This window comes from Corallococcus sp. AB032C (genome assembly GCF_003668935.1).
GTDB lineage: Bacteria > Myxococcota > Myxococcia > Myxococcales > Myxococcaceae > Corallococcus > Corallococcus exiguus.
In genome coordinates this window covers 57,672-115,342 of record NZ_RAWP01000005.1, presented here as the reverse complement: position 1 = coordinate 115,342, position 57,671 = coordinate 57,672, and the positions used below count along the sequence as shown (strand labels likewise).

The 57,671-nt window shown below is 70.2% G+C and carries 12 protein-coding genes (2 of these 12 cut by a window edge); 6 read left to right on the top strand and 6 right to left on the bottom strand.

The annotated features are described in order from the left end of the window. Positions 1-8,001: the 5' portion of a non-ribosomal peptide synthetase gene (locus tag D7X99_RS03250; protein WP_158626911.1), read on the bottom strand. It extends 3,639 nt beyond the left edge of the window; the window shows 8,001 of its 11,640 coding nt (coding positions 1-8,001); its start codon is at positions 7,999-8,001; the stop codon falls past the left edge of the window. Positions 8,002-8,051: 50 nt separating this feature from the next. Next, entirely contained in the window at positions 8,052-21,080 is a 13,029-nt protein-coding gene (locus D7X99_RS03245) for a non-ribosomal peptide synthase/polyketide synthase (protein WP_121776437.1), read from the bottom strand. 188 nt (positions 21,081-21,268) lie between these two features. Between D7X99_RS03245 and D7X99_RS03240 the strand changes: the two genes are divergently transcribed. Continuing rightward, entirely contained in the window at positions 21,269-21,574 is a 306-nt protein-coding gene (locus D7X99_RS03240; RefSeq protein WP_121776436.1) for a hypothetical protein, read from the top strand. A 3-nt stretch (positions 21,575-21,577) separates the two neighbouring features. On the opposite strand, the gene D7X99_RS03235 is transcribed toward D7X99_RS03240, so the two are convergent. Together D7X99_RS03235 and D7X99_RS03230 are read right to left on the bottom strand one after the other, a co-directional pair. Beyond that, positions 21,578-22,552, bottom strand: a complete 975-nt coding sequence (locus D7X99_RS03235) for an NADP-dependent oxidoreductase (RefSeq protein WP_121776435.1) — start codon at positions 22,550-22,552, stop codon at positions 21,578-21,580. A gap of 134 nt (positions 22,553-22,686) precedes the next feature. After that, positions 22,687-25,683: a DEAD/DEAH box helicase gene (locus tag D7X99_RS03230; RefSeq protein ID WP_121776434.1), complete on the bottom strand. Its 2,997-nt coding sequence runs from the start codon at positions 25,681-25,683 to the stop codon at positions 22,687-22,689. Positions 25,684-25,993: 310 nt separating this feature from the next. Here D7X99_RS03230 and D7X99_RS03225 point away from each other — a divergent pair, with 310 nt between their 5' ends. The 5 genes from D7X99_RS03225 (at position 25,994) to D7X99_RS03205 (ending at position 31,950) form a co-directional block, all read left to right on the top strand. Next, positions 25,994-26,794 (top strand): hypothetical protein, encoded by an 801-nt coding sequence (locus D7X99_RS03225; RefSeq protein ID WP_121776433.1) that lies wholly within the window; start codon positions 25,994-25,996, stop codon positions 26,792-26,794. 82 nt (positions 26,795-26,876) lie between these two features. Beyond that, positions 26,877-28,259, top strand: coding sequence for a di-heme oxidoredictase family protein (locus D7X99_RS03220; protein ID WP_121776432.1), 1,383 nt, complete (start codon positions 26,877-26,879; stop codon positions 28,257-28,259). 130 nt (positions 28,260-28,389) lie between these two features. Then, a complete protein-coding gene (locus D7X99_RS03215; protein WP_121776431.1) occupies positions 28,390-29,838 on the top strand; it encodes a UbiA family prenyltransferase in 1,449 nt (482 codons plus the stop codon). 13 nt (positions 29,839-29,851) lie between these two features. Then, positions 29,852-31,216, top strand: coding sequence for an FAD-binding oxidoreductase (locus D7X99_RS03210; protein ID WP_121776430.1), 1,365 nt, complete (start codon positions 29,852-29,854; stop codon positions 31,214-31,216). Continuing rightward, on the top strand, positions 31,213-31,950 hold the full coding sequence (locus D7X99_RS03205; protein WP_120576174.1) for an SDR family oxidoreductase: 738 nt from the start codon (positions 31,213-31,215) through the stop codon (positions 31,948-31,950). Before D7X99_RS03210 ends, D7X99_RS03205 begins: the two co-directional genes overlap by 4 nt. On the opposite strand, the gene D7X99_RS03200 is transcribed toward D7X99_RS03205, so the two are convergent. After that, entirely contained in the window at positions 31,947-32,870 is a 924-nt protein-coding gene (locus tag D7X99_RS03200; protein ID WP_121776429.1) for a hypothetical protein, read from the bottom strand. The two genes, D7X99_RS03205 and D7X99_RS03200, sit on opposite strands and share 4 nt — an antisense overlap. 61 nt (positions 32,871-32,931) lie before the next feature. Then, on the bottom strand, positions 32,932-57,671 hold the 3' portion of the coding sequence (locus D7X99_RS03195; protein WP_121776428.1) for a non-ribosomal peptide synthetase. The gene runs 4,618 nt beyond the window's last position; the window shows 24,740 of its 29,358 coding nt (coding positions 4,619-29,358); its start codon lies beyond the right edge, outside the window; its stop codon occupies positions 32,932-32,934.

Here is a 57,671-nt window from a genome sequence, read left to right as displayed (position 1 = left end):
GCGGTACATCCGCTCGCCGGCTTGCGCGTGGGGATTGGGGATGAAGCGCTCCGCGGTCAGCTCTGGCCGCCTGAGGTACCCGCGCGCCAGTCCGGCCCCGGCCACGTACAGCTCCCCGGCCACCCCCGGCGGCACCGGCTCCAGCCGCGCGTCCAGCACGTATGCGCGCAGGTCTCCAATGGGTACGCCAATCAGGCTCGCGCTCTTCTCCACGTCACGCGGGCTCACCGGATGGTGCGTCACATGCACCGTGGTCTCGGTGATGCCGTACATATTCACCAGCCGTGGCGCGTGCGCTTCGTGCCGCGCGTACCAGGGCTTCAGCCGCTGGAAGTCCAGCCGCTCGCCGCCAAACACCACGCTTCGCAGGGCCAAGGGCAGCTTCAGCTGCGCGTCGGCTTCCAGCAGTTGGTAGAAGGCCGAGGGCGTCTGGTTGAGCACCGTCACGCCTTCTTGGGACAGCAGCTCCAGGAAGGCGGGCGGGGAGCGCCTCACCGCGTCGGGCACGACGACGACTCGCCCGCCAAACAGCAGCGCGCCCCAGATTTCCCACACGGAGAAGTCGAAGGCGAGCGAGTGGAAGAAGCTCCACACGTCGCGCTCGCTGAAGGCGAAGGAGGACGTCGCCTGGAAGAGCCTCAGCACGTTGCCGTGCTGCAGCAGCGCCCCCTTGGGCTTGCCCGTGGAACCGGAGGTGTAGATGACGTAGGCCAGGTGCCCAGGCCCGCTGAGGGGCGGGAGGTTGGCGTCGGGCAGGCCCGCCACCGTCGGCCAGTCCCGGTCCAGGCACCAGAGGGGTTGGCGCGCGCCGGCCAGTCGCTCGCGGAAGGACTCCTGGGTGAGCACGAGGGCGGGCCGCGCGTCGTCCAGCATGCCCAGCAGCCGCTGCGCCGGGGAGTCCGGGTCCAGCGGCAGGTAGGCGCCACCGGCCTTGAGGATGGCGAGCATGGCCACCAGCAAGTCGAAGCCGCGCGAGGCGCACAGGCCCACCAGCACGTCGGGACCGACGCCCTGGGAGCGCAGGTGGTGCGCCAGTTGGTTGGCCCGCGCGTTGAGCTCGTCGTAGGCCAGGGAGCGGCCCTCGTGGGTGAGCGCCACTGCATGAGGCCGGCGGGCCGCCTGCGCCTCGAAGAGCCCGTGCAGCGTGCCCTCCACCTCGTACCGCGACGCCGCGTTGCACGCCGCCAGCAGCGTCCCGCGCTCCTTCCCATCCAGCAACGGCAGCCTCGAAATGCGCGTCCGAGGCGCGTCGCATGCGGCCTCGGCCAGGCACTCCAGGTGGTGGTGCCAGCGCGCGAGGGTCGCGGCGTCGAACAGGTCCGTGTTGTAGACGTAGTCGACCGAGAGCCGGTCGCCCGTCATGCGCATCTCGACCTTGAGCTCGAAGTCGGCTTGTACGCCCAGCTCGCTCGGCCGGCTGGCGATGCGCAGGCCCTCGGCCGAGGTGAAGTCATCGAGCGCGCCGCCCAGCTCCGCGTCGTCGTAGAAGTTGAGCACCACTTGCGCGTAGGGCGTGTACGCGGCGTCGCGGCTGGCCACCAGATGCTTGAGCACCAGCTCGAACGGCAACGGGTAGTCGTGCACCGAGAGCACCTGCCGCGCGGTGGCGTCCAGCACGTCGGCGAACGAGCTGTCCTCGCGGGCCGTGCTGCGCAGCGTGACGATGTTGGCGAAGATGCCGATCAGGTTCTCCGTGCCGTAGGCGCGGTTCGCCGACAGGCTGCCCAGGCACAGGTCGTTCTGCCCCGTCAGCCGGTGGAACAGTGCCTTGAACGCCGCGGCCATGACCATGAACAGGGTCGCGCGCGAGGCGCTACCCAGGGCCGTGAGGCGCCGCGTCAGCGCGGGCGACAGCGCGGCGCGGTGCACCTGCCCGCGGTAGGTCATGGCCGCCGGACGCGGCCGGTCGGTGGGCAGCGACAGCAGGTCGGGGGCGCCCGCGAGCTGCTCCTTCCAGTAATCGAGCTGTTCTCGCAACGCCGGGCCGCTGAACCGCCGGCGCTCCCAGTCGCAGTAGTCGACGTACTGGATGGGCAGCGGCGCGAGCGGCAGGCCGTCGTAAAGCCGCATCACCTCCTCCATCAGCACCCGGAACGACCAGCCGTCATAGAGGATGTGGTGCAGCGTGAGCAGCAGCACGTGCTCGCCCTCGGCGGCCTTGAGCAGGCGCACGCGGAACAGCGGTCCCTGCTCCAGGTGGAAGGGCGTGGCCGCCTCCTCGCGAATCCCGCGCGCGACGGCGTCGTTCGCCTGCGCCGCGCCGAGCCCGCTGAAGTCCTCCACCGCCACGCGCAGGGGCGCTGGTGTTGCAATCACCTGCTCGGGCACGCCGGAGTGATGGGTGAAGGTGGTGCGCAGCGGCTCGTGGCGCGCCACCAGCATGTCGAAGGCGCGCGCGAGGCGCTGTGCGTCCCAGGCACCGGACAGCGTGAGCGCCACCGGCATGCTGTAGGACAGGACTCCGGGCTGGTACTGCTCCAGGAACCAGAAGCGGTTCTGTGCGTAGGACAGCGGGGCCGTGCCCTGGCGCGGCACCGGTTCGATGCGCGCCGTCACACGCTGGCGCGTGCCGCGCCCGGCCTCGATGCGCGCGGCCAGCTCGGCCACGCTGGGTGCCTCGAATAGGGCGCGCAGCTGCAGCTCCACCTCCAGCTGCGCGCGCACCTTGGAAATCACGCGCGTGGCCAGCAGCGAATGGCCGCCCAGGTTGAAGAAGTTATCGTGGATGCCCACGCGGTCCAGGCCCAGCACTTCCGCCCAGATGCGCGCGGTGGCCTCCTCCATGGGCGTGCGCGGCGCGACGTAGCCTGCCTCGCCGCGCGTGAGGTCGGGTGCGGGCAGCGCCTTCTTGTTCACCTTGCCGTTGGGCGTGAGCGGCAGCGCGTCCAGCACGACGACGTGCGCCGGCACCATGTAGGCCGGGAGTTGCTCGCGCAGCCGCTCCAGCACCGTGTGCTGCAACCCGGCCTGCCGCTCCTCCAGATACGGCTCGTGCGCCAGTGCGCGCAGCGACGCGGCATCCGCGCCCGCCGCCGGGTACAGGGCCGACCAGTCGATGGCGCGCGGCGCACGAAGGAACACCGCGTGCAGCCCCCCCTCGTTGCCCGAGGCGAGCGCGAAACGCACGGTGTAGCCGCGCTCGGCGGCCAGCGCCTCCAGGCGCGCCGGATCCACGCCTGGCAGGGGCTGGGCGTCCAGCTCGCGCGCGAGCCCGGCCGCCGTCGCCTCATCGGCCATCCGGTGCAGCAGGCCCTGCGCCGCGCGCATCGAGGCGAGCCGCGCCTGCGGGATGTCGCGGACGGCCAGGGAGGGCGGCGCCTCGCGCGCGAGCCGCTGGCGCACGGCCTCCTCGCTCTCCCAGCCTTGCCAGTCCGGCACGAGCTCGGCCGCGGCCTGGCCCACGGAGAGGACCACGTCGTAGCGGAAGCGCGTCAGCTCGTTGTCCACCTGGCCGCGCTTGGGCAGGACGTTGACGCCGCTGATGCGCGGGAAGCGCCGGCGCAGCGCGAAGAACCAGGCCGGGTCGACCAGCAGCTCGGCCTCGCGGCGCGCGTTCAGCAGCGCGAGCTGCCGCAGCTCGCCGACGCGGGCGTCCGGCTCGGCCTGGTGCAGGGCCATGGAGGCGTGCAGCAGCTCCAGCAGTCCGGCGTGCCGGAGGTCGCCCACGAACACGTGGCCGGACGCGCCGAGCTGCCCGAGCGCGCCCTCCAGCACGGTCTCCAGGTAGGCCAGGCTCGGGAAGTACTGCGCCACCGAGTTGATGATCACGGTGTCGAAGGGCCCGCCGGGCAGGTCGCGCAGCGCATCCGCCGGGCGCTGCAGCAGCGAGAGTTCACAGGGCATGGGCTCGCGCGCGGCCAGGCCGCGGCGCAGCTTGTCCAGCACCACTCCCGAGAGGTCGGTGCCGCAGTACCGCGTGCACGACGGCGCGAGGCGGTGCAGCAGCAGGCCGGTGCCGCAGCCAATCTCCAACACCCTCTCCGGCTCGATCGCGCGGATGCGCGCCACCGTCTGGTCCACCCACTCGTGCATCTGCGCGGCCGGGATGGGTTGGCGGTCGTAGCTGCTGGTCCAGCCCGAGAGGTCGAAGGTCAGGTCGTCCGGCGTGGCCGTCTCGCCGTAGATCTGGTCGAACACCTGGTTCATGCCGGCGATCTGCTCGGCTTCGGCCAACGGCGCCGCCGCGCGGCGTTGCAGCAGGCCCACGTGCGGCGCGGCACGCCCGTCGGCGTGGGCCCGCGCGTCGCGCTCGCGCACGGCATAGAGCTGGTAGACGCCCGTGCCCTGCATGGCGCGCTTCTGGTGCACCACGCAGCCGAAGCCGTGGCCAGCCAGCAGGCGGCGGATGGTGTCGACGCGGCCGTCGATGTCGTGCGTCTCGATGACCAGCTGGCGGATCTTCGGCCAGTCGCCGGGCTCGATGCCCGACAGCACGTCGAGCTCGCTCTTCTCGACATCGAGCTTCAGCAGGTCGATGCGCTCCACGCCGGTCTCGCGGATGGCCTGTGACAGCGTGATGATGCGGCAGGAGTGGACCTCGGCCTCGAACTTGCCTTCCAGCAGCTCGTCCAGGAAGGAGCCCGACTCCTCCGACTGGTTCCTCAGGAACCGCTCGGTGAGCGCCCGTTCGGTCCGGGCATCCGCGTACAGGCCCGAGTTGACGGACATGTTGCGGTAGTAGTGGATCTGGGTGGTCTGCTCGCGGTTGGACAGGCCGAACGGCATGGCGGTGGCGCCCGGCGCGTGGAGCGCCACATTGCGGGCCATCACGTCGAACACCGGCGGCACCGGCTCGAAGGAGTAGACGCGGGGGCGGGCGCAGCGGTCGTGCACGAACAGCGTGAACAGGCCGATGTTGGCGCCGACGTCGAACACCACGCAGTCGTCCTCCAGCGTGATGCCGTTCTGCAGGTAGACCTCCTCCTCGAAGATCTCCTCGAACACGGCACGCGTCTCGTGCTGGTTGATGTGGGCGATGCGAATGCCGTTGGGCAACGCGTAGCGGCCCTGTGCGTCCTCTTCCTGCGTGCTCGGCACCACGTAGGCGACCAGCCGCATGTCGCCGGGGCGGTCCTCGCGTGCCATCACCAGCGCCTGCCGCACGCCGGCCACGGAGGAGAGCGCCGCTTCAATCTCTCCCAGCTCGATGCGGTAGCCGCGCACCTTCACCTGCTCGTCCAGCCGCCCCAGGTACTCCAGGCTGCCGTCCTCCAGCCTGCGCGCCGCATCTCCGGTGCGGTACATCCGCTCGCCGGCTTGCGCGTGGGGATTGGGGATGAAGCGCTCCGCGGTCAGCTCTGGCCGCCTGAGGTACCCGCGCGCCAGTCCGGCCCCGGCCACGTACAGCTCCCCGGCCACTCCCGGCGGCACCGGCTCCAGCCGCGCGTCCAGCACGTACGCGCGCAGGTCTCCAATGGGCACGCCAATCAGGCTCGTGCTCTTCTCCACGTCACGCGGGCTCACCGCATGGTGCGTCACATGCACCGTGGTCTCGGTGATGCCGTACATATTCACCAGCCGTGGCGCGTGCGCTTCGTGCCGCGCGTACCAGGGCTTCAGCCGCTGGAAGTCCAGCCGCTCGCCGCCAAACACCACGCTTCGCAGGGCCAGGGGCAGCTTCAGCTGCGCGTCGGCTTCCAGCAGTTGGTAGAAGGCCGAGGGCGTCTGGTTGAGCACCGTCACGCCTTCTTGGGACAGCAGCTCCAGGAAGGCGGGCGGGGAGCGCCTCACCGCGTCGGGCACGACGACGACTCGCCCGCCAAACAGCAGCGCGCCCCAGATTTCCCACACGGAGAAGTCGAAGGCGAGCGAGTGGAAGAAGCTCCACACGTCGCGCTCGCTGAAGGCGAAGGAGGACGTCGCCTGGAAGAGCCTCAGCACGTTGCCGTGCTGCAGCAGCGCCCCCTTGGGCTTGCCCGTGGAACCGGAGGTGTAGATGACGTAGGCCAGGTGCCCAGGCCCGCTGAGGGGCGGGAGGTCGGCGTCGGGCAATCCCGCTACCGTCGGCCAATCCCGGTCCAGGCACCAGAGCGGCTGGCGCGCGCCGGCCAGTCGCTCCCGGAAGGACTCCTGGGTGAGCACCAGTGCGGGCCGCGCGTCGTCGAGCATGCCCAGCAGCCGCTGCACCGGGGAGTCCGGGTCCAGCGGCAGGTAGGCGCCACCGGCCTTGAGGATGGCGAGCATGGCCACCAGCAAGTCGAAGCCGCGCGAGGCGCACAGGCCCACCAGCACGTCGGGACCGACGCCCTGGGAGCGCAGGTGGTGCGCCAGTTGGTTGGCCCGCGCGTTGAGCTCGCCGTAGGCCAGGGAGCGGCCCTCGTGGGTGAGCGCCACTGCATGAGGCCGGCGGGCCGCCTGCGCCTCGAAGAGCCCGTGCAGCGTGCCCTCCACCTCGTACCGCGATGCCGCGTTGCACTCCGCCAGCAGCTCCCTCCGCTCCTTCCCATCCAGCAACGGCAGCCTCGAAATGCGCGTCTGAGGCCGCGCGACCGCGGCCTCCAGCAGCACCAGGAAGTGCCGCGCCATGCGTTCGATGGTCGAGCGGTCGAACAGGTCGGTGCTGTATTCGATGAAGGACTGCAGCCGCTCGCCCGTCTCCGTGAAGTCGAAGGTGAGGTCGAACTTGGCGGTCTGGCTGCGCGCCGCGTCGGGCTCCAACACCAGCTCTGGCAGGGCCAGCCGTCCCATGGGCGCGTTCTGCAGGCCCAACATCACCTGGAACAGCGGCGTGTGGCTCAAATGCCGCTTCGGCGACAAGACATCCACCAGCTGCTCGAAGGGCAGGTCCTGGTGGGCATAGGCCTCCAGCGCCGTGCGCCGCAGTTGCTCCACGAGGTCCAGGAAGCTCGGGTCGTCCTCCATGCGCGTGCGCAGCACCAGGGTGTTGACGAAGAAGCCAATCAACGGCTCGATTTCGCCGCGGGTGCGGTTGGCAATGGCCGTTCCAATGCAGACGTCGTGCTGACCGCTGTAGCGCGCCAGCAGGACATTGAGCGCGGCGGCCAACGGCATGAAGAGCGTCCCCCCGGAGCGCAGGCCCAGCGCGCGCAAACCCGCGGTGACCGCGGGCGGCACCTCGAAGGAATGCGTGGCGCCACGGTGGCTCTGGGTCGCGGGCCGCGGCCAGTCGGTGGGCAGCGTCAGCAGCGTCGGCGCCCCGTCCAGCCTGTCCTTCCAGTACGCCACCTGCCTGTCCAGCTCTTCGCCGGACAGCACCTGGCGCTGCCACTGGGCGAAGTCCGCATACTGGATTTTCAGCTCGGAAAGGGGCGAAGGACGGTTCTGCGCGAACGCCGCGTAGAGCGCGCCAAGCTCACGCACCAGCACGCCCATCGACCAGCCATCGGCGACGATGTGATGCAGGGTGAGCAGCAGCAGATGTTCCGTCGCCTCCAGCCGCAGCAGCCTGAAGCGGATCAGCGGTCCTTCGGCCAGATTGAACGGCGTGCGCGCTTCCTCCTGCATCCGCGCCAGCGCCTGGGTTTCCCGCTCGCCGCCTGGCAGCGCGCTCAGATCCTCCCGCGCCAGTGTCAGCGTCAGGTGCGGCACGATCTGCTGGAACGGCGCGCCGTCGCTCATGACGAAGCGGGTGCGCAGGGCTTCATGGCGCCGCACGACTTCATTCAGACTTGCATGCAGGGCCGCGACGTCGAGCCGGCCGCGCATCCGCACCGCCACCGGGACGTTGTAGAACGGGTTGCCTGGCTCCAGCTCGTTCAAGAACCACAGCCGCTGCTGTGCGAACGAGAGCGGAAGCGGCTTGTCGCGCGCGACGCGCACCAGCGGTGCTCGCACCTCGCTCCTCGCGTTGCGCGCGGAAAGAAAGGCGATCAGCGCCTCGCGGTTCGCGCGAATGCGCTCGCGCAGCTCGCTGCGGATGTTGCCCTTGGGCGCGCCCAGCCGGAGGTTCGACCCATCGACCGCGATCGTCGCGCCGGCCGCGGCGATTTCGGTCAGGATGTCGTCAAGCGGGGTACGGACGGCGGTATCGGACGGTGACAAGGCGGGTTCCTTCGTAGGGAGTTGATGGGCGCGCGGTGTCGAATGGGGGCCTAGAGAAGCTCCTCGACCCACTCCTGTTCCGTCCGCGCCGGCTCATCGGTTTGGGGCTTGGGGGCTGCCCGCTGTTCGATCCGCTGGCCCATCTTCGCCACGGTCGGGTCCTCGAACAGCGCCTGCAGGGGCAGTTCCTCCCCGAAGCGCGCGCGCAGCCTGGAGATGGCCTGGGTCGCCAGAAGCGAGTGGCCGCCAAGGCTGAAGAAGTTGTCGTGGATGCCGACCTTGTCCAGGCCGAGGACCTCCGCCCAGATCGCTGCGAGCTCCTGCTCCAGGGGCGTCCGGGGGGCGACAAAGCCTTCCTCGCTGCGAAGGGCCTGCGGCACCGGCAGGGCCTTCCGGTCCACCTTGCCGTTCGGGGTGAGCGGCAGGGACTCCAGCGCCACGAAGGCCGAGGGCACCATGAAGCCGGGCAGCCTCTGCGCGAGGAAGGCGCGCAGCGCATCCGCCTCCGGGGCCGGCTGGTCCGGGGCGGGCACGCCGTAGGCCACCAGCCGCTTGTCGCCCGGAACGTCCTCGCGCACCACGGCCACGGCCTCGCGGAGGGCCGGGTGGGCGCGCAGCGAGGCCTCCACCTCGGCCAGCTCGATGCGGAAGCCGCGCACCTTGACCTGGTTGTCGAGGCGGCCGAGGAAATCAAGGACCCCGTCCGGCCGCCAGCGCGCCAGGTCTCCCGTGCGGTAGAGGCGCTCTCCGGGCCGCGAGGAGAGGGCGTCGGGGATGAAGCGCTCCGCGGTCAGCTCCGGGCGGGAGAGGTAGCCGCGCGCCAGGCCGTCGCCACCGATGAAGAGCTCACCGGGCACGCCCACGGGCACCGGCTGCAGCCGCGCGTCGAGCAGGTACACCCGGGTGTTGGCGATGGGGTGCCCGATGGGCACCGAGGTGCCCACCTGCTCCGGCAGCGTCATGCGGTGGCAGGAGGTGAAGAGCGTGCTCTCCGTCGGGCCGTAGCAGGCGGTGACGGGAATGCCCAGCTCCTCGATGGCGCGGCGGACGTGAGGGGCGGAGACGACGTCGCCGCCGGTGAGCAGCTGCCGCAGGCCCCGCAGGCTGTCGAACTCCAGGTCCACCATCTGCGCGAAGAGGCCCGCGGTGAGGTGCAGGGTGGTGATGCCGTGGTGGCGCAGCACGTGGGCGAGCAGCTTCAGGTCGCCCGGGGACTCGGGCGGGAAGACGACGAGCGTGCCGCCGAAGAGCAGCGGACCCCAGACCTCGAGAGTGGAGGCGTCGAAGGAGATGGGGGCGATGAGGAGGAAGGTCTCCTCGGGACCGAGGTGGGCGTAGTGGATGCCGTGGAAGAGGCGCAGGACGGAGCGGTGCTCGATGGCAACGGCCTTGGGGCGGCCGGTGGTGCCGGAGGTGAACATCACGTAGGCGAGGCTGTCGCCGTCCAGGCCGGGCACGTCGAGGGAGGAGTCCGGCCAGGAGGCGAGCCGCGCGCGCCAGTCCGGGCCGAGGACGAAGCAGGAGGGGAAGAGGGGCGAGAGCGAGTCGGCGAAGCGAGGCTGGGTGAGCAGCAGGTGGGCGCCGACGTCCTGGAGCATCAATGCCAGACGCTCATGGGGGTCGGAGGCGTCGAGGGGGACGTAGGCACCGCCGGCCTTGAGGATGGCGAGGAGGGAGACGATGAGCTCGAAGGAGCGCTCCAGGCAGAGGGCGACGGGAGAGCCGTGGCGGACGCCGAGGGAGCGCAGGTGGCATGCGAGCTGGTTGGAGAGGGAGTCGAGCTGGCGGTACGTCAGGTGCTCGTCGCCGAGGACGAGAGCGGTTGCGTCGGGAGTGCGTTCGGCCTGACGGGAGAAGAGGACGTGCAGCGGCGTGTCCCGTGGGTACGGCGCGCGCGTGTCGTTCCACGCCACCAGCACCTGCTGGCGCTCCGCGCGCGTCAGGTGTGAGAGGGTGTCGAGGGGCGCGTCGGGCTCGGCGCACAGCGACTCGAGGAGCACGCGGTGGTGCTCCATCATCCGGGAGATGGTGGCCGCGTCGAAGAGGTCGGTGCTGTAGCCGATGGTGCCGGTGAGCCCCTCGGCCGTCTCCGTCAGGCTGTAGTCGAGGTCGAACTTCGCGGTCGAGGCTTCGAGCTCCTGGAGGCGCAGCCGCAGGCCTGACAGCTCCATCGCGCCCATGGGCGTGTTCTGCAGCGCGAAGATGACCTGGAACAGCGGCGAGCGGCTCTGGTCACGCCCTGGCTGGAGCTGTTCGACGAGCTTCTCGAAGGGGACGTCCTGGTGCTCGTAGGCGGCCAGGGTGGACTGCTTCACCTGACGCAGCAATGCGCGGAAGGACGCGCGAGCGTCGATGCGGGCACGCAGGACGAGCGAGTTGACGAAGAAGCCGATGAGGCCCTCCGTCTCCGCGCGGTTGCGGTTGGCGATGGGGGAGCCAACGACGATGTCATCCTGCCCGGAGTAGCGGGAGAGCAGGAGCTGGAAGGAAGCCAGCAGCACCATGAAGGGCGTGGCGCCCTCCTGTTGGGCCAGGGCCTGCACGGAGTCGGAGAGGGGCCGCGGCAGGCTGACGGGGAGCGAGGCGCCTCGAAAGGACTGGATGGCCGGGCGGGGCCTGTCGGTGGGCAACTCCAGCGCGGCGGGCATGTCGGCGAGCTGCTGGCGCCAGAAGTCGAGCTGGGACTGGAGGACCTCGCCCTGGAGCCACTGGAGTTGCCAGGCGGCGAAGTCCGCGTACTGCACGGGCAGTGGGGGAAGCCAGGCCGGCTGGCCGGAGATGAAGGCCCGGTAGAGCGCCGCCAGCTCTCGCACCATCACGCCCACGGACCAGCCGTCCGAGACGATGTGATGCAGCGTGACCAGCAGGGCATGCCGCGTGCGCTCCAGTCGCAGCAGGCGGACCCGCACCACGGGCCCGTTCGTCAGATCGAACGGGCGCTGGGCCTCCTCGAGGGCCAGCCGCCGGGCCTCGCGCTCGCGCTCCTCGGGCGCGAGGTGCGTCAGGTCGATGAGGGGCAGGGGCGGCGGCACCGTGGGATGGATGACCTGGACGGGCACATCGCCGTGGCGCGGGAAGGTGGTGCGCAACACCTCGTGGCGATCCACCAGCGCGGTGAGACCCTGCTCGAAGGCACGGAGGTCCAGCTCGCCTTCCAGCCACACCACGCCGGGCACGTTGTAGAAAGCGCTCCCGGGCTGGAGCTGATCGAGGAACCACAGGCGCTGCTGGGCGAAGGACAACGGCAGCGGCCAGGTGCGCGGCACCGGCACCAGTGGCGGCGCGGAAGGTGCTCCGCGTTGACGCAGGGCCTCCACCCGCTCGGCGAGCGCCGCGACGGTCGGTGCGGCGAAGAGCTCGCTCAGCGGCAGCTCCATGCCGAACGTCGCGCGGACCCGGGAGATGACCTGGGTCGCGAGCAGCGAGTGTCCACCCAGGGCGAAGAAGTCGTCCTCAGCGCCGACGGTGTCGAGCTTGAGGACGTCGGCCCAGAGCGCGGCGAGCTGGCGCTCGGTGTCCGTGGATGGCGGGCGTGAGGGGGCGCGGGCCACGGCGGACGCGTCGGGCGCGGGCAGGGCCTTGCGGTCCACCTTGCCGTTGGCGTTGAGGGGCAGGGACTCGAGCAGCACGAAGGCCGTGGGCACCATGTACTCGGGCAGGTGCTCGGGCAGGGCGGCGCGGAGCCCGGCCGCGGTGAGCGGAGTGCCCGGCACGACATAGGCGACGAGGCGCTTGTCTCCGGGCACGTCCTCGTGGACCCGGACGATGGCGTCACGCACCCCGGGCAGTTGGCGGAGCGCGGCCTCGACTTCGCCCGGCTCGATGCGGAAGCCTCGCAGCTTCACCTGGAAGTCGGTGCGGCCCAGGAAGTCCAGGGTCCCGTCCGCCAGCCAGCGCACCTTGTCACCCGTGCGGTAGAGGCGCGCGCTGGGCTCCGTGCTGAAGGGGTTGGGGATGAAGCGCTCAGCGGTGAGGTCCGCGCGGTGGAGGTAGCCCCAGGCCAGGCCCTCTCCGCCAACATACAGCTCGCCGGGCATGCCCACGGGCACCGGGTGCAGGGCCGGGTCCAGCACGTAGGCAGTGGAGTTGGAGATGGGGCCGCCAATGGGAAGCGAAGCGCCGACAGCTGTCGCGGGCGCCAGGGGCTGGGACGTGGAGAACGTCGTGTTCTCCGTGGGGCCGTAGACGTGGAGGAAGCGCGTGCCCGGGCGCATGCGCAGCAGGTGCTCGCGAGCACGGGCCATGGGCATGGCTTCGCCACCCGCCAGCACCTGCGGCACGCCCCCCAGTGCTTCGCCGTGGTGCTGCACCATCTGCGCGAAGAGGGCCGTCGTGAGGAAGAGCGCGGAGACGCCGTGACGCCGCAACAGTCCCGCGACCTCCTCCAGTGACAGGGCGTGGGGAGGAGGCAGCACGAGGCGAGCGCCGTGCAGCAGCGAGCCCCAGAGCTCCAGGGTGGAGGCGTCGAAGGCGACGGGTGCGAGCTGGAGGAAGACCTCCTGGGGCCCGAAGCGCATGAAGGAGGTGCCCAGCACCAGCCGCGCGACGGCGCGGTGGGGAATGCAGACGCCCTTGGGGCGGCCGGTGGTGCCGGAGGTGAACATCACGTAGGCGAGGCTGTCGCCGCCGAGGCCGGGCACGTCGAGGGAGGAGTCCGGCGAGGAGGCGAGGCGCGCGCGCCAGTCGGGGCCGAGGACGAAGCAGGAGGAGAAGAGAGGCGAGAGTGAGTCGGCGAAGCGAGGCTGGGTGAGCAGCAGGTGGGCGCCGACGTCCTGGAGCATCAATGCCAGACGCTCGCGGGGTTCGGAGGCGTCGAATGGGACGTAGGCACCGCCGGCCTTGAGGATGGCGAGGAGGGAGACGATGAGCTCGAAGGAGCGCTCCAGGCAGAGGGCGACGGGAGAGCCGTGGCGGACGCCGAGGGAGCGCAGGTGGCGTGCGAGCTGGTTGGAGAGGGAGTCGAGCTGGCGGTACGTCAGGTGCTCGTCGCCGAGGACGAGGGCGGTTGCGTCGGGAGTGAGCTCGGCCTGACGGGAGAAGAGGACGTGGAGCGGCGTGTCCCGCGGGTACGGCGCGCGCGTGTCGTTCCACGCCACCAGCACCTGCTGGCGCTCCTGCTCCTGGAGGAAGGAGATGTCCCTCGGCCGGCGCGCCTCACTTGAGGCAAGCCCCTCGAGCGCCAGACGCACGTGCTCCAGCAGCCGCGCGGCCGTCGCCTCGTCATGACGGGCGGTGTCGAAGGCCAGCTGGAGGCGGAGCTCCGTGCCCGGGACCACCGCGAGCACGAGCGGATAGTGGGGGCGCTCCCGCATGCGCACGTCCGTGATGGCCACCCCGGACGCGCGCTCCGTCAGGGCCGCGTCCAGCGGGTAGTTCTCGAAGACGAAGAGGGACTCGAAGAGCGGCGTCCCGCGCGGCACGTCGCTCCACGACTGCAGCTGCACCAGCGGGCAGTGCTCGTGCTGCCGCAGCTCCGCCTGCTGCGCCTGGAACTTCTGGAGCCAGGGCACCACCTCCGTCCCCGACTCCACCTGGACGCGCGCGGGCAGCGAGTGGATGAACAGACCCACCATCTCCTCGACACCGGGCAGCTCCGGCGGACGGCCGGAGACGGTGACGCCGAAGAGCACGTCCTCCTCGCCGCTGTAGCGGGAGAGCACCAGCGCCCACGCGGCCTGCGCCAGCGTGCTCACCGTCAGTTCGTGCCGCCGCGCGAAGGACTGCAGCGACGCCGTGGCGCTCGCGGGCAGCTTCAACACCCGCTCTCCACCCTCCGCCACCGCCGCGCCCGCTGGGACCGGCTTCGCCCCGGGCAGCGGCGTCGGCGCGGTGAAGCCCGCCAGCGCCTTGCGCCACCACTGCTCGGAGCTCGCCGTGTCCTTCTGCCCCAGCCAGGCGATGTAGTCGCGGAAGGCCGGCGCGGGTTCCAGCCGGAGCACCTGTCCTCGCGCCGCGGCCTCGTAGGAACCCAGGAGCCGCCGCAGCAGGACGCCCACGCTCCAGCCGTCCAGCAGCAGGTGGTGGAAGCTCCAGACGCAGTGCCAGTCCTCCTCCGCCATCCGGATGATGGTCAGCCGCGCGAGCGGAGCCCGTCCCAGGTCGAAGCCACGCTCCTGGTCCTCGCGGAGGAAGGACTCCAACCGGGCCGGCTGCTCCGCGGCCGGCACGTTCCGCCAGTCCAGCTCCCGCCAGGGCAGCTCCCCCTTCGGGGACACCACCTGCAGCGGCTGCTCCAGCCCCTCCCACACGAAGCGGGTGCGGAACACCGCCTCACTCGCCACCACGGCATCCCAGGCCTGCTTCAGCGCCGGGACATCCAGCGGGCGGATGGCCCAGGTGAGCTGCTCGAAGTAGTGGCCTCCGCTGGGCGCGAGCTGGGCGTGGAAGAGCATGCCCTGCTGGGTGGCGGAGAGCGGGTAGAGGTCCTCGATGTCGGGCCCGGTCCGCCTCAGCAGCGGCTCGAGCGACTGTGGGGAGAGGCCCGCGAGGGGGAAGTCGCCCGGGGAGAATCGACGGGCGTCCTCGGAGGCGCGCAGGGAGATGAGGTCGCGCAGGTGGTGGACGAAGCGCCGCGCCAGCGACTCGATGGTGGCCGCGTGGTGCAGGTGGGCGCTGTAGCCGAAGGAGAACTGGAGCTGCCCGTCGAGCACGGAGCCGTTGATCTCCAGTGCATGCAGGCGCGGGCCCGAAGGCGCGGCGGAAGGACCCGAGGGCTCGGGGCTCATGGAGAAGAGACGGCTGGCGGCGACCGTGCCGTCGAACTGGCCGAGGTAGTTGAATGCGACCTGCGGCGCGGGGAGTGCCCGGAGCCGCCGGGCGATGTCCGCCGGCCCGAGCCACTTCAGCAGACCGAAGCCCAGGCCATGGTGGGGCAGGCGGCGCAGTCCGTCGCGCACGCCGCGCAGGCCCTCCCCGACCGAGTCGCTCGCGCGGACGGGCAGCAGCACTGGGATGAAGGAGGTGAACCAGCCCACGGTGCGTGAGAGGTCCACGTCGTCGAAGAGCTCCTCGCGGCCATGGCCCTCCAGGTGGACGAGGACGTGGGACTGGCCGGTCCATTCGCCCAGGGCGCGGGCCAGGGCGGAGAGCAGCACGTCGTTGATGTGGGCACGCCAGGCGGTGGGCACCTCCTGGAGCAACAGCTTCGTCTCCTCCGCATTCAGGCGGATGGAGACGGAGCGCTCGGAGGCGTGGGTGTTGGGGCCGGAGGCGTCGGTGGGGAGCGGGGCCACCTGTGCGCGGGCCGCGTCCAACCAGAGCGGCGCCTCGGCCAGCAGAGCCTGGGAGTCGGCATGGGCCCGCAGGCGGCGAGCCCAGGACTGGAACGAGGTGCTCTTGGGGGGGAGCACCGCCTGGAGATAGTCGGACTCGAGATCCTCCAGAATCACGCGCCAGGAGACAGCATCCACCACCAGGTGATTCGCGACGAGAAGCAGGCGCTGCTGGCCGTTGCCGAGCAGGAAGAGGGCGGCGCGCAGCAGGGGCGGCTGCGCCAGGACGAAGCTGGCCTGCAGGCGCGAGGCCTCGGCCTCGAGCGCGGCGGGCTGCTCGGAGGCGGGCATGGAGGAGAGGTCCACCTGGAGCAGGTGGACGGACGCCTCGTCGGGGCTGGCGTTGTCCTGCAGCCACTCGCCCTCGTGCCGGCGCAAGCGCAGGCGCAAGGCGTCGTGGTGGGCCACCACACGCGCGAGTGCCTTCTCCAGGCGCGCGGACTCCAGCGGCTCACGCGAGGCCAGGAGCACGGCCTGGTTGAAGTGGTGGACATGGACCGCGTCGTGCGCCAGCAACTGGAGCTGGACGGGGGTGAGTGGCACCGGGCCGGTGACGGGGCCCTGCTCGCCGAGCGCCTGGGATGCGGACTCCACCACCCGGGCGAGCTGCGCCACCGTCTGATGCTGGAAGAGCTGGCGGGTGGAGAACGCGAGGCCGGCCTGGCGCGCACGCGCGACGACCTGAAGGCTGATGATGGAGTCGCCACCCAGCTCGAAGAAGTTGTCGTGGATGCCCACCTGCTTCAGACCGAGCACCTGGGCCCAGCTGTCACACAGGCGCTGCTCCACGTCGCCGCGGGGCGCGACGTAGGCGGAGCGCGGCTCGGTGCGGGACAGGTCCGGAGGAGGCAGCGCCTTCCTGTTCACCTTGCCGCTGGCCGTCAGCGGGAGGGCCTCCAGGGGCACGAAGGCCGAGGGGAGCATGGACTCGGGCAGCCTGCTCTTGAGGAAGTCACGCACCTCGGGAGCAGAGGGCGGCTGCCCACCCGAGGGCGGCACCCCGTAGGCCACCAGACGCTTGTCGCCCGAGGCGCCCTCCTGCACCACCACCACGGCCTGGCGCACCTGGGGGTGCTGCTCCAGGGCCGCTTCGATTTCCCCCAGCTCGATGCGCTGCCCGCGCACCTTCACCTGGAAGTCGAGCCGGCCCAGGTACTCGATGTCGCCATCGGCCAGCCAGCGCGCCTTGTCTCCGGTGCGGTAGAGGCGGGCACCCGGCTCGGAGGAGAACGGGTCCGGCACGAAGCGCTCGGCGGTGAGCACCGGGCGGGAGATGTAGCCGCGGCCCACCGGGATGCCGCCGATGAAGAGCTCTCCGGGCACGCCCGTGGGCACTGGCCGCAGGTGCGCATCAAGGATGCGCATGAGGGCATTGGAGATGGGGCGGCCGATGGGGATGGAGCGGTGGCCGTGCTGGGGCCGGCAGTGGAAGGAGGTGACCTCGATGGCGGTCTCGGTGGGGCCGTAGAGGTTGTACAGCTGGGCGGAGGGCAGCCGCCGCAGGCAACGCCCGGCGAGCTCGGGGGAGAGTGCCTCACCGCTGCTCACCACCCGGCGCAGGCTGGAGCAGCGCTCCAGGCCGGGCTGCTCCAGGAAGGGATGGAGCATGGAGGGCACGAAGTGCGTGGTGGTGATGTGCTGCTCGCGGATGAGGCGCAGCAGGTAGTCGGGCTCCTGGTGGCCACCGGGGCGGGCCACCACGAGGCGCGCGCCCACGATGAGAGGCCAGAAGAACTCCCAGACGGAGATGTCGAAGCCATAGGGCGTCTTCTGCAGCACGACGTCGTCGGGGCCCAGCCCATCGACTTGCTGCAACCAGAGCAGGCGGTTGCAGACGGCGCGGTGGGCATTCATGGCGCCCTTGGGGCGGCCGGTGGAGCCCGAGGTGAAGATGACGTAGGCGAGGTTGTCGGGAGTGGCCAGGGCGGCGGGCGGGTGCGTGGGCAGGGCGCGCAGCGACGCGTCCCCGAGAGCCAGGGACACCACTGAGGACCCCGGCGCCTCTGGCAGGTGAGCCATCAGGGCGGGCTGGGCCAGAAGCACCGCGGGACGCGCATCCTCCAGCATCCATTCCAGACGCTGGCGGGGATAGGAGGGGTCGAGGGGGACGTAGGCGCCGCCGGCCTTGAGGATGGCGAGGAGGCCCACCACCAACTCGAGGGAGCGCTCCGCGCACAGACCGACGCGCACCTCCGGGCCGACGCCGAGCGACCGCAGGTGCCAGGCCAGCTGATTGGAGCGCTCCTCCAACTCGCGGTAGGAGAGCCAGGCGCCCTCGAAGCCCAGGGCCGGTGCTTCCGGCGTGCGAGCCACCTGGGCCTCGAAGAGGTGGTGGATGCAGGTGTCGGTCGGCAGGGGCGCGCGGGTGTCGTTCCACGCCACCAGCACCTGGTGGCGCTCGGCCTCGGTGAGCAGGGGCAGCTCGGCGATGCGCTGCTCGGGCCGGGCGAGGACCCCCTCCAGCAACTGCCGCAGGTGGCCTAAGAGGCGCACCACGGTGGCGGGCTCGAAGAGGTCGGTGGCGTACTCCAGTGAGCCCGCCAGTCCCTGCGCGGATTCGGCGAGGGAGAGCTTGAGGTCGAATGGCGCGGTGCGACTCTCCAGCTCCACGGGGTCCAGCGTCAGCCCGGGGAGGGAGAGCGCCGGCAGGGGATCCGGCTGGAGCACGAGCATGACCTGGAAGAGGGGGCCGCGGCCCAGGTCGCGCTCGGGCCGAAGCTGCTCCACCAGCTTCTCGAAGGGCACATCCTGGTGGGCAAACGCGCCCAGTGTTGTCTCTCGCACCCGCTGCAGCAGCTCGCGGAAGGAGGGGTTGCCCTCCAGTCGCGTGCGCAGCACGAGCGTGTTGACGAAGAAGCCGATGAGGCCCTGCGTCTCGGGGCGGGAGCGGCCCGCGATGGGAGCGCCGACGCTGAGGTCCTCCTCCCCTGAGTGGCGGTGCAGCAGCACCTGGAAGGCGGACAGCAGGAGCATGAATGGGGTGACGCCCTCCTGCCAGGCCAGGGCCTTGAGCATCTCCCACGTCGCGGCGGGCACTCGCACCGGGACGCTGGCGCCGTGGTGGTCCCGCACGGACGGCCGCGGCTTGTCGGTGGGCAGGTCCAGATGCGCGGGAGCGCCGGCCAGTTGCTGCTTCCACCAGGACAGCTGGCGCTCGAGCTCCTCACCCCGCAGCCACTGGCGCTGCCAGAGGGCATGGTCGGCGTACTGGACGGGCAACGGGGGCAGGGGCGAGGGCAGGCCCTGGCGGAAGGCCGCATAGAGGGAGGCCACCTCGCGCACCAGCACTCCCATGGACCCGCCGTCGGAGACGATGTGGTGCATGCACAGCACCAGCACGTGCTCTGTGTCAGACAGGCGCAGCAGGGTGGTGCGCAGCAGCGGGCCGCGCGTCAGCTCGAAGGGGCGCAGGGCCTCGTCGTAGGCCCGGCGCAGCACCTCGGCCTCACGCTCTTGAGGGGCCAGCGCGCCCAGGTCCACCCGGGCCAGCGCCACGTGGGCTTCGGAGTGGATGAACTGGGAGGCGAGTCCGTGCTCGGAGTGGAGGGTGGTGCGAAGCGACTCGTGGCGGCGGATCAGCTCGGCGAAGCCGCGCTCCAGGGCGGAGGTATCCAGCACGCCGCGCAGCCGCACCGCCGCGGGGATGTTGTAGAGCGCGCCGCCCGGCTCCAACGCGTCGAGGAACCACAGCCGCTGCTGGGCGAAGGACAGGGGCAGGGATTGCTCGCGGGAGGCACGAGGCAGGGGGCCGGTCGAGTCCCGGCGCGCGCCGGCGAGCCGCCCTGCCAGCTCGGCCAGCGTGGATCCGCCCAGCACGACATGCAGGGGCAGCACCACGCCGAGGCCCTGCTCCACCTCGTACGCCAGCTCCACCGCCGCCAGCGAGTCCAGGCCGTAGCGGGTGAGCGGCTCATCCCGCGCCACCACCGGTGGAGCCACATTCAGCCGGCGGGCCAGCCGGAGCCGCAGCCACTCCTCCAGGGCCTCCGGCGTCGCCGGTAGCGCCTCGGACCCGGTGGTGTCGCGCGTGCGGGTGGCGGGCGGCACCTCGGGCACGTCGGCCTGCTGCTCGCGCCAGGAGGCCACCTCCTGCAGCTCGCCCGAGAGGTAGGCCGCGCGGCACGCCCGGCGTTGGATCTTGCCGCTGGAAGTCTTGGGCAGGCTGCCAGGGGCGATGAGGGTGAGCGCATGCAGCCGCAGCTCATGCACCGTGGCCACCTGCTGGCTGATGGCGCGCGCAACCTCCTCTACCGCCACGGGCTGCCGGCGCGTGTCCACCTCGTACACCAGCACGAGCCGCTCTTCTGACTCCACCTCCACCGAGAAGGCCGCTCCACACCCCGGCCTCAGCGCGGCGTGAGCCTGCTCCGCCGTCCGCTCGATGTCCTGGGGGTGGTGGTTGCGGCCGCGGACGATGACGAGGTCCTTGATGCGGCCGGTGATGAAGAGCTCCTGGCCCTGGAGGAAGCCCAGGTCCCCGGTGCGCAGGAAGGGCCCGGCGCCGTCGGAGGTGCGCGCCTGGAAGTCACGCGCGGTGTCTTCGGGACGGCCCCAATAGCCCAGGGCCACGCTCGGGCCCTTCACCCACACCTCGCCCACTTCGCCGGAAGCGCATGGCACGCGCGTCTCCGGGTGCACCACGCGCACTTCCTGGTCCTGGAGCGAGTGCCCGCAGCCCACCAGGGTCTGGCTGTGCGGCTGCCCGGGCCCGGCCGGCTCGGCACGGCCCTCGCGCAGCCGGCGCGTGTCCAGGGACTGCTGCACGGGGAGCGAGCCCACCTCACCGCCAGAGACGATGAGGGTGCCCTCGGCCAGGCCATAGCAGGGGTAGAAGGCCTCGCGGCGGAAGCCGCTTGGGGCGAAGGCCTTGGCGAAGCGCTCCAGGGTCTCCGAGCGGATGGGCTCGGCGCCGCAGAAGGCCACGTCCCAGTGGCTCAGGTCGAGGGCGGCACGCTCGGCCTCGGTGGTCTTTCGCACGCACAGGTCGAAGGCGAAGTTGGGCCCGCCGCTGATGGTGCCGTGGGTGCGAGAGAGCACCTCCAGCCAGCGCATCGGCCGCCGAAGGAAGGTCAGCGGCGACATGAGGGTGGTGGCGAAGCCTCCGTACAGCGTGGCGAGGATGCCGCCGATGAGCCCCATGTCATGGTAGGGCGGCAGCCAGATGACGCCCGCGCTGTCTCCTCGCATGCGGAACGCGCCGTGGATCAGGCCGAGGTTGTGGAGGAGGTTGGCGTGGGTGAGCTCCACCCCCTTGGGCGTCCCGGTGGAGCCGGAGGTGTACTGCAGGAAGGCCAGCGAGTCCGCCCGCGGCGGCGGCCCCCGCAGGCCTGCCTCCGCTCCCTCCAATAGCGTATCGGTGGCGACCCAGCGCAGCGCCCGCAGCTCCGGCGCCAACTCGCAGAGGGCCTCCGCCATGGAGGCGATGAAGGAGGTGGTGAGCACCACCGTGGCCTGGGCATCCTGAATGATGGCTTGCAGTCGCGGCAGCGTGCGCTCGAGCCGGAGCGGATCCGGTGGATAGGCAGGCACCGCGACCATGCCCGCCCCGAGGCAGCCGAAGAAGCCGGCGACGTACTCCAATCCTGGAGGGTAGATGAGGACCGCCCGCGCGCCAGGCCTTGCGTGCTGCAGGAGGTCCGCGCCGATGGCCCGTGCCCGCCGCAGGAGTGTGGCCCTGTCCATCAACTCCTGCTCGCTGTCCTCGTCCCCGACAAAGGTAAACAGGGGCGTGGTGGGGCCCTGTTCCGTGCGTTCCTCGAGCAGGGTCGGCAGTGTCCAGAGGCCAGCGGCAGCAACAGAGGGCTTCATTCTCAGGCTTCCTCACGCGAGGCCCGGACCTTAGGTAAATCGTGTCCTTCCTCCAATGGCTGTTGGTGGATTCCACTCTGTGTGGCGCTTTACGGCCGGAAGCTGCAACTTGAAGTGGCTTCACACCCTGCCGCGGTGTTTGTCTTTCACCCGGGCGGCCAGGGTTCTTCGCGGCTATCCTTGCCGCCATGACGGGACCGCAAGCGAAGACCTGTGCGACGTGCGGACGCGTCATCGCCGCGCACGCCGTGTACTACCGCTTCAGTCTGGTGTTGGAAGGGGAGCAGGACCTGCTCGACCCTTCGGATGACCTGGAAGGCAATCCCGCGGAGGCGCTCGCGGAGATGGTCCGCCGCCTGGATGAAGGCTCCGCGGACCCCGGTGAACTGGAGGCACAGGTGCACTGGGAGCGCACCGGGGTCGTCTGCTCGGAATGCCGCGCCGTGGCAATGCGGATGCTCAACATCGCCACGGGCGACTCTGGACCGCATTGAGCGTCACTGGATGCGCATCGCGTACTTGCCCAGGTGGTGCTTGAGCACCTCCTGCTGGGCCTTCGCGGCTTCCTCCAATGCGTAGAGACGGCCAATCTCCAGATGGAACGGCCCCGCTTCAATCAACTCATTGAGCCGCTTCATCACCTGGGGGTTGGGGATGCCGTCGTAGGCCTTGGTTTCGACGCCCTCCGGCCCCTTGGGCGCCGGCTCCACGCCGTTCGGGAAGGCGATGCGGCCTCCCTTGCGGATGTTGCGGAGCAGGGGCTCGGCGGCGTCTCCCCGGGCCAGCACCAGCGCCGCGTCGAAGCCGTCTGGCGCGAAGTCGCGGCAGACCTTCTCCAGGTCTTCCTGATGCCCCTCCGCGACCGCGTCCGCTCCCAGCCTCCGTGCCAGTTCCACTCCATCCTGCCCGGACGCGACCGCCAGCACCTTCGCGCCCAGCCTCTTCGCGAGCTGCAGTGCGATGTGTCCAATGCCTCCGCTGGCACCGAAGATGAGCAGCTTCTGCCCTGACTTGAGCTGGAGGTGCTCCTCCAGGCCCAGGAGCCCGGTGAGTCCGTCCGCGGCGAGCACCGCCGCTTGCTCCACCTTCAACCCCTTGGGCACCTTCGCCGCCTGGTTTTCCTTCACGGCGACGTATTCCGCGTAGAAGCCTCCCTTGTTGCTCATGAACGCGGAGCCGTAGACCTGGTCGCCGACCTTGAAATTCTTCACGTTCTTGCCCGCCGCGATGACTTCTCCCGCGCCGTCGGCTCCGGGCACGTAGGGGAATTTCGGGCCGCCTGGGATCATCTCGGCCATCTGACCCTCGCGCTCCATCCAATCCCAGGCACCGATTCCCGCCACCGCGACGCGTACGAGCACTTCATCGTCGCCACAGGTGGGAACGGAGATGGTCTTGATGCCCAGGACCTCCGGGCCGCCGAAGCGGTCGAGCGCCGCGGCCCTCATCTTGTCGGGAATGGATGCTGGCATGCTGTAACTCCCTCTCGGTGGATGCTTGTCCTCCGAGACGATGCGCATGCTTCGCTCGACGTTCAGCGTCACTGGTCCCACGCAGGCACGGCGGGGGAGCGGACTGCCGCCTTCCACCCCGCCGCGGAATGCCCTCAGTTCAAAAGCTGCATGAGGTCCGCTCGCGTGAGCGCGGCGCCTCCCGTGGCGCCTCCGAGCGCGGCCTCGAAGAGGGCTCGCTTCTTCTCCTGCAGCAGGAGGATCTTCTCCTCCACCGTCCCCTGGGACACCATCCGGTAGATCATCACCGGCCGCTGCTGCCCGATGCGGTGCGCCCGGTCCGCCGCCTGCGCCTCCACCGACGGGTTCCACCACGGATCCACCAGGAAGACGTGGTCCGCCGCCGTCAGGTTGAGCCCCGTCGCTCCCGCCTTCAACGAGATGAGCATCACGGGCGCTCCCTTCTCATCCTGGAAGGAGGACGCCACCGCGCCCCGGTTCGCCGTGCTTCCGTCCAGGCGGATGAAGCCGATGTCCGCCTCCTTCAGCGCGGGCTCGATGAGGTCCAACATCGACGTCCACTGCGAGAAGACCAACGCCTTGTGCCCGTCCGCCACCGCCGTGCCGAGCGCCTCCACCAACGCCTGCACCTTCGAGGACGTCCTCGCCTGCTGCCCCGGAACCAGCGCCGGATGACAGGCCGCCTGCCTCAACCGCAGCAGCGCCTCCAGTGCCTTCAACACGCTGCCGCCCTCCTCGAGCTGCGACACCACCTCTTCGCGCGTCGCGGCGTGGACCGCGTCGTAGACGGCGCGCTCCTGCTCGGTGAGGGTAACGTGCCGCACGGCCTCCGTGCGCGGTGGCAACTCAGGCGCCACGTCGCGCTTGAGCCTGCGCAGCACGAAGGGGCGGATGCGCGCGCGCAGGGCCTCCGCGGCGCCCTTTTGATTCTCAGACACCGGCCGGGACCAGCGCTCCTCGAAGGTCTTGCGCCCGCCCAGCAGGCCCCGGTTGGTGAAGTGCATCAGGCTCCACAGCTCCTCGAGCCGGTTCTCGATGGGCGTGCCGCTGAGCGCGATGCGGAAGCCCGCGTCCAGTTCGTACGCCGCTCGCGCCACCTGGCTGTCTGGATTCTTGATGGCCTGCGCCTCGTCCAGCACCACCGTGTCCCAGGTCTTCGCCGCCAGGATGGCCGCGTCCAGGCGCAACAGTGCATACGTGGTGAGCGTCACGTCCGCGGACTCGTCCAGGGTGCGGCCCACGCCGTGATAGACAGACACCTTCAGCGACGGTCGGAAGCGCTTCACCTCCGCTTCCCAGTTGGGCAGCACGCTCGTGGGCGCCACCACCAGGGTTCCCCGGCCCAACGTGCAGATGGTCTGCAGCGTCTTGCCCAGACCCATGTCATCCGCCAGCACGCCTCCCAGGCCCGCCTGCCTCAGGAAGGTGAGCCAGCTCACGCCCTGCAACTGGTACGGACGCAGCGTCGCGGTGAGGTCCTTCGGAAGCTGGGGCTCGGGGAGCTTCTCAAAGCCTTGCACCAGGGGCGCGAGCCGCTCCGTGACGGGTGGGGCGGGGTGCTCCAATGCCTCGCACAGGCCGGTGAGCTGGGGGATGGCGTGGTTCGCGAGCCGGCCGTCCTTCTCGCGCGCGGACAGCAGGTCCGTCACTCGCTGGCCGTGGGCCTTCAGCCAGCCCGTGGGCAGGGGCGCCCAGCCTCCTCCCTCCAGCGGCACCAGCCCCAGGCCTTCCTCCCAGGCCCGCATCACCGCGCCCGCGTCCACGGTGCGCTTCTCTCCGGGGCCCAGGCCCTCCACGTGGAAGTCGAGCGAGAAGCCCACTCGAGGCACGCCCGCGTCGGTGGCGGCCGTGTCCAACGTGAGCATCGGCCTGAGCTTCACGTCCGGGCTGACCACGCCCGCGGCGTTCCCGGTGAGGCCTCCGCGCCACTTGCGCAGCTTGTCCGCGAGCTGCACGGCTTCCTTGCCGTGGACCGTCACGCGCCGGCCCGGCGCCATGTTCAGCTCGTCCCTCAGCTGGTGGATGAGCTTCGTCTCCGTGGGCTCGTCGCGCACCGGCGCGGCGCCCTGGAGGTACATCAGCTTCCCGTTGTCGATGCGCGCGGTGGGCGGTGAGCCGTACACCAGCGTGGGCAGCACCGAGAGCCCCGTGTCGAGCTTGTCCAACTCCAGCGAGATGCGCGGCTTGAGCGTCCGGTCGATGGGCGGCAGCCGCCGGCTCTTCACGTCCACCGGCATGCGCCTGGCGAAGTCCGGCAGCACCTTGCTCGTCAGGTCCGCCAGCTGCTCCGGGGCGAAGACGCGCTCCTGGGGCAGGTTCTCCAGCCGCGCTCCGGTGAGTGACAACTCCCCCAACCGGCAGAGCGCGCCCGCGCACAGCGCGACGCCGGGGCTCACCAGCTCGTTGATGCGCGGATCCTTCTCCACCTTGAGCACGGTCTGCTCGCCCCGGTCCTCGACGGTGACTCGCGGGAGGAGCGGCTCGTTGGAGACGGACACGAGCGCGCCGTCGAAGAGGACGGTGCGCGCCTTCTCCAGCACGTGCAACAGGGCATCCAGCTTGCTCTGCGGCAGCGCACCCCGGGTCGCCTGCGCGAGCAGCTTGTCCGCGAGCAGGTCGCATGGATCCACGTGGATGCGCGCGGCCTCCACGGGGTTCTGGAGCAGGGACGCGAGGCTCCGGGCCAGCAGCCTCGCGGTGTTGTCCGGCCGGACCACCAGCCGCTCCAACTGGAGGCCTCCGTCCGCGCGCTTGAAGCGGTACACCAACCGTTCTGTCTTCGGCGGGGTGCCGGGACGCGGCGCCGCGGCGGCAGGGCCCGGGCGGGCAGGGGATGCCGCCGCCGTGGCCTTCCTTCCTTCCGCCTGTCGCAGGACGATGGCCGCGGCGATGACGTGCTCGCAGGGGTCCACCTTCCCCCGGCAGTCGCACTCCCAGATTTCATCCTCGGGGTAGAGGGTCGTGGTGAGCGGGGTGGGGCGGCCGGGGATGCGGACCCGCAGGACGACCTCTTCCTCGTCCACGGATTGCACCGACACGACCCCCGCGCGAGACAGGGCCTGTCCGGCGGACCACGTGGCCGGGCCTGACTCCTCCCGGATGGCTTCGAGCAGTTCCGCGAGCGCCGACATACGAGGGGCGATTCCCTAGCCCCGTGCCGCGCCTGGCGCAAGCCACCGGGCGCGTGGCTGTGACACTGAGGGACACAGGCTGCCGCGCTCCTGTAACTGGCGGCGCTACAGCGGCCACGACATCCGTGTCATCCGCAACGAGGCCTTCCGAGGAAAGCCCCAAAATCTTGGGATGTGGCGTGGCAGGTGCAAGGCGTCCTGTCCGGAACGCGCGTCGGTGCTTCCTTGGCTTCCGCCTGCTGGACCCTCCGCGTCTCCGTCCGTTGTGAGTGAAGCAGACAGTGTCCCCCACACAGTCGAGGTCCCACACATGCACCTGAAGATGACGAGTCGCCTCCTGGCGGCTGCGTTCCTGAGCCTGGTGGCTGGTTGCCAGGGTGAGCCGACGCAGTCCCCGGAAGGTTCGCAGTCCGCGGAGCTGTCCGCCAAGGCGGATTGCGTGCAGCGGTTCGACGGCATCACCACCTGCGCCAAGGGCAACGCGTCCCTGGCCGCCACCGAGAAGGGCGTGCAGGTCAACGGGCTGAAGAGCCTCAAGACGGACGGCGTCTCCAGCACGTTCAACGAAGCCATCACCTGGTCGCAGGACGCGCAGATTCGCATTGGCAGCGCCTCGGGCGGCCTCGCCCTGGCCGCGCGGGATGGTGACCAGGTGGTCAGCACCCTGCGCATCACCCCCGGGAATGACCGCCAGGTGTCCGTGGAGCCGGGCTTCACCGGTTCGTCCTCCGGTGCGTTCCGGATGAACGTCTACAACAATGGCCGCCTCGTTGGGTCGAGCCCCCAGCCGCAGGCCATGATCATCACCTTCTACAGCTGGTGGGCCTTCCTCGACTGGTACTACTGGCACTGGGGCTTCTTCTCCTACCGCACCACCTCCACGGGCGGGAATGTGGGCATGGACGGCGCCTGCGGCTGGCGTCTGAACGTGGCCAACACGACCTTCAGCGTCAAGCTCGCTGACGGGAAGGAAGTCGTCGGCGACACGGTGGAGTTCATCGAGGAGATTGGCGACGGTGCCTACCCGTACCGCCACTTCTCCGGCATCGACGTGAACGCCAGCGCCACGGGCTTCCTCGTGACGGGCGAGTCCTTCGGCCAGGAGAAGTAAGCTGTTCCTCCACCGGGCGGGGACGCCTCGTTCCCGCCCGGTGGTTTGTCTGCCTGTGTCTTCCCATCGAGGAGTCGTGACGATGCGCGTGCCCTGGTCTCTCGCTGGCATCTCCGCTGGAGCGCTGCTCATCGGCGCCGCCTGGGCCACCGTCGTCCGCCGCCCCGAACCCCTGGTGCTGGGCGCGCTGCCCCCCGTCGTCCTGCCGCACGTGGAGCAAGCAGGCGGTGCCACCACGGTGACGGACACCGGCCGCAATGCCTTCGGGCGCGCGCCCATGAACATGCCGCGCTCGCGCTGGCCGGACTTCTACGCGGGCAAGGGCGTCTTCGACCGCGACTGGAGCGACTCGCGCCTGCGTCCCGCCGTGGCGGGGCCCTTCTTCAGCGCCACCGGCTGCATGACCTGCCACGTGAAGGACGGCCGGGGCCAGCCGCCCTCGAGCCCCACGGAGGCGCCCGTCTCGCTGGCGTTCCAGCTGAGCGCGCCCGACGGCGCCGGTCCCCACCCGCTGTACGGCATGCAGCTGGACGCGCACGCCGTGGAGGGCCAGGTCGCGGAGGGCCACGTCCGCGTCGACTTCGAGGAGACGCTCGGCACCTTCGCCACCGGTGAGCCGTACTCGCTGGTGCGCCCGCGCTACCAGTTCCAGGGGCTGGTGCACGGCCCCCTGGGCGACGGCGCCATGGTCTCCGCCCGCGTGTCGCCCGTGAACTTCGGCCTGGGCCTGCTGGAGGCGCTGCCCGAGGCCGACATCGTGGCCCGCGCCGACCCCGAGGACCGCGACCAGGACGGCATCTCCGGCCGGGTCAACCGGGTGCTCGACGTGGAGACGGGCGAGACGCGCCTGGGCCGCTTCGGGTGGAAGGCCAATCAGCCCACGCTGCGCCAGCAGGTGGCGCATGCGCTCGTCGCGGACATGGGCGTCACCACGACGCTCTACCGCCAGGAGCAGGGCCGGGACGCCCCGGGTGAACCGGAGGTGTCCCAGGACGACATGGACCTGCTGATGATCTACATGCGCCTCATCGCCGTGCCCAAGCGGCGCGACTGGGAGGCGCCGGAGGTCCAGCGGGGCCACGCCGTCTTCCGCGCCATCGGCTGCGCGACGTGCCACGTGGACACGCCCCAGGAGACGGGGCCGGTGGAGGGCTTCGACGAGGTCTCCCGCCAGGTCATCTACCCCTACACGGACCTGCTGCTGCACGACCTGGGCGAGGGCCTGGCGGACGGGCGTCCGGACGGTCTGGCCACGGGCAGCGAGTGGCGCACGCCGCCCCTGTGGGGCATCGGGTTGGTGGAGGCCGTCAACCGGCACACCCGCTTCCTGCATGACGGCCGGGCTCGCTCCCTGGAGGAGGCCGTCCTCTGGCATGGAGGGGAGGCGGCCCCCGCGCAGGCGCGCTACGTGCGGCTGCCACGCGAGGACCGGGCCGCGCTGCTCGCCTTCCTGAAGTCGCTCTGAGGCACGGGCGGGACGCCCTCCCGTCCGGACGGCGGCCAGGAGGTCCGCCGCCTGGAGGGACTTCGGCCTGGGTGGGAGCACGGAACAGTGGGACACCCGGGGCCCTTGGAGTACCCTGCGCGCCCCCTTCATGCAGCCTCAGCCTCCCATTCTCGATGATGCCCCCGACGTCCCGCTCGCGGTCGACCTGGACGGGACGCTGGTGCGCACGGACACGCTGCACGAGAACCTGCTCGTGCTGCTCAAGAACGCGCCGTGGCTGCTGCTGCTGGTGCCGTTGTGGGTGCTCCGGGGCAAGGCCTTCTTCAAGGCGGAGGTGGCCCGCCGCGCGCGGCTGGACGTCACCTCGCTGCCGTACAACGCGGACGTGGTGGCCTTCCTTCGCGAGGAGCACGCCCGGGGGCGGCGGCTGGTGCTGGCCACGGCCGCGGACCGGAGCATCGCCGACGCGGTGGCCGCCCACCTGGGCCTCTTCCACACGGTGGTCGCCAGTGAAGCCGGGGTGAACCTGTCCGGCGCGCGGAAGCTGGAGCGGCTGCGCGAATTGCTGGGCCCCTTCGACTACGCGGGCAACGACGCGGTGGACCTGCACCTGTGGCGCGAGTGCCGACGGATCATCGTGGTGCATGCGCCAGCGGGCGTGTTGCGCCAGGCCCAGGGGTTGGGCCGTCCCGTGCACCGCGTCTTCGAGGCCCCGCCGGGCGGGGTGCGCACCTGGGTGAAGGCGCTGCGGGTGCATCAGTGGGCGAAGAACGCGCTCGTCTTCGTGCCGCTGCTGGCGGCGCACAAGGCCACCCAGGGCGGCATGGCCCCGCGCGCGGTGCTGGCGTTCTTCGCCTTCAGCCTCTGCGCCTCCAGCGTGTACATCATCAACGACCTGCTGGACCTGGCGTCGGACCGGCGGCACCCGTCCAAGTCGCGGCGGCCCTTCGCGTCCGGGGCCCTGCCGGTGCGCGCGGGCGTCGTGATGGCGCCGCTGCTGCTGGTGGGCGCCGCGGCGCTGGCGCTGGCGACGCTGCCCCTGTCGTTCTCCGCGCTGCTGGCCGCCTACTTCGTGCTCACGCTCGCGTATTCACTGCGGCTCAAGCAGGTGGTGATGCTGGACGTGCTGGTGCTGGCGGGCCTCTACACGGTGCGCATCTTCGGCGGCGCGCTGGCGGTGGGCGTGCCCACGTCGAGCTGGCTGCTCATGTTCAGCACCTTCCTCTTCCTGTCGCTGGCCCTGCTCAAGCGGCTGAGCGAGGTGCGGCGGCTGCGCCAGTCCAACGAGACGTCCGCCCACGGGCGCGGCTACCTGGCGCAGGACTACGAGCAGCTCGCGAGCCTGGGCGCGGCGGCGGGCCAGGTGTCGGTGATGGTGCTGGCCCTCTACATCACCAGCAAGGAAGTCACGGCGCTGTATGCCCACCCGGAGCGGCTGTGGCTGCTGTGCCCGGTGATGCTGTACTGGGTGGGGCGCATCTGGTTGCTGGCGCACCGGGGGCTCGTGAACGAGGACCCGCTCGTCTTCGCGCTGCGGGACCGCGTCAGCTATGTCGTCGGCGTGGCCGCCGCGCTGGTGCTGTGGGTGGCGACGTGACGGGAGCATGGCGATGAGCACGTCGGATTCGTGGGGTCGTTTCCCCCGCGTGGAGCAGCAGGCGCGCGGGCTGACGTGGCGCTCGGACGCGCTGCCCCAGGTGGAGGGCTCCGTCCTGCCGCATGGCCTGGGCCGCAGCTACGGCGACTCCTGCCTCAATGGCGGGGGCACGGTGCTGCTCACCGCGGGCCTGGACCGGCTCATCGACTTCGACCCGACGACGGGCGTGGTGCGCTGCGAGTCAGGCGTGTCGTTGGACACGCTGCTGCGGCTGGCCGTGCCGCGCGGCTGGTTCCTGCCGGTGACGCCGGGCACGAAGTTCGTCACGGTGGGCGGCGCCATCGCCAACGACGTGCACGGCAAGAACCACCACCGGGCCGGAACGTTCGGCCGGCACGTGCGCCGCTTCGAGCTGGTGCGCTCGGACGGCAGCCGGCGGATGTGCGCGCCCGACGAGAACCCGGACTGGTTCGGCGCGACGATTGGCGGCCTGGGGCTCACGGGGCTCGTCACCTGGGCGGAGGTGCAGCTCAAGCCCATCCGCAACCCCTTCGTGGTGCAGGAGACCGTCCCGTTCGAGAACCTGGACGGCTTCATCCGCGTGTCCGCGGAGTCCGAGGCGGACCACGACTTCACCATGTCGTGGGTGGACTGCCTGGCGCGCGGGCGCAAGCTGGGGCGCGGCCTGTTCTACCGGGGCAACTTCGCGCCCACGCAGTTCGAGCGGCTGCCCCTGGCGAAGAGCCACCTGTCGCATGGCAGCGGGCTCGCGGTGCCCATCGACCTGCCGGGCTTCTGCCTCAACCGGCTGTCGGTGTCCGCGTTCAACTTCCTGTACTACCACCGGGAGCGGATGAAGCCGTCTCCCCGGCTCGTGCACTACGATCCGTTCTTCTACCCGCTCGACAGCGTGTACGGCTGGAACCGCATCTACGGCCGCCGGGGCTTCCTCCAGTTCCAGTGCGTGGTGCCCCACGCCACCGCGCGCGATGCGCTGAGGGAGCTGCTGGAGCGCAGCGCCCGGGGTGGGTTGCCCAGCTTCCTGTCCGTGCTCAAGACGTTCGGCGACCTGCCGTCGCCCGGGTGGCTGTCCTTCCCGCGCCCTGGCTACACGCTGGCCCTGGACTTCGCCAACCAGGGTGAGAAGACGTGGAAGCTGGTGGAGTCGCTGGACCGCGTGACGCGCGAGGCGGGCGGGGCGGTGTACCCGGCCAAGGACGCGCGCATGAGTCCGGAGAGCTTCGCCGCGTACTTCCCCAAGCGCGAGCAGTTCTCCGCGTACGTCGATCCCGCGTTCTCGTCCTCCTTCTGGCGCCGGGTGAACCCGGTGTCCTTGCCCTTGCCCTCGCTGGAAGACCGTCAGGTCGCCATCCCATGAAGAAAGTCATTGTCCTCGGCGCCACGAGCGCCATTGCCCAGGCCACGGTGCGGCTGCTCTCCGCGCGCGGGGCGTCGCTGTACCTGGTGGGCCGCAACGCCGCGAACCTGGAGGCGGTGGCCAAGGACGCGGCCACGCGCGGCGCGCAGAAGGTGGAGTTCCGCGCGCTGGACTTGAACGACTGCGAAGCGCACGCGAGCCTCGTGGAGAGAGCGTGGCAGGCCCTGGGCGGATTGGACGGGGTCGTGCTGGCGCATGGCGTGCTGGGAGACCAGGAGGAGAGCCAGCGCTCGTGGGCGGCGGCGGAGGTGGTGCTGCGCACGAACTTCCTCTCCGCCGCGTCGCTGCTGACGGAGCTGGCCAACCGCTTCGAGGCGCAGAAGGCCGGCACGCTGGTGGTGATTTCGTCGGTGGCGGGAGACCGTGGCCGGCAGAGCAACTACGTGTACGGCGCGTCCAAGGGCGCGCTGACCGTGTTCCTCCAGGGCCTGCGCAACCGGCTGGCGAAGTCCGGCGTGGCGGTGGTGACGGTGAAGCCCGGCTTCGTGGACACGCCGATGACGGCCCACGTGCCGAAGAACAAGCTCTTCGCGTCGCCGGAGCAGGTGGCCCGCGGCCTCTTGAAGGCCGCGGACGGGCGCAAGAACGAGGTCTACGTGCCCGGCTTCTGGGCGCTCATCATGCTCATCATCAAGAGCATCCCGGAGCCCGTGTTCAAGCGGCTGAAGCTCTAGGCTTCCGCCGAGGCCCGCGCGGGCAGCCGGTGGAGCGGGGCGCAGTGGGGCGCGTGCGTCTGGAGGAACTGGCGCATCCGCTCCGCGCGTTCCGGGTCGTTCCGCTGGGTGGCCGCGGCCCGGAGTGCCCAGGCGCAGAGCAGGCGGACCACGATGAGAGGAGACTCCTCCTGGTGGTGCTCCAGCAGCCGCAGGCCCTCCGGCGTTGACTGGCCCGTGACGACTTCCGCGGAGTGGATGAGGACGTCGTAGAAGACGCGGCCCAGCTTGGCTCCGGGAACGGCGGGGTTGATGTCGGCCAGGGCGAGGGCCTCGCGGGCGAGCCTCAGGGTCTGCTCAGGGTCGTCCTTGCAGATCAGCTGGAGGAGCGCGTCGCTGCTTCGCTCCATGGCCTGGAGCAGGGGCGCCTTGCTCCGCCAGTCCACCGCGTTCAACTCGTGGCGGGCCAGGGCGTCCTGCCCATAGAGGATCCTCCCCAGGGCCCGTCTCTGCGCCCGGAAGACGTCCACGTCGGGGAAAGGGCTGCTCGGAGGAAGGAGCTCATCCGTGAGCCGGAACCAGGCCTCCGCGTCCGGGTGCTGGAGTGCCTCGGCCTCCCGCCTGCGCGCCTTGCGAACCTGGTACTGCCGCCAGGCCAGGCTCCCGCCCACGAGCACGAAGAAGAGGATGAGGAAGGGGAGCAACTGCTGGCCCAGCCCCGGAGGAACCTGGGGTTTGGGGGTGGGCCATTCGCCGTCTCCGGTGATGGGCGAGGGGTGGGTGAAGAAGGCATGGAAGCCGTACCAGAGCGGCAGCAGGACGGCCCAGATGAGCAGGAGCTTCCGGAACGGATGGCGACCCAGCCATCCCAGGACGGGCACCTTGCGGAGCTGCTTATCGGCGACTCCGCGGAGATAGCGATTGTTCTCTTCGCGCGACATGCGCGCACCGTAACCCCTTCCACTCCGTGCCTGAAAGACAGACACGGAGTGGAGGTTGTCTTCAACTGCCGGTGGCGTCGTTGGACGTAACGGCGGCCAGGGCGGAGCGCAGGTGCTCGACGACAGACCCGAGGTGCGGGTCCTGCATCAGCTCGTGGTGGCCACCGGCGACGTCGTGTACCTCCAGCCCGCCACGCACCAGGGGCTCCCAGCCGCGGTGACGCGGAATCGCTTCGGCGACGCCACTGGCGCTGAGCAGCAGGGCGGTGCCGTCGTACGGCTTTGGCGCGTACTTCTCATGGGCGAAGAGGTTGGCCCGGAAGACGTTGAAGAGGGCTCGCAGCTGGGCAAGGCCGGAGTGAGCGTCGAGGATGCGCGCCCGGAGTCCTTCCTGCAGCAGGTGGTCCAGCATCACGTCGTCGCCATGTGCCAGGGCTTCGTCCGGGACGGAGAGCTCCTGACCGAAGGCCGTGGCGGTGGCATGAGCGAAGGCGAGCCTTGCGCGCGTCTCGGAGTCGAGCTGCGTCTCCGTCTGCGCGGGCTTCGTCAGGCCGTGGACGTGGGCGTCGATGAGGGCGAGCAGGTCCACGGCTTCACCGGCCTCGCGCAGCCTGCGGGCCATCTCGTAGGCGATGACGCCGCCGAGCGACCAGCCTCCCAGTTGGTAGGGGCCGTGAGGCTGCACGGTGCGGATGGCTTCGATGTAGAGGGTGGCCATCTCCTCGATGGACTCGGCGACGGGCCGTCCGTCGAGTCCGCGCGACTGGAGGCCGAAGACGGGCAGAGAGGGCCCCAGACGGCGCGCCAGCTCCGAGTACGCGAGGACGTTGCCGCCACCGGGGTGGACGAGGAAGAGGGGCCGCTTTCCAGGCTCTCCGCGCTCCAGTGGAACGAGGGGCGTCCAGTCCTGTGAGTCGTCGCGGAGCACCTGGGCGAGCTGCTCGATGGTGGGCTGCTGGAAGAGGACGGAGAGGGGAATCGACTTGCCCAGGCGCTCTCGCACGGCGGCGACCATGCGCACGGCGAGCAGGGAGTGGCCGCCCAACTCGAAGAAGCTGGAGCGGACGCCGACGGAGGGGACGCCGAGGAGGTCCTCCCAGATGCGAGCGAGCTGCATTTCGAGCGCGTCGCGAGGCGCGACGAAGTCCCGGGCCTCGATGGCGTGGGCGTCGGGCTCGGGCAGGGCCTTGCGGTCCACCTTGCCGTTGGCATTGAGGGGCAGGGCGTCCAGCACCACGACGGCCGACGGCACCATGTACTCGGGCAGCCGCTGCTTGAGGCCTGCCTTGAGTGAGTCCGCGTCCAGCGGGTGGCCTTCGCTCGCGGTGACGTAGGCGACAAGGCGCTTGTCCGCGTCCGCGCCCCGAGCCACGACGATGGCCTCGTTGACGCCGGTGGAGGAGCGGAGGGCGGCTTCGACTTCGCCCAGCTCGATGCGGAAGCCACGCACCTTCACCTGGAAGTCGACGCGGCCCAGGAAGTCGATGGTGCCGTTCTCCCTCCAACGGGCCTGGTCGCCCGTGCGGTAGAGGCGCTCACCCTGAGTGGACGCGAAGGGATGGGGCACGAAGCGCTCCGCGGTCAGCTCGGGACAATTCAGGTAGCCCCAGGCGAGGCCCTGGCCTCCGACGTACACCTCACCCGCGACGCCCACGGGCACCGGGTGCAGGTGCGCGTCGAGCACGTAGACGGTGGAGTTGGAGAGCGGCCGGCCAATGGGGATGGCGCCTTCCAAGCGCGTGCCGTGCTGCATGGCGAAGGTGGTGGAGAAGGTGGTGTTCTCCGTGGGGCCGTAGCCGTTGATGAAGGTGGTGCCTTCCGAAAGACGCGCGAGGTGTTCGCGCACACGGGCGGCGGGCAGCACGTCGCCACCGGCGAGGACCTGACGCACGCCCGCGAGCGCTTCACCCTGGTGCAGGGCCATCTGCTCGAAGAGGGCGGCGGTGAGCCAGAGCGACGTCACGCGGTGGTGGCGCAGTTGCGCGGCCAGTTCCTCCAGGGACAGGGAGTGCGGCGGAGCGAGGACGAGCTTCGCGCCGTGCAGCAGCGCGCCCCAGATTTCGAGCGTGGACGCGTCGAAGGCAACAGGGGCGGCCTGGAGCCAGACTTCATCCGGTCCGAAGCGCATGAAGGTGCTGCCGAGCACGAGGCGCGTGATGCCCCGGTGGGGCACGCAGACGCCCTTGGGACGGCCCGTGGAGCCCGAGGTGAACATGACGTAGGCGAGAGACTCGCCATCCACGGAGATGTCGAGCGCATGCGTGGGCCATGCGGCGATGACGTCCTGCTGCGCGTCCAGCCAGACGCGGGTGCCAGAAGCGGGCAGGAGCGAAGCGAAGGGCTGGTGCGTGACCACCACTCCGACGTCCGCGTCCTCCAGCAGCATCGCGATGCGTTCCACGGGGGCATTGCGGTCCACGGGGACGAAGGCCGCGCCCACCTTGAGGATGGCGAGGAGCGCCGTCACCAGCTCGAAGGACCGCTCGACAGCGAGGCCCACGCGCGCACCCGGGGCGATGCCCAGGGCACGCAGGTGCCACGCCAGTTGGTTCGCGCGCGCGTCCAGTTGCCCATACGTCAGCGTCGCGTCGCCCAGCACCAGGGCCACCGCGTCGGGCGTGCGCTGGACCTGCCGGGCGAAGTGGACGTGGACGGGAACGTCCGTCGGGCTGGTGACGCTGGTGTCGTTCCACTCCACGAGGAGGCGCTGGCGCTCGTCGTTGGAGAGGAGCGGCAGGTGGGCCATCGCCTGTTCCGGCTTCGCGGCCACGGCCTCCAGCAGCGTGCGCAGGTGGCGGGCCATCCGCTCCATCGTGCTCCGCTCGAAGAGCGCGGTGCTGTACTCCAGCGTGCCTCGCAGTCCTTCGGACGTCTCCGTGAAGAAGACGCTCACGTCGAACTTCGAAGTCGACTGGGCGGCTTCCAGTCCGCGTAGGCGGAGCTCTGGGAGGCGCACGTCCTCCGTGGGCACGTTCTGGAGCGCGAGCAGCGTCTGGAAGAGCGGCGTGTGACTGAGGCTGCGCGTCGGCTGCAGGACCTCCACCAGCTTTTCGAACGGCACCTCCTGGTGCTCGTACGCGTCCAGCACCGCGGCGCGCACCTGCTGGAGCAGCGCCTGGAAGGACTGGCCCTCGTCCACCTTCGCGCGCAGGACGAGCGTGTTGACGAAGAATCCGATGAGGCCCTCTGTCTCCGCGCGGGTGCGGCCGGCGATGGGCGAGCCCACACTGAGGTCCTGCTGGCCCGTGTAGCGCGACAGCAGGCCCTGCCAGGCCGCGAGCAGCACCATGAAGAGCGAACCGCCTTCACGGTGGCCCAGGCTCCGCAGGGCTTCCGTCAGCTCCCTCGAAAGGGTGAAGCCGAAGGTCGCGCCCGAGGTGCTCCGGACGGCCGGGCGGGGGAAGTCGGTGGGCAGCTCCAGCACGGACGGGGCGCCGGAGAGCTTCGATTCCCAGTAGGCCATCTCCTGCCGCAGCGTCTCACCTGAAAGCGTGCGGCGCTGCCAGTCCGCGAAGTCCGCGTACTGCACGGGAAGGGCCGGAAGGGGCGACGGCTGTCCCGCGGAGAAGGCCGCGTAGAGGGCAGTGACTTCACGCACCAGCACACCCAGCGACCAGCCGTCGGAGACGATGTGGTGCAGGGTGACGACGAGCACGTGCTCGTGTTCAGCCAGCTTGAAGAGCAGCGTGCGGATGAGCGGACCGGTGCGCAGGTCGAAGGGCCGGCGCATCTCCTGTTCCACCTGGAACCGCGCTTCGGGCTCGCGCTGCGCCTCCGGCACATCCGAGAGGTCCACGAGCCCCAAGGGCACCGGGCTGTCGGAGTGGATGCGCTGGACCGGCTCTCCGTCCACCTGGGTGAAGGTGGTGCGCAGGGCGTCGTGTCGGCGTACGACTTCCTGCAGGGCACGCTCGAGCATGTCCGCGCGCAGGTAGCCTTCCAGCCGGACGGCGACGGGCACGTTGTAGAGGGGGCTGCCCGGTTCGAGCTGATCAATGAGCCACAGCCGCTGCTGCGCGAAGGACAGCGGCAGCGGACCGTCATGCGAGACGCGGGTGAGCTGCGAAGTACTTGTGCGGGTGAGCCCCGTCAGACGAACCGCGAGCGCTTCCACGGTGGGGGATTCGAACAGCGCGCGCAGGGGCAGTTCCACGCTGAACTCCGCGCGCACGCGCGACACCACCTGGGTGGCCAGCAGCGAGTGGCCACCCAGCTCGAAGAAGGAGTCCTTCACGCCCACCTGGGGCAAGCGGAGGACTTCCGCCCAGATGGAGGCCAGCTTCGCTTCGACTTCCGTGCGAGGCGCCACGTAGGTGTCGCCAGACTGAGGTGCCTCCGGCTCCGGCAGGGCCTTGCGGTCCACCTTGCCGTTGGAGTTGAGGGGCAGGGCGTCCAGCACGACGAAGGCGGCGGGCACCATGTACTCGGGGAGGCCCAGACGCAGATGCGTCTTGAGGGCTTCCACCTCCAGCGAGGCATTCGCCTTGGGCGTGACGTAGGCGACCAGCCGCTTGTCGGCGGCCTCACCCTTGGCGACGACGACGGCGTCCTTGAGGCCCGGGGCACGACGGAGGGCTGCTTCGATTTCGCCCAGCTCGATGCGGAAGCCACGCACCTTCACCTGGAAGTCGATGCGGCCGAGGTACTCCAGGCGCCCATCCAGGCGGTAACGGACGCGGTCGCCCGTGCGGTACATGCGGCCACCGGGAGGACCGTAGGGCTCGGGGATGAAGCGCTCGGCGGTGAGTTCCGGGCGCAGCAGGTAGCCGCGTGCCTGGCCTTCGCCCGCGAGGTACAGCTCGCCCGCGACGCCCACGGGCACCGGCTGCAGCGAAGCGTCCAGCACATAGGCACGCGTCGCGGGGAGCGGGCGGCCGATGAGGGGCACTTCGTTACGGCCGACGAGGGATGCGGTGGAGTAGGTGGTGTCCTCGGACGGGCCGTAGAGGTTGAAGAGCTTCTGCACCGTCGGGACGGCGTACACCTGCCTCGCAAGTGTCTCCGGCAGGGCCTCACCGGCGAGGTTGATGACGCGCACGGAAGGCGGCACCGCGCCCAGGCGCAGTAGCTGCGCCATGGCGGAGGGCACGGTGTTGATGAGGGTGACGTGGCCCGCGGTGGACAGCTCCGCGAGGTGCAGTGCGTTACGCGCTACCACCACCGCGCCACCACTGCTCAACGGAGCGAAGAGCTCGAAGACGGAGAGGTCGAAGTTGAGGCTTGTCGCGGCGAGCGTCCCCTTCAGTTCCTCCGGCGAGAAGGTCTCCAGGGCCCAGTGGAGGAACGCCACGGCGTTGCCATGGGAGATGGCGACACCCTTGGGACGGCCGGTGCTGCCGGAGGTGTAGATGAGGTAGGCGAGGTGGCCGGCGTGGATGTCCACAAGCGGAGCCGTCGTCGGTTGCTTCGCCAGCTCCGTGTCCGAGTCGAGGCACACCGGCGTGGCGGATGTCTCCGGCAGCGCCGAGAGCAGATGGGAGTGCGCGACAAGGGCAGGGCCCTGTGCGTCCTCCAGCAACCAGCCCAAGCGCTCACGCGGGTAGCTGGGGTCCAGCGGCACGTAGGCACCACCGGCCTTGAGAATGCCGAGAGCGCCGATGACGAGGTCCTCGGTGCGTTCGACACACAGGCCGACACGGACTTCGGGCCCGACACCCAAGCCTCGCAGTCGATTCGCGAGTTGGTTGGCCTTCGCGTCCAGCTCCCGATACGTCAGCTGTCGCTCAGGCGTGATGACGGCGAGGGCGTGCGGCGTGCGACGCACCTGGGCCTCGACCATCGCGGGAATGCTGGATTCCTTCGGCACCTGCGAGGCAGGCGCGTTCCACTCGACGAGGAGCTGTTGGCGCTCGGAGTCCGTAAGCAGAGGCAAGTCACCCAGTCGGGTGTCCGGCTTCTTCGCGATGGCCTCCAGCAACACGCCGAAGTGGCCGGCCATGCGCTGGATGGTCTCGGCATCGAACAGGTCCGTCGCGTACTCCAGCGTGCCGATGAATCCGTCCCGGCCTTCACGCAGACCGAGCGAGAGGTCGAACTTGGCGAAGTGTGATTCCAGCGGCAGTGCCTGGAAGGACAGACCCGGCAGACGCAGCGCCTCATTCGGCGTGTTCTGCAGGACGAACATGGCCTGGAAGAGCGGGCTGCGGCTCAGGTCGCGCGTGGGCTGCACGGCTTCAACCAGCTTCTCGAACGGCAGGTGCTGATGTTCGAAGGCCGCGAAGGTCGTGCCGCGCACTTGAGTCAGCAGCTCACGGAACGTTGCACGCGAGTCCAACTGGGCGCGCAGGACGAGCGTGTTGATGAAGAAGCCAATCAGACCTTCGGTCTCCGCCTGGGTGCGGCCCGCGATGGGCGTACCCACGCTGACGTCATCCTGTGCGGAGTAGCGCGACAGCAGCACCTGGAGCGCCGCCAGCAACGTCATGAACGGTGTGGCACCTTCCTGTTGTGCCAGGGCCTTGAGCGCGTGAGAGACCTCCGCGGGGATGCGCACGTCCACCGTTGCGCCTCGGTGCGACTGCACGGGCAGTCGCGGGCGGTCCGTGGGCAGCTCCAACGCAGAGGGCGCTCCGGAGAGCTGCTGTTTCCAGAAGTGGATCTGCGCGTCCAGCGCTTCACCCTGGAGCCAGTTTCGCTGCCACGCCGCGAAGTCCGCGTACTGCACGGGCAGCGGCGCGAACGTCGGCGTGCTGCTCGTGGAGAAGGCCTCGTAGAAGGCCACCATCTCCCGGACGAGGACGCCCATGGACCAGCCGTCGGAGACGATGTGGTGCATCGTCACGAGCAACAGATGTGAGTCCTCGGCCAGCCGCACCAACGTGCTGCGCAGCAGCGGTCCCCTGGCGAGGTCGAACGGCTTCCGCGCTTCCGCGTTGGCCAGTCGCCGCGCCTCTTCTTCCCGCAGCGTCTCAGGCCGGGTTGAGAGGTCCACGAGCGGCAGCGTCCAACCACTGGGCGCGTGGACGGTCTGGATGGGCTGGTCCTGGTGCTCGTGGAAGGTGGTGCGCAGTGCGTCGTGACGGGCGACGAGTGCCTCGAAGGTGCGGCGCAGGGCCTCGACGTCCAAGTGCCCCGAGAGCTGGAGCGCGGTGGGGATGTTGTACGAAGCGTCCCCGGGCTGGAGCTGATCCAACAACCACAGCCGCTGCTGCGCGAAGGACACCGGCAGCGGACCGTCATGCGAGACGCGGGTGAGCTTCGGAGCCTGGGAGGTGGCGCTCCCGTGCAGCCGCCCGGCGAGCGCCTCCACGGTGGGGGACTCGAAGAGCGCGCGCAGGGGCAACTCCACGCTGAACTCCGCGCGCACGCGGGACACGACCTGCGTGGCCAGCAGCGAGTGCCCACCCAGCTCGAAGAAGGAGTCCTTCACGCCCACCTGGGGCAGGCGCAGGACTTCGGCCCAGATGGAGGCCAGCTTCGCTTCGACTTCGGTGCGAGGCGCTTCGTAGGTGTTGCCGGACTGGGGCGCCTCCGGCTCCGGAAGGGACTTGCGGTCCACCTTGCCGTTGGAGTTGAGAGGCAGGGCGTCCATCACCACGAAGGTGGTGGGCACCATGTACTCGGGGAGTCCCTGACGCAGATGCGCCTTGAGGGCTTCCACCTCCAGCGAGGCCTCGGCCTTGGGCGTGACGTAGGCGACAAGGCGCTTGTCGGCGGCCTCACCCTTCGCGACGACGACAACGTCCTTGAGGCCTGGGGCGCGGCGGAGCGCGGCTTCGATTTCACCCAGCTCGATGCGGAAGCCACGCACCTTCACCTGGAAGTCGATGCGGCCCAGGTACTCCAGGCGCCCGTCGAGGCGGTAACGGACACGGTCGCCCGTGCGGTACATGCGGCCGCCGGGAGGACCGGAGGGCTCGGGCAGGAAGCGCTCGGCGGTGAGTTCCGGGCGCAGCAGGTAGCCACGAGCCTGGCCTTCGCCCGCGAGGTACAGCTCGCCTGCGACACCGACGGGCACCGGTTGCAGCGAAGCGTCCAGCACGTAGGCACGCGTCGCGGGCAGGGGCTTGCCGATGAGGGGCACTTCGTCACGGCCGACGAGGGAGGCAGTGGAGTAGGTGGTGTCCTCGGACGGGCCGTAGAGGTTGAAGAGCTTCTGCACCGTCGGGACTGCGTAGACCTGCTTCGCAAGCGTCTCCGGCAGGGCCTCACCGGCGAGGTTGATGACACGCACGGAGGGCGGCACCGCACCCAGGCGCAGCAGTTGCGCCATGGCGGAGGGCACGGTGTTGACGAGGGTGACGTGAGAGGCCGTAGGCAGCTCCGCCAGGTGTAGGGCGTTGCGAGCCACCACCACCGCACCGCCACTGCTCAACGGCGCGAAGAGCTCGAAGACGGAGAGGTCGAAGTTGAGGCTCGTCGCGGCGAGCGTTCCCTTCAGTTCCTCCGGCGAGAAGGTCTCCAGGGCCCAGTGGAGGAAGGAGACAGCGTTGCCATGGGAGATGGCGACGCCCTTGGGACGGCCGGTGCTGCCGGAGGTGTAGATGAGGTAGGCGAGGTGTCCGGCGTGGATGTCCACCACCGGAGCCGTCGTCGGCTGCTTCGCCAGCTCCACGTCCGAGTCGAGGCACACCGGCGTGGCGCTGGTTTCGGGCAGCGCCGATAGCAGATGGGAGTGCGCGACGAGGGCAGGGCCCTGAGCGTCCTCCAGCAGCCAACCCAAACGCTCACGCGGGTAGCTTGGATCCAGCGGCACGTAGGCGCCGCCAGCCTTGAGGATGCCGAGGGCACCGATGACAAGGTCCTCGGTGCGATCGACGCACAGGCCGACGCGGACCTCGGGCCCGACACCCAATCCACGCAGACGGTGCGCGAGTTGGTTCGCCTTCGCATCCAGCTCCCGGTACGTCAGCTGTCGCTCGGGCGTGATGACCGCGAGGGCGTCCGGCGTGCGATGCACCTGCGCCTCCACCATCGCGGGGATGCTGGACTCCTGCGGCACCTGCGAGGCAGGCGGATTCCACTCGACGAGGAGCTGTTGGCGCTCGGGGGCGGTGAGCAGCGGCAGGTCACCCAGTCGGGTGTCCGGCTTCGTTGCAACGGCCTCCAGCAACACGCTGAAGTGCCCAGCCAGGCGTTGGATGGTCGCCGCGTCGAAGAGGTCCGTCGCGAAGTCGAATGAACCGACGAATCCGTCTCGGCCTTCACGCAGACCCAGGGAGAGGTCGAACTTGGCGAAGTGTGATTCCAGCGGCAGTGCCTGGAAGGACAAGCCCGGCAGACGCAGCGCCTCGGTGGGCGTGTTCTGCAGGACGAACATGGCCTGGAACAGCGGGCTGCGGCTCAGGTCGCGCGTGGGCTGCACGGCTTCCACGAGCTTCTCGAACGGCAGGTGCTGATGGTCGTAGGCCGCGAGCGTCGTGTCTCGCACCTGGGCCAGCAGCTCCCGGAACGTCGCGCGCGGGTTCAGCTGGGCTCGCAGGACGAGCGTGTTGATGAAGAAGCCGATGAGGCCTTCGGTCTCCGCCTGGGTGCGGCCGGCAATGGGTGAACCCACGCTGACATCGTCTTGCGCGGAGTAGCGCGACAGCAGCACCTGGAACGCCGCCAGCAACGTCATGAACGGCGTGGCGCCTTCTCTCTGTGAGAGCGCCTTGAGGGCGTCCGCGATGTGCTTGGGAATGCGCACTTCCACCGAGTCACCCCGGTGCGACTGCACGGGCGGGCGCGGGTGGTCCGTGGGCAGCTCCAATGCCGCGGGCGCTCCGGAGAGCTGCTGCTTCCAGTAGTGGATCTGCGCGTCCAGCGCTTCACCCTGGAGCCAGTTCCGCTGCCACGTCGCGAAGTCCGCGTACTGCACCGGCAGCGGCGGGAGCGAGGGCGACTTGCCCGTGGAGAAGGCCGCGTAGAAGGTCGCCACTTCCCGGACGAGGACGCCCATGGACCAGCCGTCGGAGACGATGTGGTGCATCGTCACCAGCAGCAGGTGTGAGTCCTCGGCCAACCGTACCAGCGTGCTGCGCAGCAGCGGACCCCTGGCGAGGTCGAAGGGCCTCCGCGCTTCCTCGTTGGCCATCCGCTGCGCCTCTTCTGCCCGAAGGGCTTCAGGCCGGGCGGAGAGGTCCACGAGCGGCAGCGTCCAACCGCCGGGAGCGTGGATGTTCTGGATGGGCTGGTCCTGGTGCTCGTGGAAGGTGGTGCGCAGGGCCTCGTGGCGCTGGATGAGCGCTTCGAAGGCACGGCGCAGGGCGTCCACGTCCAACTGCCCAGAGAGCTGGAGCGCGGTGGGGATGTTGTACGACGCGTCTCCAGGCTGGAGCTGATCCAACAGCCACAGCCGCTGCTGCGCGAAGGACAACGGCCGCGGGCCGTTCGCGTGCGTCTGGGTGGGCGCGGGCAGGTGGAGGTTCGGCGTGGCCGTCTGGAGCCGCTCCGCGAGCGTGGCCACGGTGGGCGCTTCGAAGAGGGCCCGCAGCGGCAGTTCCACGCGGAACGTGGCGCGTACGCGCGAGACGAGCTGGGTCGCCAGCAGCGAATGACCGCCGAGCGCGAAGAAGTCGTCGTGGACGCCCACGCGCTCCACACGCAGCACCTGAATGAAGAGGGCCGCGAGCTGCTCTTCGGTGGGGGTACGCGGCGCGACGAAAGTGGACCCGAGCGCCGTGCCCTGGGGGGCGGGCAGTGACTTGCGGTCCACCTTGCCGTTGGTGTTGAGCGGCAGGGCCTCCAGCACGAGGAACGCGGAGGGCACCATGTACTCGGGCAGGTTCTGCTTGAGGAAGGTGCGCAGCTCGGTGGAGTCCAGGGACTCTCCCGCCTCAGGGACGAGATAGGCGACGAGCCGCTTGTCTCCGGGCACGTCCTCGCGGGCGAGGACAACGGCTTGATGCACGGCGGGATGTCCCAGCAGGCGGGACTCGATCTCACCCAGTTCGATGCGGAAGCCGCGGACCTTCACCTGGAAGTCAGCACGGCCCAGGTAGTCGAGCATTCCGTCGGCGCGCCAGCGCACCACGTCGCCCGTGCGGTAGAGGCGTGCACCCGGGGTGGAGGAGAAGGCATCCGGGATGAAGCGGTCCGCCGTCAGCTCCGGCCGATTGAGGTAGCCGCGCGCGACGCCCTCGCCACCGATGAAGAGTTCACCGGCGACGCCGACGGGAACGGGGCGCAGCGTGCGGTCCAGCACGTAGACGCGGACGTTGGGCAGGGGCCTGCCGATGGTGGGAGTCGGAGACGCATCGAAGGCGCAGGCGGTGGCGTCGACGGTGCACTCGGTGGGGCCGTAGACGTTGAAGACGCGCGGGCGCGGGGCCTGGGCCAGGTGACGCCAGGTGGCGGGGTCCACGGCTTCACCACCCACGAGGACGCGGTGGGGGATGGCCTTGCGCTCCAGCAGGCCTTCATCCACCAGCAGGCGCAGGTGCGCGGGAGAGCAGTCGAGGACGTCGAGGGCGTCCTTCTCGATGCGGTTGACGAGCTCTCCGACGTCGGCGCGTGCCTCGTCGGGGACGATGCAGAGGGTGTGGCCGTCGAGCACCTGGATGAGTTGCTTGACGGAGGCGTCGAAGGACAGCGGAGCGTTGACGCTGACACGCTCTCCCGGCCGCGCGTCCGCGTGCACGGTGGCGGCAAGGGCGACGCGAAGATTGAGCACGGAGCGGTGCTGAATCATCACGCCCTTGGGACGGCCGGTGCTGCCGGAGGTGTAGATGATGTACGCCAGATGCTCCGGGGTGACCGACGTCACCGGAGCGTCCTGGGACTCAAGAGCAAGGTCCGCGGCGTCGGAGTCCAGGCAGAGGGTGTGCGCGGAGTGCGGAGGAAGCGAGTCGCGCAGGCGCTGCTGGGTGAGGACGACGGGAGCGCCGGTGTCCTGGAGGACGTGGGCGAGCCAGTCACGCGGGTAGCTGGGGTCGATGGGGACGTAGGCGCCGCCGGCCTTGAGAGTGCCGAGGATGCCGACGAGGGCCTCCACGGAGCGCTCCACGCAGAGCACGACGCGCACGTCGGGGCCGACGCCCAGCTTCACCAGCCGGTGGGCCAGTTGATTGGCGCGGGTGTCCAGCTCACGGAAGGTGAGCTGCTCCTCGCGGCAGATGACGGCCAGCGCGTCGGGCGTGCGAAGGGCCTGGGCGCTGAAGGCGTCATGAATGCAGAGGTCGCGAGGGAACTCAGCGCTGGGGCCATTCCAGTCCACGAGGAGCCGCTGGCGCTCCGGAGCGGTGAGCAGCGGCAGGCCCGCGAGCGTCGCGTCCGGCTGGGCGGCGATGGACTCCAGCAGCACGCCCAGGTGTCCGGACATGCGCTGGACCGTCGAAACATCGAAGAGGTCCGTCGCGTACGTCAGCAGTCCGACGAAGCCCTGGGGCGACTCGCCGAGGGTGAGCGTGAGGTCGAACTTGGAGGACCGGGTGTCCACCGGGACGCTCTGGAAGGACAGCCCGGACACTCGGAGCGCTTCGGTGGGCGCGTTCTGCAGGGAGAACATCGCCTGGAAGAGCGCGCTGCGGCTCAGGTCTCGCGAGGGCTGGAGGACCTCCACCAGCTTCTCGAAGGGCAGGTGCTGGTGCTCATAGGCCGCGAGCGTCGTGCGGCGCACCTGCGCGAGGAACTCACGGAAGGTCGCCTGCGGCTGCACGTGGGCGCGCAGGACGAGCGTGTTGACGAAGAAGCCGATGAGGCCCTCGGTCTCCGCCTGGGTACGGCCCGCGATGGGCGTACCGACGCTGATGTCGTCCTGCGTGGAGTAGCGCGACAGGAGCAGCTGCCAGGCCGCGAGCAGCAGCATGAAGGGCGTGGCACCTTCATCCTGGGCCAGGGCCTTCAAGGACTGGGAGACCTCCAACGGGATGCGCACGTCCACCGTGGCGCCTCGGCGTGACTGCACCGGCGGACGCGGGCGGTCCGTGGGCAGGTCCAGCGCGGAAGGTGCCCCCCCGAGCTGCTTCTTCCAGTAGCCCAGCTGCGCGTCCAGGGCCTCGCCCTGGAGCCAGCCTCGCTGCCACATCGAGAAGTCCGCGTACTGCACGGGCAGCGGCGGGAGCGAGGGCCACTGGCCCGCGACGAAGGCTTCGTAGAAGGCCGCCACTTCCCGGACGAGGACGCCCATGGACCAGCCGTCGGAGACGATGTGGTGCATCGTCACCAGCAACAGGTGCGAATCCTGTCCCAGCCGCACCAGCGTGCTGCGCAGCAACGGGCCCGTGGTGAGGTTGAAGGCACGCCGGGCTTCCGTGGCCGCTGCGCGCTGGGCCTCCTCCTCCCGCTGCGTCTCAGGCAGGGACGTCAGGTCGATGAGGGGCAGCTCCCAGTTGGAGGGCTCCTGGATGCATTGCGACGGTTCCTCCTGCGACGTGGAAAGCGTCGTGCGCAACGATTCGTGGCGCTCCACCAGCGCTTCGAAGGCGCGGCGCAACGACTCCAGGTCCACCGGGCCCGTCAGCCGCAGGGCGGTGGGGATGTTGTAGGAGATGTCTCCCGGCTGGAGCTGATCCAGTAGCCACAGGCGCTGCTGCGCGAAGGACAGCGGAATGGCGCCTTCGCGCGGCATGGGCCGCAGGGGCGGTGCGCGGAGCCCGGTGGTCTGGGCCTCCTCGAGCTTCGGCGCGAGGCGTTCGACGGTGGGCGCCTCGAAGAGGGCCCGCAGCGGCAGCTCCACACGGAAGGTGGAGCGCACACGCGAGACGAGCTGGGTGGCCAACAGCGAGTGGCCTCCCATGGCGAAGAAGTCGTCCCGCACGCCGATGCGCTCCACGCGGAGGACCTCGGCGAAGAGCGTGGCCAGCTGCTCCTCGGTGGCGGTGCGCGGCGCGACGAAGACGGTGCTCCGAGGCGTGTTCCCCGGCTCCGGCAGGGCCTTCCTGTCCACCTTGCCGTTGGCGTTGATGGGCAGCGCGTCCAGCACCATGAAGGCCGACGGCACCATGTACTCGGGCAGCCGCTGCTTGAGGCCTGCCCGGAGCGTGTCCGGGGTCGGCGCATGGCCCGCGCGCGCGGTGACGTAGCCGATGAGGCGCTTGTCCGCGCCGGTGCCCCGCGCCACGACGACCGCTTCGTTGACGCTGGCGGCGGAGCGCAGCGCGGTCTCGATTTCGCCCAGCTCGATGCGGAAGCCACGCACCTTCACCTGGAGGTCGACACGGCCCAGGAAGTCGAGCGTGCCGTCCTCCCTCCAGCGGGCCTGGTCACCGGTGCGGTAGAGGCGCTCGCCCGGATTGGAGGCGAAGGGGTGGGGGATGAAGCGCTCCGCGGTCAGGTCCGGGCGGTGCAGGTAGCCCCAGGCCAGGCCCTGGCCGCCGACGTACACCTCGCCGGCGATGCCCACGGGCACCGGGTGCAGGTGCGCGTCGAACACGTAGACCGTGGAGTTGGAGGGCGGCCGGCCGACGGGGATGGCGCCTTCCACGCGCGAGCCATGCCCCATGGCGAAGGTGGTGGCGAGGGTGGTGCTCTCCGTGGGGCCGTAGGCGTTGTGGAAGCTGGCGCCTTCGGGGATGCGGGCCAGGTGCTCGCGCACGCGGTCCGCGGGCAGCACGTCGCCACCGGAGAGAATCTGGCGCACGCCCGCGAGCGCTTCGCCCTGGTGCAGGGCCATCTGCTCGAAGAGCGCGGTCGTCAGGAACAGCGTCGTCACGCCGTGGTGGCGCAACAGCGCGGCCAGCTCCTCCAACGACAGCGAGTGGGGCGGCGCGAGGACGAGCTTCGAACCATTCAGCAGCGCGCCCCAGATTTCGAGCGTGGAGGCGTCGAAGGCGGTGGGGGCGACATGCAGCCAGACCTCGTCCGCGCCGAAGCGCATGAAGGTGCTGCCGACCACCATTCGCGTGATGCCCCGGTGCGGAATGCAGACGCCCTTGGGGCGGCCGGTGCTCCCGGAGGTGAACATCACGTAGGCCATGGCCTCGCCGTCCACGCGGACGTCGGGAGCGTGGGTGGGCCGCGTGGCGATGACGTCGCGCTGCGCATCCAGCCAGACGCGGGTGCCGGTGGCGGGCAGCAGTGACGCGAAGGGCTGGTGGGTGACGACGAAGTGGACGTCCGCGTCCTCCAACAGGGACGCGATGCGCTCCACGGGCGCATTGCGGTCCACCGGGACGTAGGTGGCACCCACCTTGAGGATGGCGAGGAGCGCCGCCACCAGCTCGAAGGACCGCTCGACGGCGAGACCGACACGCGCACCCGGCGCGATGCCGAGGTCGCGCAGGTGGTGGGCCAGTTGATTCGCGCGCACGTCCAGCTGCGCATACGTCAGCGAGGTCTCCCCCATGACGAGGGCGATGGCCTCGGGCGCGCGCTGCGCCTGCCGCGCGAAGTGGACGTGGACGGGGATGTCCGTGGGACTGGCGACGGCGGTGTCGTTCCACTCCACGAGGATGCGCTGACGCTCCTCGCTGGAGAGGAGGGACAGCCCGGTCACGGACTGCTCGGGCCTGGCGGCCACGGCCTCCAGCAGCGTGAGCAACTGGCGGGCCATCCGCTCCACGGTGCCGCGCTTGAAGAGGGCGGTGCTGTACTCCAGCGAACCCACGAAGCCCTGGGGCGAGTCCTGCATCGCCAGGTTGAGGTCGAACTTGGCGGAGCGCCCTTCGGTGATGACCTGCTGGAAGGTGAGGCCGCGAACGCGCAGGTCTCCCACCGGGGCGTTCTGGAGGGCGAACATCACCTGGAACAGCGGGCTGCGGCTCGCGTCCCGCACGGGCTGGAGGACCTCCACCAGCTTCTCGAACGGCAGGTGCTGGTGCTCGTAGGCCGCGAGCGTCGTGCCGCGCACCTGGGCGAGCAGCGTCCGGAAGGAGTCCTCCGGCGCCACGCGCGTGCGCAGGACGAGCGTGTTGACGAAGAAGCCGATGAGGCCCTCGGTCTCCGCCTGCGTGCGGCCCGCGATGGGCGAGCCCACGGTGATGTCGTCCTGCGCGGAGTACCGCGACAGGAGCACCTGGAACGCCGCCAGCAGCACCATGAAGGGCGTGGCGCCTTCACGCTGGGCCAGCGTCTTGAGCGCTTCGGACGTCGCCTGGGGAATCCGGACGGAGACGGCCGCACCCTGGTGGGACTGGATGGCCGGGCGCGGGTGGTCGGTGGGCAGCTCCAGCGCGAACGCCGCGCCCGTGAGCTGCTGCTTCCAGTAACCCAGCTGCGCGTCCAGCGCCTCGCCCTGGAGCCACTGGCGCTGCCGTTCCGCGAAGTCCGCGTACTGCACCGGCAGCTGGGCCAGCGTGGGCGTCTGGCCGGAGGTGAAGGCCTCGTAGAAGGTGATCAGCTCGCGGACGAGCACGCCCATGGACCAGCCGTCGGAGACGATGTGGTGCATCGTCACGAGCAGGAAGTGGTCCTCCTCCGCCAGCCGCACCAGCGTCGTGCGCAGGAGCGGCCCGCGCTCCAGGTGGAAGGGCTGGTTCGCTTCCTTCGCGATGCGACGCTGGGCTTCGGCTTCACGCTGCGCGTCGGGCAGCGCGGACAGGTCCACGAGCGGCAGCGTCCACGCGTCCGGCAGGTGGATGTGCTGCGTGGCCTGTCCTTCATGCTCATGGAAGGTGGTGCGCAGGGATTCGTGACGCGCGACCAGGGACTCGAATGCGCGGCGCAGCGACGCCACGTCCACCGGGCCCTGCAGCCGGAGCGCGGACGGAATGTTGTACGACGCATCCCCCGGCGTGAGCTGATCCAGGAACCAGAGGCGCTGCTGGGCGAAGGAGAGCGGAATGGCTCCGGTGCGTGAGGTGGGCCGGAGCGGAAGAGCCCCTCGGGCCGCGGCGGGCCGCGCGTCCGCGAGCTTCAGCGCGAGGGCGGCGACGGTCGGCGCATCGAAGAGGGCCCGCAGGGGCAGCTCCAACCCGAGCGTGGCCCGAACGCGCGAAACGAGCTGGGTGGCCAGCAGCGAGTGGCCTCCCAACGCGAAGAAGTCATCGTGGAGGCCCACCTGCGCCACCCGGAGGACTTCGGCGAAGAGGGCCGCCAGCTGCTTCTCCGTGGCGGTGCGCGGTGCGACGTAGGCGACGGCGCGCGCGGTCTCCTCCGGCTCCGGCAGGGCCTTGCGGTCCACCTTGCCGTTGGCGTTGAGAGGCAGCGCGTTCAGCACCACGAAGGCCGACGGCACCATGTACTCCGGCAGGCTCCGCCGGAGGTGGGCCTTGAGCGCGTCCGAGTCCAGCGAGTGGCCTTCGCTCGCGGTGACGTAGGCGATGAGGCGCTTGTCCGCGTCCGAGCCCCGGGCCACGACGACGGCCTCGTTGACGCCCGGGAAGGCGCGCAGCGCGGCTTCGATTTCGCCCAGCTCGATGCGGAAGCCACGCACCTTCACCTGGAGGTCGACGCGGCCCAGGAAGTCGAGCGTGCCGTCCGTCTTCCAGCGGGCCTGGTCGCCCGTACGGTAGAGGCGCTCGCCCGGCGTGGAGGCGAAGGGATGGGCGACGAAGTGTTCCGCGGTCAGGTCGGGGCGGTTCAGGTAGCCCCAGGCCAGGCCCTGTCCGCCGACGTACACCTCACCCGCGACGCCCTCGGGCACCGGGCGCAGGTTCGCGTCGAGCACGTAGACCGTGGAGTTGGAGAGCGGCCGGCCGATGGACACCGAACTGCCCACCACCGAATCGCGATGCATGGCGAAGGTGGTGGAGAAGGTGGTGTTCTCCGTGGGGCCGTAGCCGTTGATGAAAGTGGTGCCTTCCGGGATGCGCGCGAGGTGTTCGCGCACACGGGCGGCGGGCAGCACGTCGCCACCGGCGAGGACCTGACGCACGCCCGCGAGCGCTTCGCCCTGGTGCAGGGTCATCTGCTCGAAGAGGGCGGCGGTGAGCCAGAGCGACGTCACGCGTTGGTGGCGCAGTTGCGCGGCCAGTTCCTCCAGGGACAGGGAGTGCGGCGGAGCGAGGACGAGCTTCGCGCCGTGCAGCAGCGCGCCCCAGATTTCGAGCGTGGACGCGTCGAAGGCAACAGGGGCGGCCTGGAGCCAGACTTCATCCGGTCCGAAGCGCATGAAGGTGCTGCCGAGCACGAGGCGCGTGATGCCCCGGTGCGGCACGCAGACGCCCTTGGGGCGGCCCGTGCTGCCAGAGGTGAACATCACGTAGGCCAGGGCTTCACCGTCCACGCGGACGTCCGGCGCATGCGTGGGGCGCGCGGCGATCTCCGCGGCCTGGGTATCCAACCAGACGCGGGTGCCGGAAGCGGGCAGCAGTGACGCGAAGGGCTGGTGCGCGAGCGTCACGCTGACGTCCGCATCCTCCAGCAGTGCGGCGATGCGCTCCACGGGCGCATTGCGGTCCACGGGAACGAAGGCCGCGCCCACCTTGAGGATGGCGAGGAGCGAGGCCACCAAATCGAAGGACCGCTCGATGGCGAGGCCAATGCGTGCACCGGGGATGATGCCCAGGGCCCTCAGGTGATGGGCCAGTTGGTTCGCGCGTGAATCCAACTGCGCATACGTCAGCGAGTCATCCCCCAGCACCAGTGCCACCGCGTCGGGCGTTCGCTGCGCCTGCTGGGCGAAGTGGACGTGGACCGGCACGTCCGTCGGGCTGACGGCGACCGTGTCATTCCATTCCACGAGGACGCGCTGACGCTCCTCGCTGGAGAGGAGGGACAGTCCGGCCACGGGCTGCTCGGGCTTCGCGGCCACGGCCTCCAGCAGCGTGCGCAGATGGCTGCCCATCCGCTCGATGGTGCTCCGCTCGAAGAGCGCGGTGCTGTACTCCATCCAGCCGGTGAAGCCCTGCGGTGAGTCCTGCAGCGTCAGGGTGAGATCGAACTTGGCGGAGTGGCCCTCGGCGACGACCTGCCGGAAGGTGAGGCCCGGAACGCGCAGCGCTTCTCCCGGGGCGTTCTGGAGGACGAACATCACCTGGAAGAGCGGGCTGCGGCTCGCGTCCCGCACGGGCTGGAGGACCTCCACCAGCTTCTCGAAGGGCACGTGCTGATGCTCGTACGCCGCGAGCGTCGTGCCGCGCACCTGGGCGAGCAGCGTCCGGAAGGAGTCCTCCGGCGCCAGGCGTGTGCGCAGGACGAGCGTGTTGACGAAGAAGCCGATGAGTCCTTCGGTCTCCGCCTGCGTGCGGCCCGCGATGGGCGAACCCACGGTGATGTCGTCCTGGCCTGCGTAGCGCGACAGGAGCACCTGCCAGGCCGCGAGCAGCAGCATGAAGGGCGTGGCGCCCTCGCGCTGGGCCAGGGCCTTGAGCGCGTCGGACGTCGCCTGGGGAATCCTCACGGCGTGGGTCGCGCCCGCGTGGGACTGGATGGCCGGGCGGGGATGATCCGTGGGCAGCTCCAGCGTGGCCGCAGCCCCTCCGAGCTGCTGCTTCCAGTAGCCCAGCTGCGCGTCGAGCGTCTCGCCCCGGAGCCAGTCGCGCTGCCACGCCGCGAAGTCCGTGTACTGCACCGGCAGTGGGGCCAGGGTGGGCGCCTGACCGGTACTGAAGGCCTCATAGAAGGCCACCAGCTCGCGGACGAGCACACCCATGGACCAGCCGTCGGAGACGATGTGGTGCATCGTCACGAGCAACAGGTGCTCTTCCGCCGCCAGCCGCACGAGCGCGGTGCGCAGCAGCGGACCGCTCCGCAGGTCGAACGGCTGACGTGCATCCGCTTCGACCTTCCGCTGTGCTTCGTCTTCGCGCCGCGCCTCGGGCAGCGTGGAGAGGTCGGTGAGCGGCAACGCCCATGTGCCGGGCGTGTGGATGTGCTGGGTGGCCTGCCCCTCGCTGTCGCGGAAGGTGGTGCGCAGGGCGTCGTGACGAGCGACCAGCGCTTCAAAGGCGCGGCGCAGCGACTCCACGTCCACCTGGCCCGTCAGCCGGAGCGCCGTGGGGAGGTTGTAGGACGCATCCCCCGGCGTGAGCTGATCCAGGAACCAGAGCCGCTGCTGGGCGAAGGAAAGGGGCTGAGGCCCGTCCGCCTGGGTCCGGGTGAGCGGCGGGAGGCGGAGGCTCGGCGTCTGGGATTGGAGGCGCTCGGCGAGCGTGGCCACGGTGGGCGCTTCGAAGAGGGCCCGCAGCGGCAGCTCCGCGCGGAAGGTGGCGCGGATGCGAGAGACGAGCTGGGTGGCCAGCAGGGAGTGGCCACCCAGGGCGAAGAAGTCGTCGTGGATGCCCACGCGCTCCACGCGCAGCACCTGCGTGAAGAGGGCCGCGAGTTGCTCTTCGGCGACGGTGCGCGGCGCGACGTAGGTGGATGCGAGTGCGGTGCCCTGGGGCGCGGGCAGGGCCTTGCGGTCCACCTTGCCGTTGGTGTTGAGCGGCAGCGCTTCCAGCACGAGGAGCGCGGAGGGGCGCATGTGCTCGGGCAGGAGCTGCTTGAGCCAGTCCTTGAGGAACTCAGGCGTGGGCGCGGACTCCGTGCCTTCCGGAGGCACCACGTAGGCAACGAGCCGCTTGTCGCCGGGCACATCCTCGCGAGCCAACACCACTGCGGCGTGCACCTGGGGATGCTTGAGGAGCGCGGCTTCGACTTCACCCAACTCGATGCGGAAGCCGCGGACCTTCACCTGGAAGTCAGCGCGGCCCAGGTAGTCGAGCACCCCGTCCGCGCGCCAGCGCACCACGTCGCCGGTGCGGTAGAGGCGTGCACCGGGCGTGGAGGAGAATGCATCCGGGATGAAGCGGTCCGCTGTCAGCTCCGGCCGGTTGAGGTAGCCGCGCGCGACGCCCTCACCGCCGATGAAGAGCTCACCTGCGACGCCCACGGGAACGGGGCGCAACGTGCGGTCGAGCACGTAGACGCGGACGTTGGGCAGGGGCCTGCCGATGGTGGGCGTGGGGGACGCGTCGAAGGCGCAGGCAGTGGCGTCGACGGTGCACTCGGTGGGGCCGTAGACGTTGAAGACGCGCGGGCGCGGGGCCTGGGCCAGGTGACGCCAGGTGGCGGGGTCCACGGCTTCACCACCCACGAGGACGCGGTGGGGGATGGCCTTGCGCTCCAGCAGGCCTTCATCCACCAGCAGGCGCAGGTGCGCGGGAGAGCAGTCGAGGACGTCCAGCGCGTCCTGGGCAATCCGGTTGACGAGTTCGCCGACGTCGGCGCGCGCCTCGTCTGGGACGATGCAGAGGGTGTGGCCGTCGAGCACCTGGATGAGCTGCTTGACGGAGGCGTCGAAGGAGAGCGGCGCGTTGACGCTGACGCGCTCCCCGGGCCGGGCGTCCGCGTGCACGGTGGCGGCGAGAGCGACGCGAAGATTGAGCACGGAGCGGTGCTGAATCATCACGCCCTTGGGACGGCCGGTGCTGCCGGAGGTGTAGATGATGTACGCCAGATGCTCTGGCGTGACCGACGTCACCGGAGCGTCCTGGGACTCAAGAGCGAAGTCCGCGGAGTCGGAGTCCAAGCAGAGGGTGTGCGCGGAGTGGGGAGGCAGTGAGTCGCGCAGGCGCTGCTGGGTGAGGACGACGGGAGCGCCGGTGTCCTGGAGGACGTGGGCGAGCCAGTCACGCGGGTAGCTGGGGTCGATGGGGACGTAGGCGCCACCGGCCTTGAGGGTGCCGAGGATGCCAACGAGGGCCTCCACGGAGCGCTCTACGCACAGCACGACGCGTACATCGGGGCCAACGCCCAGCTTCACCAGCCGGTGCGCAAGCTGATTGGCGCGGGTGTCCAACTCACGGAAGGTGAGCTGCTCCTCGCGGCAGATGACAGCCAGCGCGTCGGGCGTGCGGAGGGCCTGGGCACTGAAGGCGTCATGAAGGCAGAGGTCACGCGGGAACTCAGCGCTGGGGCCATTCCAATCCACGAGGAGCCGCTGGCGCTCCGGAGCGGTGAGCAGCGGCAGGCCCGCGAGCGTCGCGTCCGGCTGGGCGGCGATGGCCTCCAGCAGCACGCCCATGTGGCCCACCAGGCGCTGCATGGTCGAGGCATCGAAGAGGTCGCTGCTGTACTCCAGGACGCCCACGAAGCCCTGGGGCGAGTCCTGCATCGTCAGCGTCAGGTCGAACTTCGCGGAGTTCGATTCGAGCGGAAGCTGCTCGAACAACAGGCCCGGCACGCGCAGCGCTTCCATGGGCGTGTTCTGCAAGGAGAACATCGCCTGGAAGAGCGCGCTGCGGCTCAGGTCGCGAACGGGCTGGAGGGTCTCCACCAGCTTCTCGAACGGCACGTGCTGGTGCTCGTAGGCCGCGAGCGTCGTTCCTCGCACCTGGGCCAGCAACTGGCGGAAGGTCGCCTGTGGCTGCACGTGGGCACGCAGCACCAGCGTGTTGACGAAGAAGCCGATGAGGCCCTCCGTCTCCGCTTGGGTGCGGCCGGCGATGGGCGTACCGACGCTGATGTCGTCCTGCGTGGAGTAGCGCGACAGGAGCACCTGCCAGGCCGCGAGCAGCAGCATGAAGGGCGTGGCGCCTTCACGCTGGGCCAGGGTCTTGAGGGCGTCGGAGAGTTGCGCCGGAACGCGCATGTCCACCGCGGCGCCACGATGCGACTGCACGGGCGGACGCGGGCGGTCCGTGGGCAGGTCCAGCGCGGCGGGTGCTCCCGCGAGCTTCTCCTTCCAGTAGGCGAGCTGGGTTTCCAGCGTTTCGCCCTGCAGCCATGACCGCTGCCAGACGGAGAAGTCCGCGTACTGCACGGGCAGGGGCGCGAGGGTGGGCAGGTGAGCCGTGTGGAACGCCGCATAGAGCGCGGTGAGCTCCCGGACGAGGACGCTCATGGACCAGCCGTCGGAGACGATGTGGTGCATCGTCACCAGCAGCAGGTGCTCCGCGTCGCCCAGGCACACCAGCGACGTGCGGAGGAGTGGGCCGACTTCCAGGTCAAAGGGACGCCGGGCCTCCAGGTTCGCGAGGCGCCGTGCCTCTTCTTCCCGCCGGGCCTCGGGCACCGAGGACACGTCGAGCAGGGGCAGCGTCCACGTCCCAGGCGAGTGGATGCGCTGCGCGGGATCGCCCTGGTGCTGGAAGAAGGTGGTGCGCAGCGTTTCATGCCGCGCGACCAGCGACTCGAAGGCACGGCGCAGGGATTCCACGTCCACCTGGCCCTTCAGGCGCAGGGCCGCGGGGATGTTGTACGCGGCGCTGCCTGGCTGGAGCTGATCCAACAGCCACAGCCGCTGCTGCGCGAAGGACAGGGGCGGCGGGCCCTCGTGGGTGGCGACAGGGAGTGGCGGGAGTCGGGAGCCAGCGGCGGCGGTGCGCAGGCGCTCGGCGAAGGCGGCGACGGTGGGAGCCTCGAAGAGGGCTCGAAGTGGCAGCTCCGCACTGAAGGCCGCGCGGACGCGGGAGACAAGCTGGGTGGCCAGCAGGGAGTGGCCACCGAGCGCGAAGAAGTCGTCGTGGACGCCCACGCGCTCCACGCGCAGGACCTGGGCGAAGACGTCCGCGAGCTTCTCTTCGGTGGCGTCGCGAGGAGCGACGAAGTCCGCGAGCGGTGAAGCGTCGGGAACGGGCAGTGCTTTCCTGTCCACCTTGCCATTGGGGCTGAGGGGGAGGGCCTCCATGACGACGAAGGCGGCGGGCACCATGTACTCGGGCAGCCGCTCCTTGAGGAACGTGCGCACCGCGGAGGTGTCCAACTGCTGGCCCGAAGTGGGCACGACGTAGGCGACGAGCCGCTTGTCCCCAGGGACGTCCTCACGAGCGACGACGACGGCTTCGTGCACGGAAGTGTGAGCGAGGAGGGATGCCTCGATTTCACCCAGCTCGATGCGGAAGCCACGCACCTTCACCTGGAAGTCGAGCCGCTGGAGGTAGTCCAGTTGTCCGTCGGCGCGCCAGCGCACGACGTCGCCCGTGCGGTAGAGGCGGGCACCCGGCGTGGAGGAGAAGGGGTGCGGGATGAAGCGCTCGGCACTCAGGGCCGGCTGGCCCAGGTAGCCCCAGGCAAGGCCCTCACTGGAGAGGAAGAGCTCACCGGGGACACCCACGGGCACCGGCTGGAGTTGAGCGTCGAGGACGTAGGTTCGGGTGTTGGCGATGGGGCGGCCGATGGGAGGTCGCGTGCCGTCGTCGCGCGAGGAGGCGGCGACGGGGGTGAAGGTGGCGACGACAGTGCTCTCGGTGGGCCCGTAGTGGTTGAAGAGGGCGGCGGGCACCGAAGGAGGCGGCCCGTGGTGCAGGGCATCGCCGCCTGTCAGCAGTGCACGCAGGGCGATGGGGCGGGGCCACTCCTCACGCAGCACGGCCTCGGCCAGAGGCGTCGGCATGAAGCAGGTGGTGATGGCTTCGCGGGCCAGCCATTGCAGCAACTGGGAGGGCTCCGCACGCACGGCGTCGGGAGGGACGACGAGGCTGGCGCCAGAGGCGAGGGAAGGCCATACCTCCCAGGTGGAGGCGTCGAAGGCGACGCCCGCGGTGAGTGCGGTGGAGTCCTGGGGAGACAGCGAATAGGTGCGCTGGTGCCAGGAGACGAGGTTCATCAACGCGCGGTGGTGGACGGCGACGCCCTTGGGCCGGCCGGTGCTGCCGGAGGTGTAGATGACGTAGGCCAAATCCTCCGGGCCCACGGGCATCACCAGCAGCGGCTGATGAAGTGCCGCAGTCTCCACTTCAAGCGCGAGGACGCGAGTGGAGAGGGAGGGCAGCGAGTCGCGCAGGTGCTGCTGGGTGAGGAGGACGGAGGCGCCGCAGTCCTCCAGCATGAAGGCCAGACGCTCCGGCGGGACACCGGGAGAGACGGGGACGTAGGCGGCGCCCACCTTGAGTGCGGCGAGGAGGCCCGCCACCAACTCAGGAGAGCGCTCAGCGAGGACGGCGACGCGGCTGCCACGGGAGACACCGGCCGCGTGCAGTTGGACAGCAAGGCCATGGGCCCATGCTTCAAGGCCCGCGTAGCTGAAGCTTCTCTCCCCCATGCGCACGGCGACAGCATCAGGCGTGCGTCGAGCGTGCTCCGCGACGACGTGGTGGATGCAGATGTCGCGCGGGAATGCGACGTCCGTCTCGTTCC

Bases quoted from the DNA above. Each gene is read 5' to 3' on its own strand.
- D7X99_RS03245 (WP_121776437.1), bottom strand. From the start codon at position 21,080: ATGAAGCCCTCTGTTGCTGCCGCTGGCCTCTGGACACTGCCGACCCTG.
- D7X99_RS03240 (WP_121776436.1), top strand. From the start codon at position 21,269: ATGACGGGACCGCAAGCGAAGACCTGTGCGACGTGCGGACGCGTCATC.
- D7X99_RS03235 (WP_121776435.1), bottom strand. From the start codon at position 22,552: ATGCCAGCATCCATTCCCGACAAGATGAGGGCCGCGGCGCTCGACCGC.
- D7X99_RS03230 (WP_121776434.1), bottom strand. From the start codon at position 25,683: ATGTCGGCGCTCGCGGAACTGCTCGAAGCCATCCGGGAGGAGTCAGGC.
- D7X99_RS03225 (WP_121776433.1), top strand. From the start codon at position 25,994: ATGCACCTGAAGATGACGAGTCGCCTCCTGGCGGCTGCGTTCCTGAGC.
- D7X99_RS03220 (WP_121776432.1), top strand. From the start codon at position 26,877: ATGCGCGTGCCCTGGTCTCTCGCTGGCATCTCCGCTGGAGCGCTGCTC.
- D7X99_RS03215 (WP_121776431.1), top strand. From the start codon at position 28,390: ATGCAGCCTCAGCCTCCCATTCTCGATGATGCCCCCGACGTCCCGCTC.
- D7X99_RS03210 (WP_121776430.1), top strand. From the start codon at position 29,852: ATGAGCACGTCGGATTCGTGGGGTCGTTTCCCCCGCGTGGAGCAGCAG.
- D7X99_RS03205 (WP_120576174.1), top strand. From the start codon at position 31,213: ATGAAGAAAGTCATTGTCCTCGGCGCCACGAGCGCCATTGCCCAGGCC.
- D7X99_RS03200 (WP_121776429.1), bottom strand. From the start codon at position 32,870: ATGTCGCGCGAAGAGAACAATCGCTATCTCCGCGGAGTCGCCGATAAG.